We start from the raw sequence: 57,671 nt of genomic DNA, 5'->3' as shown, positions 1-57,671 counted from the left end.
CAAACATTATTATCGACATTTCCCTGGAAAAACTGGACCGTACGTTTCAGTATCTGATTCCGGAAATGCTGGCAGATCAGATTCATCCGGGCACACCGGTGGAGGTTCCCTTTGGAAATGGAAACCGACATATGCGCGGCTATGTGGTGGAAGTGACAGATCAGCCGGAATTTGACGTAAGCCGGATGAAATCTGTCCTGCGGGTCGTGCGGGAAGGGATTCCGATCGAAGGGCAGCTGATCGCGCTTGCCGCCTGGATGCGGGAAAATTTCGGCGGGACGATGAATCAGGCATTGAAAACAGTGATTCCGGTAAAACAGAAGACAACGGAGAAGGAAAAGCGGATGATCTGGCTGAAGCCAGATGCCGCAACAGCAAAAGCGCAGCTTGGTGAATTGCAGCGCAAGCATCAGACCGCGCGTGCGCGGCTGATGGAAGCGCTGCTGAAACAGTCTCCGCTCCCCTATGAGACGGTGACACAGAAGCTGAATATTACAGCTTCTGTGATCCGTGCCATGCAGGAGCGGGAGCTGATCCGTGTGGAACACATCCGAAACTGGCGCAATCCGCTGGATCAGATGAAAAAGCAGGGAAACATTGTTTCCCTGAATCTGACGCAGCGACGCGTTGCGAATGAAATTTTATCAGGCTGGCAGCGGGGCGATGAACGCCCGTGCCTGATCCATGGAGTCACCGGCAGCGGAAAGACAGAAGTATATATGGAAATCATTGAACAGGTGGTAAAGTCCGGAAAGCAGGCAATCGTCCTGATTCCGGAGATTGCGCTGACTTTTCAGACCGTACTTCGTTTTTACAACCATTTCGGTGACCGGGTATCAATTTTGAACTCCCGCATGTCAGCGGGAGAGCGCTCCGATCAGTTTGAACGGGCAAAAAGCGGGCTTTTGGACGTGATGATCGGTCCGCGGTCTGCGCTGTTCACACCTTTTCCAAATTTGGGTGTTATCATCATTGATGAGGAACACGAAGCGGCATACAAAAGTGAGACCGTGCCGCGGTATCATGCCAGAGAGACGGCAATCGCGCGGGCGCAGATGTGCGGTGCCAGGGTAGTGCTTGGTTCTGCCACTCCTTCGGTAGAGAGTTATGACCGGGCAAAGCAGGGGCAGTATCGTTTGTTCGAGATGAAAGAACGTGTTAGTGCCCGTCCGCTGCCGAGTGTATACACGGTGGATCTGCGGGAAGAATTAAGAAACGGAAACCGTTCCATTTTCAGTGACAAACTGCGGGAGCTGATCACAGACCGTTTGGAGAAAAAAGAACAGATCATGCTTTTTATCAACCGCCGCGGTGTGGCAGGTTTTGTCTCCTGCCGTTCCTGTGGAGAAGTCATTAAATGCCCGCATTGTGATGTGTCGCTGAACCTGCACAACAACGGAAAGTTAGTCTGCCATTACTGTGGATATGAGCAGCCGATGGTGAAAGAGTGCCCGTCCTGCGGTTCTCCTTATATTGGAGGCTTCAAGGCAGGAACCCAGAAGATCGAAGAAATGGTGAAACGGCAGTTTCCAACGGCGCGGGTACTTCGCATGGATCTGGACACCACCCGTAAAAAAGGCGGTTATGAAGAAATTTTATCTGCATTTGCAAACGGCGAGGCAGATATTTTGATCGGAACCCAGATGATCGTGAAAGGACATGATTTTCCAAATGTTACGCTGGTTGGCGTGCTGGCAGCAGATCTGTCCCTTCATATCAGCGATTACCGTGCGGCAGAGCGGACGTTTCAGCTGCTGACACAGGCAGCGGGCAGAGCCGGGCGCGGACACCGACAGGGCGAGGTCGTGATCCAGACGTATCAGCCGGAGCATTATAGCGTTGTGACAGCTGCCGAACAGGATTACGAAGCATTTTTTGAACAGGAAATATTCTTAAGAGAGATGATGCATTATCCGCCAAAATGGCATATGCTGGTGATTCATGCGGCAGGTGCACAGGAAATGCTGGTCAAACAGGCACAGGATGTGTTAAAATATAAGATACTGACTCAGTCAGATGACGAAAAAAGCAGTCTGCAGGTTATTGGTCCGGCAGATGCGGCAGTTTCCAAAGTCAATGATATTTATCGGAAAATGCTGTATGCCAAAGCTGCGGATTATCAGAAGCTGGTCAGCATCAAAAATATGCTGGAAGAATATATTCGTATCGATCCGGCATTTCGCAATGTAAATATTCAGTTTGATTTTGATCCGATGAATGGATTTTAACAAATGGAAAAATGAAAAGGCAAACAGAAAAATACAGTGGACAGAATACGAAAACCGGTGAGAAAACCGGGAAAATCTGAAACTGAAAAAAGAGGAAACGAGGAGACAAAAATGGCACTTAGAACAATCAGAATTATGGGCGATGAAGTTTTGACAAAAGTATGTCGTGAGGTGAAAAAAGTAACCCCGCGTATTTCAGAGCTGATCGACGATATGCTGGAGACTATGTATGACGCATGCGGCGTGGGTCTTGCAGCACCGCAGGTCGGCGTACTGCGAAGAATCGTAGTAATCGATGTAGGAGAGGGACCGATCGTTATGATCAACCCGGAGATCCTTGAGACCGCCGGCAGCCAGACCGGTGACGAGGGATGCTTAAGCCTTCCGGGCAGAGCCGGTCAGGTGACACGCCCGAACTATGTAAAAGCAAAAGCATACGATGAAAATTTGGAACCGTACGAGATCGAGGGTGAAGGACTTCTTGCGCGTGCAATCTGCCATGAGCTGGATCATCTGGATGGACATATGTATGTGGAAAAAGTAGAGGGCGAACTCCACGACGTACAGTATGCGGATCCGGAAGATGAGGAAGACTGGGAAGAAATCGACGAAGAGTAATCTTTACAGGTCAGGAGGAATCAAAAAGATGCGAGTAATCTTTATGGGAACCCCGGATTTTTCTGTGGGTACATTAAAAGCGTTAATCGAAGCAGGACATGAAGTAGTCCTGGCAGTTACACAGCCGGACAAGCCCAAGGGCAGAGGCAAGGCAATGCAGTTTCCACCGGTAAAAGAAGCTGCCGTTGAGCTTGGCATCGAAGTATATCAGCCGCGCCGTGTCCGGGAGCCGGAATGTGTGGAATATTTAAGAAAATACAACGCAGATATCATCGTAGTAGTAGCGTTTGGTCAGATTTTGCCAAAAGAAATCCTGGAAATGCCAAAATACGGCTGCGTGAACGTACATGCGTCTCTGCTGCCAAAATACAGAGGTGCAGCGCCGATCCAGTGGGCAGTCATCAACGGAGATAAAGTATCCGGTGTGACAACCATGCGCATGGATGAGGGACTGGATACCGGTGACATGATCATGAAAGAAGAAGTTGTTCTGGACGAAAAAGAAACCGGCGGAAGCCTGTTTGACCGTCTGAGCGAAGTTGGTGCAGATCTGTGTGTCCGTACTTTGACAGCTATTGAAAATGGAACAGCTACTTATACAAAACAGGATCATGAGGCAGCGACAAAAACAACCCTGATCAAAAAGCAGTTTGGCATCATTGACTGGACAAAACCGGCAAAAGAGATTGAATGTCTGATCCGAGGTTTAAATCCGTGGCCGAGTGCATATACTTATCTCCATGGAAAGACTTTGAAAATCTGGGCAGCATCTGTAAAAGACGAAACTTCGGAACATGCACCGGGAGAACTGGCAGTTGTGACAAAACACGAAGTCGGTGTGCAGACCGGAGACGGTATCCTGATGCTGGAAGAAGTACAGTTAGAGGGTAAAAAACGAATGACCGCAGATGCATTTTTGCGTGGAAATGCCTTGAGCGACGGAATGAAACTGGGAACTGAAAATTAAGCAGAAAGAAGTGACTACTATGCCTTATAGATATTATGGATTTTACTGGATGGACTATACTTATATTCTTGTAGTTATCGGAGCAATTATCTGTCTGATCGCATCGGCACGAATGAACAGTACCTTTAACCGTTATCAGCGGGTACGCAGCATGTCGGGAATGACCGGTGCTATGGCAGCAGAACGGATTTTGCGAGATGCGGGCATCCATGACGTGCAGGTACAGCATGTTTCCGGTAACCTGACGGATCATTACAATCCGATGAATAAGACGTTAAGTCTGTCAGACAGTGTATACAATTCAACTTCCGTTGCAGCAGTGGGCGTGGCAGCCCATGAGTGCGGGCATGCGATCCAGCATGCAAACGGATATGTTCCGCTGCGTGTTCGTGGCGCTTTTGTGCCGGTGGCAAATATCGGTTCCAATCTGGCATGGCCGCTGATCATTATCGGACTGATCTTTCGCGGTTCCATGAGTACGGTGCTGATTCAGGCAGGAATCATTATGTTTTCCCTGGCGGTACTGTTTCAGCTGATCACACTGCCGGTAGAGTTTAACGCTTCTCACCGTGCGATGCAGCAGTTGGAGCGCACCGGTATTTTAGGCGGAAATGAACTGCGGGATACGAGAAAAGTCCTGACTGCGGCAGCTATGACTTATGTGGCAAGTGCGGCATCTATGATCCTGCAGCTTCTGCGGTTGATCATCTTATTTGGAGGACGACGCAGAGATGAAGATGATTAATAATAGAAACGACAATGTCAATACGAGAAATCTGGTGGTGGATATCCTGTTAGCTGTGACCAGAGATGGAGAATTTTCCCATATTGCCATCCGCGATGTGCTGGATAAATACCGTTATCTGCCAAAACAGGATCGTGCCTTTATCACCCGCTTATCACAGGGAACCTTAGAGCGCATGATCGAGCTGGATGCCATCATCAACCAGTTTTCCAAAACAAAAGTAAAAAAAATGAAACCGGTGATCGCAGTCATTCTGCGAAGCGGTGTGTATCAGTTAAAATATATGGATTCCGTGCCGGATTCCGCTGCCTGCAATGAGGCAGTGAAACTTACGGTAAAACGTGGATTTTCCGGTCTGAAAGGATTTGTCAACGGTGTGATGCGAAACATTGCCCGGAATCTGGATCAGATCAAACTGCCGGATGCTGACAAAGAGCCGGAAAAATATCTGTCCGTGCGCTATTCCGTTCCGGAATGGATCGTTGCCCGTTTTATCCGACAATACGGAAAAGAAGCCTGTGAAAAGAGTCTGGAAGCATTTTTACAGCCGCATCCGACTTCGGTACAGGTAGATACGGACCGCATTTCTATGGAAGAAATTACGGCATCTTTGCAGGCGCAGGGAATTACCGTCACACAAAACCCGGAGATCAAACGGGCATTATTCCTGTCCGGATACGAAGCTCTGGATGAAATCGAAGAATTTGAAAACGGTCTGCTCTATGTACAGGATACCGCGTCCATGCTTGCCGTGGAACTGGCAGCACCAAAGCCGGGAGATACCGTGATCGATGTCTGTGCGGCACCGGGTGGCAAGAGTGTGTACGCAGCCCGCATGATCGGTGAAACGGGTCATGTGGAGTCCAGAGATCTGACAGAATATAAAGTCGAGATGATCGAGGATAACATTGAACGCTGTCAGTTATCGAATATGACGGCAAAAGTGTGGGATGCCACTGAATTTGATGCATCCGCGGAAGAAAAAGCCGATGTGGTTATCGCGGATCTGCCATGTTCCGGACTTGGTGTGATCGGAACGAAAACCGATATCAAATATAACGCTTCTGAGGAAAAAATTCAGGAGCTGGCAGCGTTACAACAGGAAATCCTGCAGGTTGTCTGCCGTTATGTCAAACCGGACGGTACGTTGTTATACAGTACCTGCACGATGACAAAAGAAGAAAACGAAGAAAATGTACATAAATTTTTAGAGACGCATACAGAGTTTGAACTGGAGCAGATGCGTCAGTGCTTCCCTTATGAGGGATGCGATGGATTCTTTATGGCAAAAATGCATCGTAAATAATATCAGATGAGAGGCGAAATCTCACATCTGATCGCAGCAAGAATGTCAGAAGACATTCTTGAACGGAGTATAATATGGAAAAAACAGATTTGAAATCATTGCCCATGGACCAGCTGGAACAGTGGGTATTAGAACACGGGGAAAAGAAATTCCGTGCGAAACAGTTATATCAGTGGATGCACGTAAAACTGGCAGATTCTGTGGAGCAGATGAGCAATCTTCCGGCAAAACTGAGAGAACAGATTTCGGAAAACAGCACTTTTACGGTATTAAAACAGGTGACCATGCAGGAGTCTGCCATCGATGGAACCAGAAAATATCTGTTTGAGCTGGAAGACCACAATATGGTAGAGAGCGTGCTGATGCGCTACAAACACGGCAATTCCGTGTGTATTTCCTCTCAGGTTGGGTGCCGTATGGGCTGCCGTTTCTGTGCGTCAACCTTAGATGGACTGGTGCGTAACCTGACACCGGCAGAGATGTTGGAGCAGATTTACCGGATCAGTGCAGACACCGGAGAGCGTGTTTCCAATGTCGTTGTCATGGGAACCGGCGAACCGCTGGATAATTATGACAACCTGCTGACGTTTATTCGGATGCTGACCGACGAAAACGGATTACATATCAGCCAGAGAAATATTACGGTATCCACCTGTGGTCTGGTGCCACGGATTCGGGATCTGGCAAAAGAAGACCTTCAGATCACACTGGCATTGTCCCTGCATGCTTCCAGTCAGGAAAAACGTCTGGAACTGATGCCGGTGGCAAAAGCTTATGAGATCCATGAAGTGGTGGATGCGTTGCGGGATTATTTTGAGGAAACAGGCAGACGTGTCACTTTTGAGTACAGTCTGGTGGCAGGTGTCAACGACAGTGAGGAAGATGCAAAACAACTGTCCGAACTGATCAGAGGCATCAATTGTCACGTCAATTTGATACCTGTAAACCCGATTAAAGAGCGTGATTTTGTGCAACCTGACGGAAAAGCCGTGCAGGAATTTAAAAATAAACTTGAAAAATGCAGAATAAATGTTACTATTAGAAGAGAAATGGGCCGTGATATAGATGGCGCATGTGGACAGCTACGCAAACGGTATTCAGAAAGGCAGGACTCTTAGAAGATGAAGATAAGTTCTCTTACAGATATTGGAACAACGAGAGAAATGAATCAGGACTATCTCTATTCCTCAGAGGAAGCTGTGGGAAATCTGCCCAATCTCTTTCTGGTAGCAGATGGAATGGGCGGACATAAAGCAGGAGAATTTGCATCCCGCTTTGCGGTGGAAGCTGTTGTTGCGGCCATCAGAGAGAATCAGGAGAAGCGCCCGGTGGCAATCCTTTCCCAGAGTATTCAGAGAGCAAACCGCAGACTGAAGGAATATGCAGATGAGCATCAGCAGATGAAAGGAATGGGAACGACCATTGTTGCTGCCGTGATCGATCAGGATACGCTGATTGTGGCAAACGTGGGAGACAGTCGCCTGTATATCATCGGAGATACGATCGAACAGATCACGGAAGACCATTCGCTGGTTCAGGAGATGGTGCGCCTTGGCAAAATGGACGAGGAAAGTGCCAGAAATCACCCGAATAAGAACATCATTACACGTGCCATTGGCACATCAGAAGATGTGAAGATAGATATTTTTGAACGACAGGTCCATGCAGGAGAATACATTGTACTTTGTTCGGATGGACTCACCAATATGGTAGAAGACAGTGTCATCCTTGAAGTGCTGCATGGAACCGGAAGCCTGGCGGACAAAACCGAACGGCTTGTTGAACTTGCAAATCAAAACGGTGGAAGAGACAATATCACTGTTACTATAATAGAACCTAATTCAGATGAGGTGACAGAATGTTAAATAATGGAACATTTATTGCGAACCGCTACGAGATCGTAGGTCAGGTCGGAACCGGAGGCATGTCCGATGTATACAAGGCGAAGGACCATGCTCTGGGCAGATATGTAGCAATTAAAGTGCTGAAGTCAGAATTCAGCGAAGATACAAATTTTGTAAGCAAATTCCGCACAGAGGCACAGTCCGCTGCGGTATTAGAGCATCCAAACATCGTAAATATTTATGATGTCGGAAGTGAAAACGGCATTCATTACATTGTAATGGAATATGTAGAAGGAATTACCTTAAAGACTTATATTGAGAAAAAAGGTCAGCTGACTTATAAGGAAGCGCTGAGCATCGCCATCCAGGTGGGACGTGGTATTCAGGCAGCCCATGCAAAAAATATCGTGCATCGGGATATCAAACCGCAGAATATCATCATTTCCACAGATGGAAAAGTAAAAGTAACCGATTTTGGTATCGCAAGAGCGGTATCAGAAAATACCATTCATTCTGATGTAATGGGATCGGTACACTATGCATCTCCGGAGCAGGCGCGCAATGGCTATGTCAGCAACCGAAGCGATATCTATTCTCTTGGTATCGTTATGTACGAGATGGTGACCGGCCGTGTTCCGTTCGACGGAGACAGCACCGTTGCAGTAGCGATCCAGCATCTGCAGGATGAGATGGATCCGCCAAGCAAATACGCACCGAATCTGCCAATCAGTCTGGAAAAAATTATCCAGAAATGTACGCAGAAAAGTCCGGATCGCCGCTATGACTCCATGGAGAGTCTTCTGATCGATCTCAGAAAAGCACTGTTAAATCCGAATGAGGATTTCGTGACACTGGTTCCGTTCAGTCAGGACAAAACCCGTGTTCTCACCGACGATGAGGTCAATGAGATCAAGAAAAAGACCGAGGCGGTGAAACAGGATGAGCCGGAACCAGAAGAAGACGACATGAGCGAGTACGATGATGATATGAGTGAGTATGATAAGGACGATGATGACGCGGAAGAAGGACGTTTCCTCAATTCCAAGATGGAAAAAATCGTTGGAATCATGCGAATTGTCGTTGCAATCATTATCGTAATCATTGTGGTATATATTTTAGGAAGCTTTTTTGATGTGTTCCATTTCGGATCAAAGAAAAATAACAGTAAAAATGACACCCTTGTATCCGAAGATGTCGAGGAGTCTGTTGTTATGATCGACCTGAAAGGAAAAACACTGGACGAAGCAAAAACAGAGCTGAAAAAACTGGGCTTAAATGTTACTGAAGCAGGAACCGAGATTTCTGATTCCTATGAAAAAGGACAGATCATTGATCAGGATGTAGCAAAAGGCGAGACCGTAAAGACCGGAACAACGATTAAAGTTACTGTTTCTGCCGGAAGTGAAGAAGAAAATGCCAAAGATGTAGATGTCCCGGATGTTACCGGAAAAACGGCAGAAGCAGCCATGGCAACACTGGAGGACAAAAATCTGACAGTTTCCAGAGAATTTGAATTCAGCAATGATGTGCCGTCCGGTCAGGTGATCCGTCAGGATCCGAAAGCCGGTAAGACTGTAAAAGAAGGCACAAAAGTAACTATTTACGTCAGCCAGGGAACAGAATCCATTAAAGTTACAGATGTAAGAGGCAAATCCGAGGCGGACGCGAAAGCAGCACTTTCTGATTTTGATGTCACAACAACTACAGAACACAGTGATACTGTTGCTGAGGGCAATGTCATCAGTCAGAGTATTTCCGGTGGACAGTATGCAGAAAAAGGTGCTTCGATTACCATCGTAGTCAGCAGTGGTCCGGAGAAGATTTCCTACTATATTAAATCTCCGGTCAAAGCACCGACAAATGTAACGGTTACATCCGCTGATATCTCGCTGTATAAAGCAGAAAGCAGCGATCTGATCCAGTCCTGGAGCGGTATCACCTCCTTCCCGTATACGGTAGAGGCACACGACATCGATGTTCCGAAGGGAACTATTGTGATCACATGGCATTACACGGATTCCAACGGCACAGAGCAAAGCCAGGAACAGAGCCAGGATGTAAACTTTAACAAAGAGTAACGGGTTATGAAGCAGGGAAAGATTGTAAAAGGAATTGCCGGATTCTACTACGTATCAGTAGCAGGATCCGGTATCTATGAATGTAAGGCAAAAGGAGCCTTCCGCCAGCAGAAACTGAAACCGCTGGTGGGGGACAATGTACAGATAGACATTATCAATGAAGATGAAAAGACGGGAAATGTGGTAGAAATCCTTCCGCGAAAAAATGCGCTGATCCGGCCGGCAGTGGCAAATGTCGATCAGGCGCTGGTAATCTTTGCGGGAACTTCACCGAAACCGAATCTGAATCTGCTAGATCGATTTTTACTGATGATGGAGCAGCAGGAAGTTCCGACACTGATCTGTTTTAATAAAGAAGATCTGGCATCGGAGACTGAGATTCAGGAGCTTCGGGAGGCATATGAGACCAGTGGTTATCCGCTGTATTTCCTGAGTGCGAAAGAAGAAGATGGCATTGCACCTTTACGGGAAGCATTGCAGGGAAAGACAACAACTGTTGCAGGTCCGTCAGGTGTTGGTAAATCCACCCTGATCAATCTGCTGGCACCGGATGTTCAGATGGAGACCGGAGCCATCAGTGAGAAGATTCAGCGTGGAAAGCATACCACCAGACATTCCCAGTTGATCATGCTGGATGAAGAAACTTATATTTTTGATACCCCGGGGTTCAGTTCACTGGCATCTGATTTTTTTGAAAAAGAAACACTGGGAACCTTATTCCCGGAATTTATGGAGTATGAACAAAATTGCCGTTTTACCGGATGCAGCCATATCGGTGAGCCGGATTGCGGCGTCAAAGAGGCACTGGCAGAAAGGAAAATCAGCCAGAGCCGGTACAATAACTACGTTCAGATTTACAACGAACTGAAAGACAAAAGAAAATATTAGTAGTTATTGTATTTTGATCATTTTATACGATTTCAGGCATAGAACAAAATGCTAATATGATAAAAATAAGGAGTATGAAAAAATGAATTGTTTATCACCTTCACTGCTTGCTTCTGATTTCTCTATCTTAGGAGAACAGGTAAAAATGCTGGATGAAGCAGGTGCACAGTACGTACACATTGATGTAATGGATGGCAGCTTTGTACCAAGTATTTCTTTCGGACTTCCGGTTATCAAATCCATCCGGAAATGTACCGACCGTATTTTTGACGTACATCTCATGATTGATGAGCCGGTGCGCTATATCGATGAATTTGTAGATGCAGGCGCAGATCTGATCACGGTACATGCGGAGGCATGTAAGCATCTGGATCGCACCATTCATGCGATCAAAGACCGCGGCGTGCTTGCAGGCGTTGCATTAAATCCGGCAACACCGCTTTCCGTACTGGATTACATTCTTCCGGAATGTGATATGGTACTTTTGATGAGTGTAAACCCGGGATTTGGCGGACAGAAATACATTCCGTATACAACACAGAAGATCCGTGATCTCAAGCAGATGATGAAAGAGAAAAACTGCCAGGCAGATATCGAGGTAGATGGTGGTGTTTCTCTGAAAAATGTGCAGGAAGTTCTGGATGCGGGAGCGAATATTATTGTAGCGGGAACTGCCGTGTTCAAAGGAGATATTCAGGAGAATGTACGGGGATTTCTTGATATTATGGAGAAGTAGAACATAAGTAGGTGAAGAATTATGCGTTGCCTGATTATAACAGGAGGAACGATTCAGACTGAATTTGCGATTAAATATATAAAAGAAAGAACTTGGGATTATGTTGTTTGTGCAGATGCAGGGATGAAGTTCTGTCATGAAGCGGGAATTATGCCGAATCTGATTTTGGGTGATTTTGATTCTGTAGATGGGGAATCTTATGAATATTTCCAGAAGGTTTGTCTGGAACGGATGGAGCGGTTTCCGACACATAAGGATGAGACGGACACGGAACTTGCGTTGCTTCGTGCGATTGATGCGGGGGCGGATGCGATTACTATGATCGGTGCCACCGGAACACGTCTGGATCATGTGATGGGAAATATCCAGATGCTGAAACTGGCATTGGATAGAAAGGTTTCCTGCCAGATCGTGGATGCTCACAACCGGATCCGCATGGTGGATAAATTCGCAGAATTAAAAAAAACAGACCAGTTTGGAAAATATGTATCATTGCTTCCGTTTACTCCGGAAGTCAGAGGAATCACTTTAAAAGGATTTGCTTATGAAGTGGAAAATTTTACACTGGTCAGTGGAATTGCCCGCGGAGTCAGCAATGAGCTGAAAGCGGAAACAGCTACCATTTCCTGTGAAGAAGGCATCTTGTTAGTGATTGAGTCCAGAGATTAGCAAAATTAAGAAAGTCTCCTGCTATCATTGCGTGAAGCAATAAGCAGGGGGCTTTCTTATATTTAGAAGGGGATATATGTCCTTCTGATAAGCTGCATAGCAGCTATTTTGCTATGAGCAAACAGCGTAAACGAATTGCGAATATCCGCTTGAACTATGTAAATGATAATTATTCCTCTGCCTGGATCAATTCTACAATATACTGAATGCAGCGTTCTAATCCAAGTACGCTGGTATTGAGGATCATACAATGGTTTTTGAAATCACCCCATTTACGGTCTGTATAGTATTCATAATGCAGCCGTCTCTTTTTATCCATATCCTGATTCATATTGCGAGCTTCTTTTTCACTTAGATCGAAAAGTTTCTGTGTACGCGCAATTTTTTCTGCTTCATTTCCACATATGAAAATATGATATGCATCCGGATCGTCTTTCAGAATATAATCTGCACAACGTCCGATGATTACACAGGAACCTTTCTGTGCCAGATCTCTGATTACCTGTGTCTGAGCGGCATAAACCTGATCAGACAGAGAACTTCCGGTGCGGTCGCGTCCTACAAACGCATAGGCAAACAGATTCTTCGATGGAGCATATTCGGATTGTTCCTGGATGAAAGACTCTGAATAGCCGGTTTTTTCTGCAATCTGGAAAATAATATCCTTGTCATAATAAGGAATATTCATGCGTTTTGCCACTTCTTCCCCAATGAAATGACCTCCGCTGCCAAATTCACGACTGATGGTAATGATCGTTTTCTTCATATAAATACCTTCTTCCCATGGTGTAGTAGTATTGTTTCGTGTCCCTCTCCAGAGACCATATCAGATGGAATTATTTTATCTCAGTCGAGAAGACTCCCACTTCTGAAAGTGGTGAGTAATAACAAGTCTTTCTCAGTGGGAGTACAATCTCCGACTGAGATAAACGCTCCGCGGGGATGTGCAGTGATTCTGAGAAGAATATGTCAGCTTTCGCTGACCAGAATCACGCACCAAGTCTCACGTGCGTTCGACTTGAACTTCTATCTGATGTAATTACCCACCTATATTATAACATATGAGGAATGGAAAAGGTAACATACAGTTTGAGAGATGTGTTTCAATTCCTTAATAAAAAACAGAAAAAATAACCAACATATATTTTAAAATATAAATATGTATGTTAAAATAAAAAAGGTGATAGATTATGAAAGATATAAACATGATATACACAGATTTGATTCATCAAAAAAGAGAAGCAGAAGCACGTTTGACAGAATATCAAAAAAAACTAGAGCAGCTGCAAGAGAGGAAAAGTAACATTATAATAAAAAAAATCAATGGGGATTTATACTATTATTCCCAACATCGTGAAAATGGGAAAGTGGTCAGTAAGTATCTGGGAGCGGTAAAACCGGGAAGTATTGTAGACGAAGAAAAAAAGCAGATGCAGATTTCTGATTTGTCAGAAAAAGTGAAAAATTTGAAATTAGATATTGAGAGCCTGGAGCAGATGATAAAATGCTATATAAAAAGGAAAAAGCAGGATTCTATTTTGGATAATTTTTCGTTTGAAGTATACTGGAAAGATGATATTACAGCACGTGTATATGTAAGAGGAAAGAATGTTACAGTATCAAAATATACGGAAAATCCGGGAAAACAGCTTTTTGCAGAGAAAAAAATGACGCGATATCAGCTTGGAAAGATTTTTGAAATGCGTTGTTGGGAAAAGGGACGTGCGGATATCAATGAGATTTTGGAAAATCTGGGATTAAAAGAATACAATCCATATGAAATAGTTCGAAAAACACATGGAGTAAGTTATAACGATTATATATGGTTCCGATTTCCGGGAGAACAGTTGACAAGCAAAGATGTGTTAGTGAGGGATTGATATGTTTTGTGAGAATATTGAAAGTCAATATATCGTAATGCAGGAAGGAACCAGTGAGGGAACCCAGATAAAATATAAAAAAGATGGATATTGGTACAAAAAGGATAGCCGGGGAAAGGAAGGCAAAATATCGGCGTTTACTGGAGAAATAAACGTCTCCTTTGGTTGACGATAAAGCTCTGGTGGCATATAATACTAGGTATGTAAAGGAGTAGCAGAAACATGAGTAAAATTATTTTGACAGGTGATCGCCCGACAGGCCGTCTTCATGTCGGACATTACGTGGGATCATTAAAAGAAAGAGTTCGTCTACAGAATTCCGGACTGTACGACGAAGTTTATATTATGATAGCAGATGCACAGGCTCTGACAGATAACGCAGAGCATCCGGAGAAAGTTCGTCAGAACATCATCCAGGTTGCACTGGATTATCTGGCATGTGGTATTGATCCGGAGAAAGCAACGATCTTTATCCAGTCTATGGTACCGGAACTGACCGAGCTGACATTCTATTACATGAATCTGGTTACCGTATCCAGAGTTCAGAGAAACCCTACTGTAAAAGCTGAGATTCAGCAGAAAAACTTTGAATCCAGTATTCCGGTTGGCTTCTTCTGTTATCCGATCAGTCAGGCAGCAGACATTACTGCTTTCCGTGCCACAACCGTTCCGGCTGGCGAGGATCAGATGCCGATGATCGAACAGTGTAAAGAAATCGTTCATAAATTCAACAGCGTATATGGTGAGACACTGACAGAGCCGGAGATCGTACTTCCGACCAATCAGGCCTGTTTACGTCTGCCGGGTATCGATGGTAAGGCAAAAATGAGTAAATCTCTTGGAAACTGCATTTATCTGTCCGATGAACCGGATGAGATTAAGAAAAAAGTAATGTCCATGTTCACAGATCCGAACCATCTGAGAGTAGAAGATCCGGGACGTGTTGATGGAAATCCGGTATTTATTTATCTGGATGCATTCAGTAAACCGGAACATTTCGCAGAGTACCTGCCGGATTATCAGAATCTGGACGAGCTGAAAGCACACTATACCCGCGGTGGTCTTGGCGATGTAAAAGTAAAGAAATTCCTGAATAACGTACTTCAGGAAGAACTGGCACCGATCCGTGAGAGACGTAAAATGTGGGAGCAGCGTATTCCGGATGTATATGATATCCTGAAAAAAGGTACAGAAGTTGCTGAGAAGAAGGCAGCTGCTACATTGAAGGATGTACGTGCTGCAATGCAGATTAATTATTTTGATTAATAAAAATATCCCTGTAGGAAATTGCTTGTAAAAGCATTTCTCTACGGGGATTATTTTTGTCGAAGATAAGAGTATTGGTTTACCGTTTTGAGGACAGCCATTCTTGTAAAGTTTTTGCATCTATCTTGGAAGCAAGTTGCACTATTTGGGAAAACTATGGAAAGCCTTGTATTTACCTCAGTCGAGAAGACTCCCACTTCTGCAAGTGGTGAGTAATAACAAGTCTTTCTCAGTGGGAGTACAATCTCCGACTGAGATAAACGCTCCGCGGGGGCGCACATTGTCTGGGAGACAATGGGTTTGCGCCGACCGGAACGAAGTGTAGATGTGCAGTGATTCGGAGAAGAATATGTCAGCTTTCGCTGACCAGAATCACGCACCAAGTCTCACGTGCGTTCGACTTGAATGGTTTGAAAGAAAAAAGAGGGAAAATCCAAGGAATGTAGAAGCTAAAATGGCTCATTTTTGTGAATAATGCCATGAGTATCTGGTAAAAATAATTTCATAGAATACATAAATCTACGAAATAAAGTATATGCCCAATAACTAAAAAATGCAAGGAATAAAACATATCTCAGCATAATGCTCAAAAAGTCGACAATCTCTGTAATGCTTATTGTAACATTTTGTTTTGTTTATTTTCTTACATATGAGTAATTATATTTCCTTATTGTATATATTCTTTTCTATACATACAGCATTTCATGCTATAGTTTAGCAAAAAGGAGAAATCATTTATGAAAAAATCAGAAAAATTCTTTTCGACATTGCTAGAGGAATGGTTAGAGCAGACAAAGGAACAGGTAAAGCATTCAACATATTGCAAATATGAACAGATTACACGTTTACATCTCAAACCGTATTTTAAAAGCATCGACTGTGCCTTAATTTCACAGGAAATCATCCTCGCTTTTTACGAATCATTAAACCAGGATCCATCTAATGAAAAAAAACTGTCTACCACATCGCTTCGCTGTGTGTGTATGATTTTGAATCGTACGCTCGGCTATGGATATGAACATGGTTATTTACAACTACGTCTGAAATTGTCTCCAAAATTATCACGCGACCGTCATCTGGTTCGCGTTTTTTCCAAGGAAAATCAATCTTTACTGGAACAGTATTTATTTGATCATCCGTCTCTGTATGCCTGCGCAATCTTACTGGCCTTGTATTCTGGAATCCGTATTGGTGAGTTGTGTGCCCTGAGATATGATGATCTGAATCTCGCCGATGGCTATTTGAAAATCGTCCGAACGGTGCAAAGATCCGTTGTTATTTCCCAACAAAAAGCAAATCATAAAAAGACGGAATTAGTGATATCAGAGCCCAAAAGCAAAAATGCATACCGATTGATTCCACTTCCAAATTTCATAATTGTTTTTTTAAAAGAGCATTTGCTTTTTTCTGAATCACATCCGTATCTCTTTTCAAAATCTGGAATTACGCCATTAGATCCACGAACGCTACAATATTTTTATAAAAATACTCTGGAGAAGATACAAGTGCCATATTTAAATTTTCATTGCCTGCGGCATACTTTCGCAACCCGATGCATTACTTTGGGATGGGATATTCGAACTCTCAGTGAAATTTTGGGACATGCGGATATCAAGATCACAATGGAATATTATTTCCATTCTTCTATGGAGTACAAGAAAATACAGATGCAGAAATTCAAGCCGTTGATTCAGTGTGCAGGATAAAAAGTTATATATCAGATCAAACAGGGTGGTCAGTAACGTTTTCAGGCGTTACTGATCTTTTTTTGTGTGATAATTTCGCAGATTTATGTATTCTACGAAAAAAGGAGGGATCATTATCTGGTATGTAGTGTATTGCCCGCATCAGAACATGCAAAATCTGATGGAGCTTTGTAAAAAAACATTATCTGAACAGGCAGCGGCTTGTGTCTTTACTTTTACATACGACCGAATGAAACGTTATCAGGGTGAATGGCATCTGGAACGTTCTCTTTCCTTTCCGGATTATTTCTTCATAGAAAGCAGCAATGGTGAACAACTTGAGAAAGAAATGAATCGAAATGAGCTGGCATCCAAAATATTGGCAACCGGTGGTATTGTCACGCCTGTAGATAAGCAGGAGGAAGAATTACTGCGCCGTTTGTCTGATGAATCTCATCATATGGGAATGTCAACCGGGTATATCGCAGAGGGAAAAACATATGTGACACAGGGACCATTGGTTGGTTATGAGTCACGAATCAGAAAAATAGATCGACATAAACGGCTGGCACGGATCAGTCTGCCTTATGCAAAAGGGGAGATGGAACTTTGTATGGGGTTGGAGATAAAAACAAAAAGTTGAAATTGTACATGAAGAAAAATAGGGAGTAGTAGTAATGAGTAGTACAAATGAGAATGAGTTGAAAAAGGGAAAGAAGACAAATATACGGTGGATGTTAGCTGTGTATGATGTCTTGATTTTTGCGATTGTTTCCATAATCTTATTAGTTCTTTATGGCGGCATGGATAAATTATCACCGGCAGGGATACTTCAGCAGGTATGCCTGTCTTTTGTATGTATTTTCGGAGGACGCTTTATTGGAAAAATCTACAGTCAGATTTGGCGATATGGTGGAATCCAATGTTATGTCAGATTGTTCTTTACAGATGTGATTGCATTTTGCATTTATCTGTGTCTGGAGTTGATTCTTCCAGTTCAAAAAATTACTTTTGCAAGAATGCTTTCGTTAGCAAGCTTGAATTTACTTGGAGCATTAGCACTTCGCATGATGTATCGCTATGCATATAAATGTGCAAATCAGGAAACGACAGGAGGACAAATCCTTTCTAAATTATTGTATTTATTTTCTGGTTTAGATGCAGAAAGTCAGAATGATGTACAAAAAATAAAGATTGCAATTATTGGTGCAGGACGAATTGGTGTTGGGTTAGCAGAGGAATTATTAAGTAATTCGGAAACAGCATACATACCAAGAAGTTTTATTGATATTAACAGTGGAAAAGTGGGACGAGTAATTCATGGAATCCCTGTTTTATCAGAAAATGAAGCGACTTTTGAAAAATTGAGAGAGTTAGAAATACAGGAAATTGTTTTTGCAATTCCTACAATGGATGCTCAAAAGAAAAAATTACTTTATGAATATTATAAGAAATCTGGCTATAAGTTGAAGGTCTATGATTATCCGACAATGCGTACAGCAGGAGGAAAACGGCATCTTAGAGAGTTTGATATTGAAGAATTGTTATTTAGAGAACCTTTGGTTGTTTCGGATGAGAGAACGAATGCTTATTACAAAGATAAAGTAGTGTTAATTACTGGTGGAGGAGGCTCTATTGGTTCTGAATTATGCAGACAGCTTGCAAAGATGGAACCGAAGAAAATCATTATCTTAGATATTTATGAGAATGGAGCTTATGATGTTCAGCAGGAATTGAAGATCGCTTATGGAAATGCTTTGGATCTTCAAATAGAAATTTGTTCGATTACACATAAAAAAGCATTGGAAAAAGTCTTTGATCGATATCATCCACAAATTATTATCAATGCGGCAGCTCATAAGCACGTTCCGTTGATGGAACATAACTGTGTTGAGGCTATTTATAATAACGTGTTCGGTACAAGAAATCTGGTTGAACTTTGTGAAGAATATCATGCAGAACGTTTCATGACGGTATCTACAGATAAAGCTGTAAATCCTACCAATGTTATGGGTGCGACAAAGCGTATGTGTGAAATGATCGTGCAGAGCGCAAGCACACATGGAACTGTAAAATATAGTGCAACACGATTTGGAAATGTACTTGGAAGTGCTGGATCGGTTATTCCATTGTTCAAACGTCAGATCGCTAATGGCGGACCGGTTACAGTTACAGATAAACGAATCATCAGATATTTTATGACAATTCCGGAAGCATCACAGCTTGTTCTTCAGAGTGGTGCGATTGCTAATAATGGAGAGCTATTTGTTCTTGATATGGGACAGCCGGTAAAGATTATGGATCTGGCAGAAAATATGATTCGTCTGTCTGGTGTACAGGGGATTGAAATTGTTGAAACTGGATTAAGACCGGGAGAAAAACTTTACGAAGAACTTTTGGTAAAAACAGAGGAATTGGATAAAACCGATAACAGCATGATTTTTATTGAGCGAGATACTGCTTTGAGTGAGGAAGAAATTAATAAGAAATTGAAATTACTTCAGGACGTATGTGATACGGGCGATGATTATCTTGCAAAAGAAGTATTGAGAAGTGTTGTTCCAACTTTTAAAAAACCGGAAGAAGTAAATAAAGAAATTGCTTAATATCAAAATGGATGAAAAGAGGTAGGAGTCATGTTTAAAGAAAGTAATAAATTTGAGAAGTTTGAGTCTAAAGTATGGTTGAGTAGTCCGACTATGCATGGTCCTGAATTCGAGTATATGAAAGAAGCATATGATACAAACTGGATGTCAACAGTTGGAAAAAATATTAATGAAGTAGAAAAAATGGCTTGCGAATATATTGGCTGTAAATATGCTGTTGCGTTATCCGCAGGTACTGCATCATTACATCTTGCAATGAAATTGGCAGGTATGGAAGCATATGGCATGCCTAAGGTTGGACATGGCGCTTTGGAAGGAAAGAAAGTATTCTGCTCTGATATGACATTTGATGCAACCGTAAATCCGGTAGTTTATGAAGGTGGAGAACCGGTATTTATCGATACAGAATATGATACCTGGAATATGGATCCAGTTGCATTAGAAAAAGCATTTGAAATTTATCCGAATACAAAGGTTGTGGTTGTTGCACATCTTTATGGAACACCAGGTAAAGTAGATGAGTTAAATGCAATCATTAAAAAGCATGGTGCCATTTTAGTAGAAGATGCAGCAGAATCTATGGGAGCTACATATAAAGGCGTACAGACTGGTACATTTGGAAAATATAACACCATTTCTTTTAATGGAAATAAAATTATTACCGGTAGTGCTGGTGGGTGTTTTCTGACAGATGATGAAGAAGCAGCAAATAAGGTTCGTAAGTGGTCTACTCAGGCGCGTGAAAATGCACCGTGGTACCAGCATGAAGAACTTGGTTACAACTACCGCATGAGTAATGTGATTGCTGGTGTAGTAAGAGGTCAGTTCCCATATCTGGAAGAACATATTGCACAGAAAAAAGCAATCTATGAACGGTATAAAGAGGGATTAAAAGGACTACCGGTATCTATGAACCCGATGGATCTGGAAAATTCTGAACCGAATTATTGGTTGTCTTGTTTGATTATTGACAAAGAAGCAATGTGTAAACAAGTGCGTGGTGAACAGGATGTTTGTTATGTGAAAGAATCTGGAAAGTCTTGCCCGACAGAAATTTTGGAAGCTATCTCATTTATTAATGCAGAAGGTAGACCAATCTGGAAACCAATGCATATGCAACCGATTTATCGTATGAATGGTTTCACGACTAGAGAAGGAAATGGAAGAGCAAAAACAAATGCTTATATTTCCGGTGGCGCAGTTGGAAAAGATGGTAAACCGCTGGATGTGGGAATGGATATTTTTAAGAGAGGACTTTGCCTGCCAAGTGATAATAAAATGACAGCAGAGCAACAGGATAGAATTATTGAGATAATCAGGAGTTGTTTTGAATAATGGGACATAAAAAAGGCTTTTATGAAAAATATATCAAACGACCGCAGGATTTTTTGTGTGCGTTATTAGCTTGCGTTGTATTAAGCCCGGTACTTTTAGTTGTAGCTATTTTAGTCAGAGTAAAACTTGGAACACCAGTCATGTTTTCACAGGAACGCCCAGGATTAAATGGTGAAATTTTTAAGTTATACAAATTCAGAACGATGACCAGTGAAACGGATGAAAATGGAGATTTGCTTTCAGATGAGAAAAGATTAACTTCTTTTGGAAAAAAATTACGTTCTACTTCATTAGATGAGCTACCAGAGCTTGGCTGTATTCTTACTGGGAAAATGAATGTGGTTGGTCCAAGACCTTTACTGAAAGAATATTTACCACTATATAATGAGCATCAGGCACGTAGACATGAAGTAAGACCAGGATTTACAGGATATGCACAGGTACATGGTCGGAATTCTATTACATGGGAAGATAAGTTTGCTAAAGATGTATATTATGTGGATCACATAAGTTTCTTAGGTGATTGGAAAATTATATTTCAAACAATAAAAACGGTAGTAAAAAAAGAAGGAATCAGTTCTCAGGAATCAGTTACGATGGAGCCATTTAAAGGAAATGAAGAAAAGCAGGTAGAACTACGATGAAATCGGTAATTATTATTGGGGCAAGCGGACATGGAAAAGTTGTAGCAGACATTATACAAAAGTCTGGCGATAAAATTTTAGGTTTTTTAGATGATAACACAGAATTAGAAGATATATTTATGGGATTTCCAATTTTGGGAACAATAAATGATTATGAGAAGTATAAAGATGTCGCGGAATTTGTTGTGGCGATTGGTGATGCGAGCATACGGAGATGTGTTTCAAGAAAATTACAAAATGTTCGTATTTATACGGCAATCCATCCGTCTGCCGTAATATCGAGTTTAGGTGTTTCGATAGGAAAAGGAACTGTAGTTATGGCAAACTCAGTTATTAATTCGGGAAGTCAGATAGGAGAATTCTGCATAATTAATACGGGAGCAATCGTTGAACACGATAATATAATTGAAGATTTTGTCCATGTTTCTGTAGGCGCTAAACTAGCTGGTACCGTGTGTATTGGAAAAAATACTTGGATTGGCATAGGGGCAGTTGTTAGTAATAATTTGAAAATTTGTGAGAACTGTGTTATACGCGCAGGAGCAGTAGTCGTTGAAAACATAGTGAAAAGCGGAAATTATCAAGGTGTGCCAGCAAAGATAAAGGAATGATAGTTTATGAAAAAAATTTGTTTTGTGACAACAGTATATATGACATATAAGTGCTTTTTGAAACAATTATCACAGTATTTATATGAAACAGGGGAATATGATATTTCATTGATTTGTAACAATGAAGAGGAGGCACGAAAAGATATGCCTTCCTATGTACATTATTATCCGGTTGATATGAAAAGAGGCGTGAGTCTGTCTGCATTTGGTGCAATAAAAATGATTGGTGAAATACTGGAAAGAGAAAAATTTGATATTGTTCAGTATTCTACACCTAATGCAGCATTTTATACTTCTATAGCAGCAAAGAAAAAGCAAGTTCCTGTTAGATTATATTGCCAGTGGGGAATACGATATATGGGATTTGAGGGATGGAAAAGAACTATTTTTAAATATTTGGAAAAAAAGACATGTGACAATTCAACTTTTATCGAAGTTGAGAGTCATAATATTAGAAATTTCTCCCTGGAAGAAAAATTATATACTAGCGATAAAAGCTGCGTTATTTGGAATGGAAGTGCTAGTGGAGTCGATTTAAATAAATTTGATATTTCGCAAAAGAATTATTGGAGAAAAAAAATAAGAACAATGCTTGATCTATCGGATGAAGATATCGTGTTTGCTTTTGCGGGAAGATTGACTGCGGATAAAGGTGTTAACGAATTGTTAGAGGCTTTTTTGAATATTGAGAAAAACTATCCGTATGTCAAATTATTAATGTTGGGTGGAATGGATAATCATGAGTCTTTAAACCAATCGGTTTTCGAACAGGCAAAAAAGTCAAAAAATATTGTTTTTACAGGAAATGTTCCGAATGTTGAAGAATATTATGCGGCATCAGATGTTTTTGTTGCACCGAGCTATAGAGAAGGATTTGGATTAGTTGTAATTGAAGCAGAGTCTATGGGATTGCCAGCAATTGTGTCAAATGTACCGGGACAAATTGATGCAATTAAAGAAAATGAGACAGGTTTGACTTGCGTTGTAAAAGATAGCAGTTCTTTGAAACAGGCAATGGAAAAATTGATTAAAGATATTGATTTAAGAATTTCCTTAGGAAGTGAAGCTGCCAGATATGTAGAAGAAAATTATGAACAAAAGAAATTGTTTAGATATCTGAAAAAACATAGAGATGAGTTAATTAGTGGAGAAAAGTAGTATGCCAAAAGTAAGTGTATTAATGGGTGCATATAATTGTGCAGACACAATAAGAGAAAGTATTCAATCAATAATAAACCAGACATTTACTGATTGGGAATTTATAATTTGTGATGATAATTCAACCGATAATACATATGAAATATTAAAAGAAATTTCACAAAATGAGTCCAGAATTGTGTTAATAAAGAACGATAAGAATAGAGGACTATCCTATTCTTTAAATCATTGTCTTAAATTTGCAAAGGGTATGTACTGTGCCAGGATGGATGGGGATGATTTATGTGATCCAACTAGATTTGAAAAACAGGTTGAATTTTTGGATGTAAATGCAGAGTATGGCTTTGTAAGTACAAGAATGACAAGATTTGATGAACAAGGAATTTATCAGATTCCAGAACCGATAGACTCATATTCACCATCTAAAAAAGATTTTGTGAAAGGATCTCCGTTTTGCCATGCACCGGTTATGATACGAAAAAGTGCGTATGATGCTGTGAACGGATATAGGGATATACCACAAACATTGGGTGTAGAGGATTATGATTTGTGGTTTAGATTGTATGCAGAGGGATACAAGGGATATATATTGCAAGAACCTCTTTATCATATGTTTGATGGAAGAGGAGCTGCAAAAAGAAGAACATTTAAAAGAAGGCTAAATGAGGCATGGGTGAGAAAGAATGGATATAAAATGTTAAATATTCCATTAATATTAAGGATATACACGGTCAAACCGATATTAATAGGCATTATACCGCAATGTATATATAAAAGAATTTTAAGGAGATAGAGTCGTGTATTGGTTATATGGAGCATATATTGCCTCAATTATAATGATATTATTGATAGAACTTACTAAAAAATATAGTGTAAATAAAGATGGATTTTGTATGAGACGATATTACAATCCGATATTGGTATTTATATATATATGTCCATTGGTATATGTTGCAGCATGTAGATATAAATTTTGGGATACTGATGATTATAGATTGATGTATGAGGCAGTTGGAAAAACAATTGCTAATGTATTTAATAATTCAACAGGACATGTAGAAAAAGGTTATTTGCTATTTACAGCATTGTTAAATAAAATTAGTCGTGATTCACAGTTTTTGATTATTGTTTCATCCATTTTTATAATATTTGGCATTTGTTTCTTTTTATATAAGGAATCCACAGATGTACCGCTTTCGTTTGTGATTTTTTCAAGTCAGATTTGGATGTCGACAATGAATGGTTTACGACAGTATATAGTTGCTGCATTATTATGGTTAGCGTGGCGGAAGTGGTCAAAAAGCATACATTGTAAAAAAAATGATTTGATTTTTATTATTTCAATAATTATCATGGCATCATTTCATAAGTCCGTATTGATTTGCATACCATTGTTTTTGTGTGCAAGAGGAAAATTACTGAACAAGAAAGTACTTTTTTGTATTATAGCAGCTATTAGTATGGCTGTGATTTCACCTATATATAATTGGCTTTTTGGATTTTTACTTGGGGGAACGGAGTATGCTAATTATGTAGATACTAATGCTACAATGGGAATTTCACGTTTTGTAATTTCTTGTTTCCCGATTTTTTTAATATGGATATATTATTTTATCTGTTTAAAAAATAGTAATGATAGGTCAGATAAAGCTATATGGATGATGAATTTATCCTGTATTAACTTTGCGTTTAATATTTTAGCGTTAAAAATGGTTTATTTTGCTAGAATAGGTATATATTTTTCTATTTTTGATCTTTTGGTTATACCATATTGTATAGAAAAGTATTTTACAGAAAAATCAAGAGTACTTATGAAAGTTTTGTTAATGATATTTTATATTTTCTTTTTTTATAGACAATTGCTTGCATATGGTGGATATGCAACTAATTTTCAGTTATTTTATGAGGTGAAATGATGATTCCAAAAAAAATTCATTATTGTTGGTTTGGAGGAAATGATTTACCCGAATCAGCAAAGAAATGCATAAATAGTTGGAAAAAATATTTTCCAGAATATGAAATCTTGCAATGGAATGAAAATAATTACGATGTTAAGAAGAATGAATATATAAGAGGGGCATATGAGAGTAAGAAGTTCGCGTTTGTATCTGATTATGCAAGATTTGATGTGTTATATAAATACGGTGGATTGTACTTTGATACGGATGTAGAGGTAGTTCGTTCTTTTGATGATATTTTAAAAAATGGATCTTATATGGGATGTGAAATAGATGGAAATGATAGTTCTGATATTTCTATATTAGTTAATCCTGGATTAGGAATGGCAGCACCAGCAGGTCTAGAAATATATAAGGATATATTGGCTTATTATAATAAACAAAAATTTTATGATGATAATGGAAATATAAATACAACTACAGTGGTTACACGTACAACTCAAATACTATTGGAAAAAGGATTAAAAAATAATTCTAAAATTCAGCAAATAGAACGAATAACCATTTATCCAAAAGAATATTTTAATCCACGTAATAATAATACGGGAGTATTACAAAAAACGAGTAACACACATTCAATCCATTGGTATGCTCAGTCATGGGTGTCATCTAAAGAAAGATTGCAAAGCAAGATTACAAGACCGATACATCGTATATTTGGAGAAGATTGCTTTAGTAAGATAAAAAAAGTGCTTAAGAAATGAGTGGGAAAAGATAATGTTAACGAAGTTGTTAAGAAAAGTGGTTTATAGGATAAGAGGAGAATATACAGTTGAACAATTAAAGGAGCTTGGTCTCCATGTTGGAAAAAATTTTAATCCACAGTTGGGATTTGAATTAGATCCATCACATTGTTGGTTGATAGATATTGGAGATGATGTGACATTTGGGCCACATGTTCAGGTACTTGCACATGATGCTAGTATGCATAAGATATTAGGATATACAAAAATAGGTCGTGTAAGTATCGGAAATGGGGTATTTATAGGTGCAGGAAGTATTATTTTACCTAATGTGAAAATTGGTGATAATTCTATTATAGGTGCAGGAAGTGTTGTGACAAAAAATATTCCACCAAATGTTGTGTGTGTAGGAAATCCAGCTAGAGTAATTTCTACAATAGATGAGTATATAGAAAAGAATAAAAAGTTAATGAGAAAATCTCCAATGTATCAAGAAAATTATACGCTTAGAGGTAATATAAGTGAATCACAAAAGAAAGAGCAGCGTGAAGAACTTGAAAAAAATATTGGATATGTTGTATAGCATTAAGATGTTGCGTATACATAAGGGGTGAATAGAGTGAAAAAAATACTAATAGTTTCGCAGGCTATGGAAATCGGTGGTGCGGAAAAAGCTTTATTAGGGCTATTAGAAGCAATTGATAAAAATAAATTTCAAGTAGAGTTGTTTTTATTACGTCATACAGGTGAATTGTTAAAGTATATACCGAAGAATATTATACTATTGCCTGAAAAAAAAGAGTACTCCATGCTAGGAATACCTTTAAAAGAAACGTTAGCGCAAAAAGAATATAATATTTTTTGGGGACGTTTAAAAGGAAATTTAAAGGCGAAGAAGTTTGCACATAAAAATCATTTTAAAGATAGTGCTGCTGTAAATGATGAGTATAGTCACAAATGCACTGTAGATTATATGCCGATGATTTCTGATGAAGAATACGATTTGGTGATTAGTTTTTTGTCACCGCATTATTTTGTTAGCAAAAAGACAATAGCAAAAGAAAAGATAGCTTGGATCCATACTGATTATGAGACTGTGGAAATTGACGTAAGTTCAGAACTTAGAATGTGGTCAGAATATGATTATATAGCATCTATATCTGAAAATGTTACAAAAAGTTTTTTGAAAACCTTTCCGTCGTTACAAAATAAAATCATGTTATTTGAAAATATTATGCCTGTAAAATATATTAGGAATCTTGCAGATTCTGCAAGTATTATTAATGAAATCCCATATGATGAAAATGTAGTATTACTTTCGATTGGTAGATTTTGCACTGCTAAAAATTTTGATAATATTCCAGATATTTGCAAGAAAATCTTGGAGGCAGGGATAAAAGTGAAATGGTATTTGGTTGGTTATGGAGCGGATAAGGAATTAATAGAAAATAAGATTAAAGAGTTACATATGGAAGCACATGTTCAGATATTGGGGAAAAAGGTAAATCCTTATCCATATATTAAGCGTTGTGATCTATATATTCAACCTAGTAGATATGAGGGAAAGTGTGTATCTGTAATTGAAGCACAGATGTTTCATAAGCCAGTGATTATTACAGATTACGCAACGTCAAAAAGTCAGCTGGAAAACGGTGTAGATGGAGTAATTGTTCCTATGGATAATGTGAAATGTGCAAAAGGAATTATTGAAATTATTCGGAATAATGAGATGCAGAAGAAACTAATTGAAGCTACACAGGGAAGAGATTATGCAAATATAGAGGAAATAAATAAGATCTATCAAATATTGGATAAATAAGGTATATAGGAGCATTTATAAAAGCTTTATGGTATAAGAGTTAAATGACTGAATGGTGATTAGTATGATTGCTAAATTAAAACTTCATTTAGAAGTATTATATAATCGAATAGTTTGGAAATTGAAAAAGAAACCTATAGTAAAAAGTATCGATGAAACGCTTGATTATATCAACGAACACCATTGTTCAGTTAGTCGATATGGAGATGGAGAATTTAATGTTATATTGGGAAGTAATTGTACAGGATATCAAAAGTATGATGTTGAACTTAGGCAGCGTTTGAAAGAAATTATTGAATACCCAATACAGAATCACATAGTTTGTTTACCAGGAATTTTTGGCGATTTGTCATTTCTGAAAAATTGTTTCCGCGTTAAGCGATATAGGGAAGGTTAAGTGATATGAATAAACCTTTAGTAAGTGTAGTTATGTCTACATATAATGAAGAAAAATATGTGCTTGCTTCAATTAATAGCATATTAAATCAAACGTATGAAAATATTGAAATAATAATAGTAGATGATGCGTCAACGGATAATACTGTTAGTTTAATAGAAAATATTGCGACAGATAAAATTCGATTGTATATCAATGACACAAATAAAAAATTGGCACATAATTTGAATTTTGCTATATCGAAAGCAAAAGGAAAGTATGTGGCAAGAATGGATGCAGATGATATTTCTAGGAGAGAAAGAATAGAGACTCAAGTTGAATATTTGGAAAAACATAAAGATGTAGATGTTGTAGCATCCTATGCTAAAACTTTTGGAGATTCTGATATTATTAAAAAATCTCCGTGTACACATGAAGGTATAAAAGCCGCTTTGCTTTTCACAAATCCACTTTGTCATCCAACTGTTATGTTTAGAAAAAGTTCTATAGATTTTGGCTATGATGAGAGTTGTGCGGCAGGACAGGATTATGAATTATGGGCTAGAATTATTGATCGGAAGAAATTTTCTGTTTTAAGTGATGTTTTGTTAGATTATAGAGTGATTAAAAGGCAACGAAACCCCAGTTATTTACAATTACAAAAAGCCAGTGCTTTAAGAGCAAAAAAGTACTTGTTTGATAAATTATTTTCTTATGAAAGAAACGTTTTTTGGGATACATTTAAAAGTCTTGTAGATGTTGATTTCACTGATTTTGAGCCCAAAACACAGGAACAAATGAAAAGCATAGTTGCGTTTGCGGATCAATTGATTGAAACAAACAAATTAAAAAAAGTATTTGATGAACATGAGCTTATAAAAGCATTATCGACCACAGTGTTTCAGCAGTGGTACTTGTCTTTTCTAAAAACAGATGTTTCTTCGAAGATATTTATGAAAAGTAACTATGTAAGAGCTTTGAGGCAAGAAACAGTTCTTATGAAAATGAAGGTAATATATAAGCTTGGTAAGAAAAAAATTTTAAAATAGAGAGGACTTCTTGGAGGTTTAAAGTTCTTTTGCGATACATGTTTGCTTAATATATGAAAAATTTAGGGGAGTCAAGCGGTATATTTGAGGGAGGAAGTAAGAATGAAACATGCATATTTAGTAATTGCGCATAAAAACGATTATACATTTCAGACTCTGCTAAATTTAATAGACGATGAACGAAATGACATATTTATTCACATGGATAAAAAAAATAAAAAATATCAGTTTAAAGATGTTGCCAAACAAATTAAGAAAGCTAAGATATATCATGTTGAAGACAGAAATGATGTTGTATGGGGGGATTACAGTCAAATTGCAACGGAATTAGCATTGCTTGAATTATCAACTAATGCAGGAAAATATGAGTATTATCATCTACTTTCTGGCGAAGATTTACCAATAAAAAGTCAGGATTATATACATCATTTCTTCGAGAAAAATAGCGGAAAGGAATTTGTTCGTTTTGAAAATTCAACATTTTTGCATTCGGAAAGAGTATGTCAATATCATTTTGCACAACGATTAATTGGAAAGCCAGAGTCTCACCCATATCTTTATTCAATGGAACATTATTTTATAGAGTTTCAGAAATTGATAGGGATTAGGAGAAACAAGAACATAAAATTTCAGAAGGGCGCTAATTGGTTTAGTATTACTGATGAGTTGGCAAGAGAAGTCGTAGATAAAAAGTCTTGGATTAAACGAGTTTTCAAATTTACCGAATGTTGTGATGAAGTGTTTTTACAAACGATTGTCAATCAATCAAAATTTAAGGAAAGATTATATCACAAATCATATGACAATGATTTGCATGCGATTATGCGACTAATCGACTGGGAGCGTGGAACTCCATACATATTTAAGAGTGAAGATAAAGAATTGCTTGAAAAAACAGATATGCTATTTGCTAGAAAGTTTGATTGTAGGGTGGATGAAGAAATAGTGAGTTATGTTGCTGAAAAATTGAATGCAAAATAATACGAGAGATTTAAGATATATTTATTGAGGAACGAAGGATGAAAAAAATAGCTTTATATACAATTCAAAGTATAAATTATGGTAATCGGTTGCAAAATTATGCTACACAAGAAATCCTAAAATCAATGGGATATGATGTTTATACACTTAGAAATAATCCTAAAAATAGTGAAATAGCAGTTATAATAAAACTGCATCCATTTATGAAACTTGTTAAGCCGATATTACCTTTAGTTTGGAAAATAAAAGTCATTATTTGGGGATTTATGAAAATAGATAAAGATAATAATTATCGTTTGTTTAATAAAAAGATAAAATTTTCAGCTGATTATATTGGCGAAAATGGGGTTAGTGATGACTTGGGAAAATATGATGTAATTATAGCGGGATCTGATCAAATTTGGAATACTGAATTTGAGTTTGTGACAGAAAATTCTTTTTTCCCATTTGAGCATCCATGCAAAGTATCATTTAGTTCCTCATTTGGGATAGATGAGATTAAAGATGATAAAAAAATAGTTGAATGCTTGAAAAAATTTAAAGCATTATCGGTTCGTGAAGAAGCTGGAGCAAAGATAATTAAAAAGTTAACAGGTAGAGATGCTGAAGTGCTTATTGATCCGACATTGTTACTTTCTGAAAAAAAATGGAGAATGATATCTAAAAAACCAAAAGGGCATGTAGATATGCCTTTTATTTTAACATATTTCTTATCTCCAAAGTGTAAGGAAGCAAATGAACAGTTAAGCAGATTAGCTGAAAGTGGTATGAATATATATGAGTTATTTGATGAAAAGAATGTAGTCACTCGCTGTGTTGGACCAGCAGAATTCATATATTTAATTGATCATGCATCAATTATACTTACAGATTCTTTTCATGCATGTGTATTTTCGTTTTTATTTGACAAACCATTTATTGTTTATAATAGGAATCGTGGGGGAAATACTATGAATTCACGGTTGAGTACATTACTGAAAAAATTTAAAATTGAAAGAAAATACGTAATGTCAGAATTGGATAATGATATATGGGAGCATGATTATACAGAAGGTTATGAGCAGTTAGAAATCGAAAAAGCGAAGGCATTGAATTTTCTGAAAAGTGCGTTAGAAGATGGAGTTAAAAATTAATGATAAAAATTGAAAGAACTAAAAATGCTACAAGAAATATTATTTTTGGCATTATTTTAAAAACATATCAAATAATAGTCCCTTTTTTAATGCGTACGGCTATGATTTATTTGATGGGGATAGAGTATTTAGGATTAAATAGTCTTTTCGCATCTGTGTTACAGGTATTAAATCTGGCAGAACTTGGGGTTGGATCAGCAATGGTATACAGTATGTATAAACCAATAGCAGAAGATGATACAGTTACAATTTGTGCATTGATGAAATTATATAGAACCTATTATAGGGGAATTGGGCTTGTGATTGCGGTTATTGGTATAATTTTGACGCCATTTGTACCAAAATTGATTTCTGGAACAGTACCATTAGGGATTAACATATATATATTATATATATTAAATTTGTTTGCTACAGTATTATCATATTGGCTTTTTGCATATAAGAACAGTATATTACAGGCTCATCAACGAACAGATATAGTGAGTAAAGTTACTTTAATAACAAATTCTTTACAATATGGTGTACAAATATTTGTTTTATTCTTTTTCAGAAATTATTATTATTATGTCATAGTTATGTTTGCAACTCAGGCACTTACTAATATAGTAACTGCAATTGTAGTAGATAAATTATATCCGATGTTTAAACCAAGAGGAAATGTAAAACGGAAACAAGTTAAGAAAATTAATCAGAGAATTAGAGATTTATTTACATCTAAAATTGGATTTGTAATATATGACTCTGCAGATACAATTGTTATTTCATCCTTTTTAGGATTGACCATGTTAGCTGTTTATCAAAATTATTTTTATATATTGAGTGCTATTACTGGATTTATTTCAGTGATTTTTTCAGCTTGTACGGCGGGAATTGGCAATAGTATTGTAACAGAAACAAAGGAAAAGAATTGCAACGATTTAAATAAGTTGACATTTATAATTTGCTGGCTTGCAGGTTTTTGTTCGGTGTGTTTATTGTGTTTATATCAGCCTTTTATGGAATTATGGGTTGGTAAAGAGTTGATGTTTCCTTTTTCAACTGTAATCTGTTTTGTAGTTTATTTCTTTGTACGTCAATTAAATTCCCTTTTTAATTTGTACAAAGATGCTTCGGGGATGTGGCATGAAGATCGGTTTAGACCATTGGCAGCAGCTTTAACAAATTTGGGATTAAATTTAATTTTAGTACAGTTTATAGGTATTTATGGAATTTTATTATCAACTGTTTTGGCAATATTATGTGTAGGTATGCCATGGTTATTACATAACTTGTTTTCTGTTATTTTCGAAAAAAAATATTTGCTACCATATTTAAAAAGGCTCACATTTTACTTATGTATAGTAATATCCAGTGCAGGAATTACATATATTATTTGCAATTTAATACATTTTAGTAATACAGCATTAAACTTGTTAATAAGAGGGGTTATTTGTGTGACAATTCCTAATAGTATATATTTTATTGCATATAGAAAATGCAAAGAATATGGGCAAGTTCTTGAAGTGATAGATTCTGTTTCAAAAGGAAAAATGCATTCAATATTACAGAAATTGGGAATGTAAGAAATAAAAATAGTAGGAGAAAGTAGATGGATATATTAGATGCATATGCTTGCTATAATCTAGATGAAGAAATTCGAAGAAATAGCTCTTCTGGAGGGATATTTTCTTGTTTGGCAGATTATGTTATAGAGAAACAAGGAATTGTGTATGGAGTAGCAATGTCTGAAGATTGTTATTCGGCAGAATATATAGGAGTTAAATGTAAAGAAGACTTAAAGAAATTACGAGGATCTAAATATTTGCAGGCAAAGCTAGGGGACACATTTCAGAGCATAAAAAAAGAATTGAGAAATGGAAAGATAATACTTTTTTCTGGAACTGGATGCCAAATAAATGGATTGAAATTTTTTCTGGGGGAAGATTATGATAATTTAATATGTGTGGATGTAATTTGTCATGGTGTTCCGTCACCTGTTTTGTGGAAAAAATATGCACAATATCAGGAGAAAAAATATAATGGAAAATTGATTGATATTAATTTTAGATGTAAAGAAAAAGGTTGGCAAGATTTTGGCATAAAAGAAATTTTAAAAGGGTTTTTAAAGAATAAATTAAAAAAGAAATATTTGTCAAAAGATATTGATTCCTATATGCAAATGTTTTTGCGTGATTATTCACTACGCCCGTCTTGTTATGAGTGTTTGGCTAAAAAGGTGAAAATGGCAGATATTACTATTGCAGATTTTTGGGGAATAGAAAATGTTATTCCTACATTAAATGATGAAAAAGGAATTTCACTTGTTCTAATCCGAACGGAAAAGGGAAGGAAAGTTTTTCAGGATATAAGCAATAGTATGAAAGTTGAAAGAGTTTCTTATGAAGATGGTGTCAGAAAGAATAGAGCAGAATATTCTTCCGCTAAAAAGCCTATGGAACGAGAGACATTTTTCGAAAATATGTGTAATATGAGTTTCAATCAACTTGAAGAAAAGTATGAACTCCCAGTCAAAATATCTTTTGGTATAAGAATAAAGATAAAAATACTTAAATTTATTAAAAGGATATTTAGTGTGGGGGTGATGTAGATTATGGATTACTTTTTGTATTTAGAGGTAATTGAGAGAGGAAGATTATGAAAGATACACCTGTATTATATAGTCGAAAAGAAGAATGTTGTGGATGTACAGCATGCTATTCGATATGTGTTCGAGATGCAATTAGCATGGTAGAAGATGAAGAAGGATTTGAATATCCACAGATTGATGAAGAAAAATGTATACATTGCTATCGTTGTATAAAAGTTTGTCCACTAAAATCAATTTAAATAAGAGTTTGCTTTGTGTATGAATAAATCCAGAATCCGGTAAGTGCCTCAAATGATGATGCAGGCAGTATAGCTGAATTGTTAACTTCCAGATCATAATGCGACTCAAGGAAAATGTTAACTTCCAGTAAATTTTACACCTAAATGATTAAAAAGCCCGAAGATATGCGGTTTGAGGAAAGCAATGCCATTAAGCCAGATGTTCGATAACGTGTTCGATTAAGTGAATATTACGGTGCGGCAGAGCCGCCAGTCCGGTGTGGCGAGAGCCACCTGTCCGGACTAACGGAGCCACCCCATTTTGTTTATTAAGTTACTTTGCCATTGCTGGATCCAGTCCATATACTTCTCTCATAGAGAGGTCTTTAGATGGGTCAACACTTTCAATATCGATCTTATAGGAATCATACGATATACGATCCATGATGGCATCGGCAAGAGTACTTTCACCATCACAGATTTGCTGGTACCATTCACTTTCACGGAACTGAGAACAAAAGATCGTTGAAGATTTTTTTCGTCTTTTATGTATCAGTTCAAAAAGATTCCTGGCTTCAGCTTCTGTCAGTTTAAGAAGCAGCCACTCATCAATGATCAGTACTATTGGCTTGGTGTATTTCTTCAGGACAGTCGAGAAAGTTCCATTGTCCCTGGCAGCCTGTAAGTCCAATAATAGATCAGGAAGCCGTACATACCGTACTGAGTAATAGTGCTTGCATGCTTCCATGCCAAAGGCACAGGCCATATAAGTTTTACCACTTCCGGTTGCTCCAGTAATAAAGATGTTCCGGTATTCTGTAATGTATTCACAGGTTGCCAGCCGGTTGATCAGTGCTTTGTTCAGCTTTCGTCCAGAATGGTAATCAATCGCTGCGATGCTGGCATCTGGCTGTTCAAACTCAGCCTGGCAGATCAGCCTTTTCAGACGATTGTTTTTGCGGTTGCTGTATTCGACATCAACAAGCAGGCCGAACCGATCTTCGAATGGAACTTCCTTCATTGCAGGATCATCCATCTGGATGCGGAATGCATCTGCCATAGCAGTCAGACGCATTTCAATAAGTTTATCGATTGTACTTTGATTTGTCATGATTTTTTACCTCCATAGTATCTGGCTCCTCTGGTTATGCCATGTGGTTTTACTGCCTGAGATGATTCTGATTCGGTATCAGGTGCATCCTTTGTTGCAACCAATAGATTTTTGATACTTTTATAGCTGGGTTTACCGGAATAAGAGAGCGCCTTAGCGCAGACCTGTTCCAGTTTTTCTGGCGAATATTTTTCTGCCAGTTTCAGTAATCCCATGCAGCTTCTGTAGGATTGCTGTTCAATCCTGCCGGAGGTAAGTATTGCATCGACAACCTTACTTGTGTTAATTCCAATCGAATCAGCCCACTTACGGAACCGGTCACCGTTCCATTCCAGATATTTCTGGTGTTCCTGCGGCATATGTTCTGTCACTGTAGAATACTGACCGCTTCGTCCATAGAGTCGTCTGTGAGAGGCAATACGATTGTGATTATAAAATATTTCAACCGTTGTATCTGTTATACGCACATCAACCTTATTTTTGATATACTGATAAGGCACGGAGTAGAACATTCTGTCTACTGCGATGTGATAGTTAAACTGGACGGTGGCGTGTTTCCACTCAGCCAGTTCAAAAGGTGTAGCAGGCAACGGAGCCAGTAATGGCATTTCTTCCCCAAGAAATAAACTGAGTCTGCTACATTCCTTTTTCTGAAATTTACGGGCGTTGTAGGCATCCAGTTTTTCACGGATTGAAGCATTTAATTCTGCAAGAGAGAAAAACTGCTCATTGCGAAGGGCTGCTGTTATCCATGTGGATATCTTTCCTACTGATCCCTCTACATTCGGTTTATCCTTGGGTTTCCGGACTCTGGCCGGAAGGATGGCGAGATTGTAATGTTCTGCCATCTCATGATAAGTTGTGTTTAAGGCAGTGTTGTACCAGTCACTCTTTTTATGATTCACTGCGGTTGTACAGTTATCAGAAACGAGCATAGGTGTGACACCTCCAAAGAAATCAAACATCTGGACATGAGCTTTGATCCAGTTGTCAGTTTTCTCATTCATATATGCTTTTACAAAAGCATACTGACTGTAAGTTAATACACCTACAAATATCCATGCATCTGTCATTTCTCCGGTGTCCGGATCAATGATGTGGGCAGGGTCACCGGCCCAGTCAACTTCAATCTGTTCACCTGGTTTTCTTGGGATATGCATGGTAGCCCTACGTTTTTCTTCATCCTTCTGGATGTAGTAGCAGAACTGAGAATACATTAGAGGCTCTTCGCTGCTCATGCGGCACTCCTCACAGTATTCTACCCAGAGAAGCTTTTTGTTTACACCATTTCGCAGAAGTTCTTTGCGAATGTAGTCAAAGTTTGGCATGCGTTTATTCGTTGCCGACTTATCCTTAGGAAACATCAGCTCCTCTAGTGCGCTGTCGGTCATGTCGAAATCCAGCGGCCATGAAAGCTTGATTTCCGCTGCCTTTTTTAAAACCTTAGCGACTGTGTTTCTGGATACACCGCAACTCTGTGCGATGTTCCTCTCACTGAATCCTAAGCTTTTCAAGCGTAGGATTTCACGATACTTGGTCATAACTTACGACCTCCTTTATCTGTATTCACACCAAAGGTGTGTATTTACAGTATAAAGGAAATATATGTAATAGAGCCCAATAAGGTGGCTCTGAATTACCGGAATATATGGCTCTCATTCTCCGGAATGGTGGCTCTCAAAGTCCGGACAGGTGGCTCAAAGAGCCCCGGAATAATCATTAAGTTCTGGATACGAGAAATGAGGTATTAAACGAAGAAAATCATAAAAAATGATATGCCAAAAAGACAGATACAGAGATCCGCCAAAAAAATAATATTCAATTTTAAAAATCATCGATAGTTACAATGAATTGCACCAATTCCCCGAAGTGGTCGGTGAAATTGACGAAACTCTGTTTTGACAGCATGGACGTATCTGGTCATAAGCTTGATGATATCAATATTCTGCCCGGTGTCTTTTCGGATAAAATATTTCCTTTCCAGTTTAAGAGCAGTTGAAATATCAATGCTGTACGTGTATTTGTTTCGATCTCGTGGTATATCCAGATCAATCGTTCCCATTGAAGAGGTGATAGTTTTAGGACTATAACCATTACGGCTATCGTCTGTCTCTTTGTTCTTGTAGTCATACTTGGAATATCCAAGGTGATCATCCATTTCAGCTTCTAACATACCTTGCAGCGTTTCGCCTAACAGGTCTTTCAGCATGTCCTGGATATCCTGAGCATCCTTTGGCTGATAGTGTTCCAACAAGCTGTTGATGAACGCTTTGCGTTCTGGATCCATTTTTCTTCTTCGTGCCATAAAAAAATCCTCCTGAATTGATATTTATTTTAACATCAATCCAAGAGGGTATATAGCTCTTTTAGAGTTTACACAGAATTAATTACAGTCTCAGGTACATCTCTCTCTGCCCTGTCCGTTTTTTAGAATACTTATACCTGATAAAATTCTTTATACCACTCCGCAAATTTTCTAAGTCCCTCACGAAGACTGGTAGCCGGTTTGAATCCATAATCGCGCTCTAATGCAGATGTATCTGCATAAGTAACAGGTACATCACCTGGCTGCATAGGAACAAGCTTTTTATGTGCATCGAAATCATAATCTTCCGGAAGCACTTTGGCACGGATCAGTTCCTGCTGAAGGATATCTACGAAATCCAATAGATTCTCAGGATTACTGTTTCCGATATTATAAACGGCGTATGGTGGAATTGGAAGTCCATCTTCGCCGTTTTCCTTTTCCGGAGCTCCTTGCATGACACGTTTTACGCCTTCTACGATATCATCCACAAAAGTGAAATCACGTTTGCAGTTTCCATAATTGAAGATTTGGATCGTATCACCTTTTAATAATTTATTAGTGAAACCGAAGTATGCCATGTCTGGTCTACCTGCCGGTCCATATACTGTGAAGAAACGCAGTCCAGTAGATGGAATGTTGTACAGTTTTGAGTAAGCATGAGCCATAAGTTCATTACTTTTTTTCGTCGCTGCATAGAGAGATACAGGGTTGTCTACTTTATCATCTGTGCTATATGGAACTTTTTTGTTTGTTCCATAGACAGAAGAGGAAGAAGCATATACCAGGTGTTCTACACCTTTAGCACCAGCGTCATAGGAATGGCGGCAGGCTTCCAGAATGTTGTAAAATCCAATCAGGTTAGACTGGATATATGCATCTGGATTGGTGATGGAGTAACGAACACCTGCCTGAGCAGCAAGATTTACAACGATATCTGGTTTGTGTTCTGTAAAGATCTGGTCTACCAGTGATTTGTCTGCCAGATCACCACGGTAGAATTTGTAAGAGGAATCAGCATGTGCTGATACGCATTTTTCAATCTCATTTAAACGCCATTCTTTGATAGATACATCGTAATAGTCGTTGACATTGTCCAGACCGATAATTGTGATCGGAGACTGGGTATTTAAAAGTTCAAGTACAAGGTTGCTGCCGATGAATCCGGCGGAACCTGTGACAAGTATTGTTTTGTTCTGCAAATTTATATTCTGCATATTTGAAACCTCCTGTAAGTTTCTGTGAAAATATTAATCTCTCTGGAACAGATCGCGTGTATATACTTTATCTTTGACATCGTCCAGGCAGCTATTATATCTGTTCGCAATGATGCTATTTGTCATTTTTTTGAATTTTTTCAAATCGTTAACTACTTTGCTTCCGAAGAATGTGGTTCCATTTTCAAGTGTTGGCTCATAGATAACAACAGTGGCACCTTTGGCTTTGATTCGCTTCATAACACCCTGAATGGAAGATTGACGGAAGTTATCAGAGTTTGACTTCATGGTCAGGCGGTATACACCGACAATAACCTCTTTTTCTTTTGATTCATCCCACTGACTATTTGCTTCGTATGCGCCAGCAAGTTCCAGAACACGATCTGCAATAAAATCTTTTCTGGTACGGTTACTTTCAACGATAGCAGACATCATATTTTGAGGAACATCATTGTAATTTGCTAACAGCTGTTTGGTATCTTTTGGCAGACAGTAACCCCCATAACCGAAGCTTGGGTTGTTATAATGAGTACCGATACGTGGATCAAGGCAAACACCATTAATGATAGCTTTTGTGTCAAGTCCTTTCATTTCTGCGTAAGTATCCAACTCATTAAAATAGGAAACGCGCAGAGCAAGATAAGTGTTGGCAAATAATTTTACTGCTTCTGCTTCAGTAAAGCCCATGAACAGAGTGTCGATGTCTTCTTTGATGGCGCCTTCCTGCAACAAGGCAGCAAATGTATGAGAAGCTTCCACTAATTTTTCGTTATTCGCATCAGTAGATACGATGATTCTGGATGGATAGAGGTTATCGTACAGAGCTTTGGACTCACGTAAAAATTCCGGACTGAAGATAATGTTTTCTGTTTGATATTTTTCACGAACGGAAGCAGTGTATCCAACCGGGATGGTGGATTTGATGACCATGATGGCGTTTGGATTTACTTTCAGTACTAATTCGATGACTGCTTCCACAGCTGAAGTGTCAAAGTAGTTCTTTTTACTGTCATAGTTGGTCGGTGCTGCGATGACAACGAAGTCTGCACCTTTGTATGCTGCTTCTCCATCTAAAGTTGCAGTCAGATCTAATTCTTTTTCTACAAGATATTTTTCAATATAATCATCCTGGATCGGAGATTTACGATTGTTGATCAGGTCAATTTTTTCCGGAATGATGTCGACAGCAGTAACATGGTTGTGCTGTGCCAACAGGGTTGCAATGGACAGACCTACATAACCGGTTCCTGCTACTGCGATATTGTAATGGTGATCCAGAGTAGCAGAGGAAACATTTTTCGGTGTTTCTTCTATAAATAAGTCTGTGATATCAAAGTCTAATACTTCTGCGATGGACTGTAACTGATCGATTGATGGAGTGTAGTCCATGTTTTCAAGTCTACCAATCATTCCACGGTGAATACCAGTGGTTTCAGATAACTGAGCCTGTGTCAGATGTTTTTCTTTTCTTTTTTTTGTGATGGTTTTGACCATCTTTTCAATTGATAGTTTTTTCATAATGATTCCTTCGTAAAAATGCTATTTTTAATGACATTAAAAAACAATGCTTATTTGATATGAAGTAAGCGTTTAACATGATAACAGGTTTGATAGTGGAAAGCAATAGTATGTGACATAAAAATTTGAAAAGGTAAAAAATGACATTCTAAACAGCATTTTGGAACGAAAAGTAAAAATAGTTGTGAATATTCTTGTACAGTAACACCATCTTTAGAGACACTTATTTTCCTATCAAGGAAAGTGGAGTAAAAATCTATTTACTATCATTATGAGTCATAAACGGATAGATAACTATCTACCAAAAAATTAAGCACTTACGATAAAACTAAATAAGATATTTATATTTTCAATAAGAAATGATACAATAAGTATAAAAGTATAAAGTTTTATACGGAAGTAGACGTTTTTACTTGAAATAATAACGGATGTTATATATGTGTATAAAATATCTTGTAGAGCGCGGAGGATTATTTAATGGGTCAAATAAATTTATACAAGATTGACAGAGATAAAAGTGCAGAATTTATTGAAAAATTGTATGTTAAGTTTGATTTCTTAGGTGAACAGGATTACACAACAATAGATGATGAAAATACATATACATACACTGTAAGTACATATGTGGGGAAGTGTGAAGAACGGAAAAATCCGGAATGGAAATGGCTATTGGATGAGTATGAATATCTGATTCCAGAATCTTTGATGGCGCTTAAAGCTATAGTAGTGATTAAAAGAGGAGAGGTCTTGTATGTAGCTGTATATGGTATGGCATATTTTTATGTAGATAAATATTGTGATACGTCATTTGCATTTGATTTTGCTAGACGTGTAAAATTTAAACAAATAAAGACAACCACATTGACAGCACCGAATTCTCAGAGAAATAAAGTAGTTAATGTGTATCTTGATTATAGCAATTTCTCATACGATAGTGGGGAAGCATATGCGAAGATTAAGGCAAAAATGGATGTGGAAGACGGATTTACGGTGCATAATGAATTGGTTGAAATTGGACATTCAATAAAAACTAGATTGCCAATAAATAGTATAGAGTGCATTTTGAATTTTATTGAGTATGTAGAAAAAGTTCAAACCAAGGAAGAGATTCAGAAAATACCAGTGTTTTACAAAATTAAAGATGAAGAACTGATTCAAGAACTGGATGATCGTCTTAGTGATAAAATCAAGGATAATATGGATTGTATTAATATATCAGAATTAGATATAATTGGTGTGACAGAAGTGTTTAATCATAATGATGCGACCTTTACTTTAAAATACAAAAGAAATCGTAAAGATGTTCAGGAGTTGTCGAAAGATAATATAGAACAGTTTATAAAAGAAATAAGGGATTTCAATTTCAGAAAAGATTTCTTGAAGATAAAAGTTGTAAGCAACAGGAGCGGTGAGCCAATTCGAACCGATTTGATGAAAAGGTTAATTGATTACACGGATGATGATAAGAAATGCTTGCTGATGAAAGGTGAGTGGTATGCGTATAATGATGACTATTTATCATATTTAAAAGATTCTATTGATGAAATTGATGTGAGGTATGATTCGCAATATGATTTTGGCAATGAAAAATTAAAAGAGTATTGGGAGAAAAAATATAATGCCGAAAAATTATTGCCGGAGTATGCTGGAAAGTCAGATGATGATATTAAGAAGGCAATCAGAAATAAATATTATCCTGAACGAGTATTTAATAATGTCATGGAAGAAAAGTATCGTTTTTCTAATTATGATAGAGAGATGGATCGTGTGGGTGGCGAAAAAATTGAATTAATGGATTTGCATAGGGATTGTTCTATGTTTGCAGTTAAAATTGGTGAATCTTCGGCAAAGTTGAGTTATGTTGTTGAGCAGTCTATTACTTCTGCCATGATGTATAAGCATAAGCAGTTGCCAGATATGCCAGTAGTAGATACAGTAGTAGTATGGATTCTTTTAAAGCGAAAGAATCATTTGCCAGAGAAAAATGGACAACCTGATTTGAATGAATTAAAAATGTTGACGTTGAAAAATCGGTTAGATGAATGGAAGAAAGAAATACGTGTGATGGGATATAAGCCAGTGATATGGATAAATTATTGGGAAAAGTAGAGAATGGTACAATTGTAAAGTACGGAAAAATATAAAATTGTTTTGGTAAATAAAGTAGGCTTATACGTTATAAGTTGGAAGAGAGAAAGATGCTTTCAGAAAAACAAAAAAGAGAAATTGAAGAATTGGTAGAAAGTAAACAAGAGGGAGCATATTGGGATTTTAAAAAGGAATGGTATGATGACGGAAAAAAAGCAGATCTATTGCATGATATAATATGTATGGCGAATAATCTGGAAAATCGTGATGCATATATTATTATTGGAATAGACGAAGAACATGATTTCTGTGTTAATGATATATCAAATAGCGCCAATAGAAAAGTGACACAGATGCTTGTGGATTTTTTGAGAGATAAAAAATTTTTAGGTGGAATAAGTCCATGTGTAATGGTTGAAACATTACAGATAGAGAATGGAAATGTAGATATAATTGTAATAAAAAATGGATATTCTACACCGTATGTTCTGGAAGAAAAATACCGCGATGTTTGTGCAAATAATATTTATACAAGAGTGATGGATTGTAATACACCTAAGAATAAAACGGCAGAAATTTCTCATATTGAATATTTGTGGAAAAAAAGATTTCATTTGCTGGATGCTCCACTTGAAAAAATATTTGAATATATGTTGCGAAAAGAAGATTGGTTAGATGTACCAGAAGAAAATTTGAAGAAATGTCAATATTATAAGTATGCGCCAGAGTATATGGTTGAATGTTGTCAAGACGATAGAGACGGATATGAATATTATTTGTTTAGCCAGATGGACAGTAGACCTCATTGGTACGATATTTATGTCAAATATAATCAAACTACTTTGTTTTCAACAGTAGGAATTGCTTTGGACGGGGGTAGATATTTCACAAATGTTCCATGCACAGATGTATTATTTGAGCATGCGCTATATGAAGAGAATATTTGTTTCAGGTATTATGTTAAAAATTCAAAAGAAATGATATTGCATGAGTTTCTTTTTAATAATGATAGTGGAGAAGCGGTATATGCAAGGTATAGATTTGAGGAGTGCATTTTAATATTTTATTCAGAAGAAGAAAAGGAAAAATTTAAGATATATGCAGCTGAAAAGTGGCGGAAAAGAGAAGAATATTTGAAAAATGTAAATTTACCGTATATGAAAGTTCCTCAATATTATCGTGAAAATGCTTTTAAAGAAGATTATGAAAATGCAATTGTTTTAAAGAAAATGCTGGATGAATATAGAATGAATTAAAATTTGTAATAGACGTGATACAGCCAGCTAATATTTGAACTGGCTTTATAGTTTGATGGGGATTATGAAAATGGACAAAATAGACGAAATGAAAGCAGCATATGCTAATAATGATATAAGAAAATGTGTTCTTGCGTTGTTTTGGTTAATGATTTCGTACAATGCTGATATTAAAGCGGGGCAAGAATATGACCATGATTTGAAACACATTCTGTTTAAAACCAATTTTATCCATAATCCGATAGGAATGAAGTATACAAAAGAAGATTATGAAAAGACAATAACGATTATATGGAAGGCTATCAATATTGCAAAAACAATAAATGCTCCAGACGTTAATACGAGCAAAGTTTTTGGAGAAGGCTTTACAATTGATAAGCGGATCATAAAAGATCTTATTACGATTGTAGCTTATACAGAGTGTTTTTATAGAATAAATGATGCAAATACAAAAAGAATGGATGAATGTGAGACGGGAAAACTTCCGTTTGCTGAGCAGTTGATAAGTATCATTCTTTTTCATCAAGATCAGGATCGACTTGTCAGAAAAAATTACCAGGAGCTTTCTTCACAGGATTATTTGACCGGTATGGAATTTTCAGTTGCGGACAGACCAGTGAATTATTATGAGGATGTAAAAAGTTCAGTGTCAGATAATTTTGAGACGATGTTGGAAGGAATAGATCAGCTTGTAAATTATCTGTATTATAGATTTGGCAAAAATCTTAAGGAGAGGATTGAGGTGACAGATATAGAGCTGCAACTTATCCATCCTTATGAAAATGCGGAATTTGAACGATACTTTTATACAGCAGTACAAAGATATCTTATCTGTCGTGTGGAGGAAAGTATTCGCTATGGTTATTACACCTTGGGAAGCATAGAAAAATCAAAAGAAGGAATTCCTGCATATGGATTTTCTATAGAAAATGATGGAAAGTATAAAGCACGGAGAATGGGAGTATTCAGAAGAGAGTATCAGGTAAGAAAAAATGTATTAATGGACTTTCAAAATAAAGAAGATATGGATACTGCAAATAAAATAATTCCTGTTTTAGCAGATGAATTAGTGAAACTTCAGAAAGAGGATTTTGTTCTATTTGATTTTGATAAATTTTATCCGGAAAAAGAGATGATTTTAGAAGCTGAAAAAGTAGCAATTGCAAAGGAACGAATTGTAGAATATCTCACAAAGGATTATTATCTTAATTGTGAAGTAAAAGGCATAAAGGTGCATGATATGCTGAATGCCAACAAGTTTTTGAATGCTTTATCTGAAATATTAATTGCAGCATCCCAAAAGTATATAGATGATAAAAGACAGGAGACGTTATTGAAAGAAATAAGTATTGTTGATATTTCTTATCTTTCAAAAGAGTTGGCAAGAATTCATGATTGGGATATTAAATATGCCGAAAAATTACTTGACAGATTTATATTTCATGAAAAGAATAACAGGGATGATGATGTATTTGCGCAACCGCTTCTGAAAATCAGCCAGACGCAGGTAATAGTAAGTCAGGCATTGATTGATCAGGTAAATTTAGACAGGGCAATTGAACGTCAATTTATCAGATATAAGAAAAATGTGGCAGAGGTAGGACATGCATTTGAAGCCGAATTCCTTTATAAACTTGGAAAAGGATATTCAAAGGGAATTACGGACTTAAAGTATAGAGAAATACCTAACTTTCAACTTAATACAGAAAAAGTAAAATATCAGGCATTTGATGGGAAAGAAATAGAATTTGATGTGATTTCAATTTTGGGAGAGTATTTGATTCTTACAGAGTTGAAATCAATTATGACATCATATGATTTGAATGACTTGGAAGAACGAAAGAAAAATATTAAGGAAGCGGTTGAACAGCTTCAGCGCAGAAAAGAATCTGTAAAATATGACTGGGATATATTTAAAAAATTAACTTCTGTAGAATTACCAGATGAACCATATGATGAAGATCATATTATATTAGTTGCATGTACGGATGCTTACGACTATACACCACTTAAAAGTGACGATGTGTTTATTACAGATGATTCTTCTTACCTTAAATATTTTACGAATCCTTATATTGACAAAGTGGAAACGCAGAAAGATCTACTGACAATAGAAAATGTGAAGAATCTGTGGAAATGCGGATATCCGGAAGCAAAGGAATTTATGGAATATTTGATGAATCCGGTTTCGATTTTGCCTTTTGATAAAGCTATGAAAAGGACATGGATTCCAGCACCTGTTATTGATGAGAATGATTGTGCTATTTTCTGTGAAGAATATGTACTTGATGAAGATCCGGTTAAGGAAGCAATGAAGCTTGTAAATGGGTAAGAGTCATAAAGTGGGATGTTAAATTGGCTGTTTATTTTTTTATGATCTTGGAATGGTTGTGGATAAGGTGTCGACACCATAAAAATATTATAAAATTAATTCAATCGTCATTGACGGAATAGAACACAAATGCTACACTTTGTGTAAGCATTTAGTGTTCTATTTTTCTTTTAACAGGCGGAAGCCAGTCTTTATTCTAAAATGATCGACAAAATTTCTTAATGCTTGAATTTCAAACGACAACAAAACAAGCAGAAAAGATTTTGTAGATGATTTTTAGAAAACAGATAGAAAGACATTGTTTTAGCAGGAGCGGATATAAAATGAAAGAAAACTTGAAATTACCGGTAGGAATTGATGATTTTAAAAAATCCGTCAGGAAAATTTTTATTATGTTGATAAAACGAAATTAATAGAGCAGCTTCTTTAGCGTTGGGCGGAAGTTAATTTGTTTACAAGACCACGTCGTTTTGGAAAGACATTAAATATGAGTATGCGTTCTATTTTGAAATATAGAATTGCGTGTTATAAAAAAGACTGTCGTGTGGCAGTGAAAAAATAAATATGAATTTCGGTCTTTGCGACTGAGATAAAATATGCTTGGTGCTAGGTTAGAGTGAAAGAAAATATATTTATTGGAGGAACTGTGATTGGACATTTATCAGATTTTTATAACACATAACAGAATGTGGTCCGGTCAGGAGATCCTGGTGTTTGGCATTATTTTTATGGTAGTGTTGTTTTGCTGTATGTGTGCGGTCCGCTGTGGAAAAATAAATAAAGTTCAGGCAGCAGCAGGATTGTTATTGCTTGTATTTCTTGGGATTGTATATGGATCTACCGTTTTTACAAGGTCTGTAGGAACCAGACAATACGAATTGATTCCGTTCTGGTCCTGGTGGGAAGTGATTGTCCACCATGATCAGTCCCTGTTGCAGGAAGATTTGCTGAATTGTATATTGCTGATGCCGATGGGGGTGTTATTGCCATTGATGAGGAAGAAAAAAGTGCATCCTTGGCAGGCGTTTCTGGCGGGAAGCTGTGTGTCCGCCTGTATTGAGATCAGTCAGCTTATTTTCCTGCGAGGATTGTTTGAATGGGATGATATGATTCACAATGCGTTTGGCTGTATGGTTGGATGTATCCTATGTAATATGGTGGTTCGCCGAGATAACAGAATACGAAAAAAGAATAAGGCAGAGGGACAGAGTTCATAAATCATGGATTTCTGTCCTTTTTTGACTGTTAGATTGGCGGAAACCTTGACAAATGCAGTGGTTGTGTTAAAATTTCTACAGACTATGTCCACGAAAGAGAAAGAGGGACAATCTGTTAGGAGGAATGAAAATGGCTGTACCGTACAATCACAGAGAGATTGAACAGAAATGGCGCAAAATCTGGGAAGAACACCCGGTTAATGTAAATGATGGTAAGAAACCGAAATACTACTGTCTGGATATGTTTCCATATCCGTCAGGTAATGGTCTGCATGTAGGTCATTGGAGAGGATACGTTATCTCCGACGTATGGAGCAGATATAAAATGCTGAATGGATATTATCTGATTCATCCGATGGGATGGGATGCATTCGGACTTCCGGCTGAGAACTACGCAATCAAGATGGGCGTACATCCGGAGAAATCCACAGCAGAGAATATTGCAAATATCAAACGTCAGATCAAAGAGATCGCTGCTGTTTATGACTGGGATATGGAAGTAAACACAACCGACCCGAACTTCTATAAATGGACACAGTGGATTTTTGTTAAAATGTTCAAAGCAGGTCTTGCTTATCAGAAAGAGATGCCGATCAACTGGTGTCCGTCCTGTAAGACAGGTCTTGCAAACGAGGAAGTTGTAAATGGTAAATGTGAGCGTTGCGGCGCTGATGTTACCAAGAAAAACCTGAATCAGTGGATGTTAAAGATCACAGCATACGCTGATCGTCTGTTAGATGATCTTGACAAACTTGACTGGCCGGAGAAAGTTAAAAAGATGCAGACGGATTGGATCGGAAAGAGCCACGGTGCAGAAGTTAACTTTAAGGTTGAGGATACAGACAAAGAGATCACTGTATACACCACAAGACCAGATACGTTACATGGTGCTACTTTCCTTGTTCTGGCTCCGGAGCATGCAATGGCGAAAGAGCTTGCAAACGATGAGACAAGAGCAGCAGTAGAAGATTATATTTACCAGTCTTCTCTGAAATCTTCTGTAGACCGTCTGCAGGATAAAGAGAAAACAGGTGTATTTACCGGAAGTTATGCGATCAATCCGATCAACGGTGCAAAAGTACCGATCTGGCTGTCTGATTATGTATTAGCTGACTACGGTACAGGTGCGATCATGTGTGTACCGGCTCATGATGACCGTGACTTCGAGTTCGCAACCAAATTCAATATTCCGATCATTCAGGTTATCGCAAAAGATGGCAAAGAGATCGAGAATATGACAGAGGCTTATACCGAAGCAAAAGGTACTATGATCAACTCCGGCGAGTGGAACGGAATGGAATCTTCTGTTTTGAAGAAAGAAGCTCCACACATCATCGAGGAGAGAGGCATTGGTAAAGCTACCACAAACTACAAACTGAGAGACTGGGTATTCTCCCGTCAGCGTTACTGGGGCGAGCCGATCCCGATCGTTCATTGTCCGGATTGTGGACCTGTTCCGGTTCCGGAAGAAGAACTTCCGCTGTTACTGCCGGAAGTTGAGTCCTATCAGCCGACAGGTACCGGTGAATCTCCGCTGGCAGACATTACAGACTGGGTAAACACAACCTGCCCGTGCTGTGGAAAACCTGCAAAACGTGAGACAAATACCATGCCGCAGTGGGCAGGATCTTCCTGGTATTTCCTTCGTTATGTAGATAACAAAAATGAGAAAGAACTGGTTTCCAGAGAAAAAGCGGACAAATATCTGCCGGTTGATATGTATATCGGTGGTGTTGAGCATGCAGTACTGCATCTGCTTTACTCCAGATTCTATACAAAATTCCTGTGCGATATCGGTGTGATCGACTTTGACGAACCGTTCCATAAACTGTTCAACCAGGGTATGATCACCGGTAAAAACGGTATCAAGATGAGTAAATCGAAAGGAAATGTAATCTCACCGGATGATCTGGTTCGTGATTACGGCTGTGATTCTCTGCGACTTTACGAGCTGTTCGTAGGACCGCCAGAACTGGATTCTGAATGGGATGACAGAGGAATTGATGGTGTATACCGTTTCATCACACGTTTCTGGAAACTGATTCTGGATAACAAGGATGCTGATGTCAAAGAGACAAAAGAGCTGGTAAAAGTTCGTAACAAACTGGTTTACGATATCACCACACGTCTGGAGAGCTTCAGCCTGAATACCGTTATTTCCGGATTCATGGAGTACAATAACAAACTCATCGATATGGCGAAAAAAGGCGGTGTAGATAAAAAGACATTAGAGACATTTGTTGTTCTGATGGCACCGTTTGCACCACATATCAGCGAAGAGCTGTGGAGTCAGCTTGGTCATGAGGATTCTGTCTTCCATGAGACTTGGCCGACATACGATGAGAATGCTATGAAAGATGACGAGAAAGAGCTTGCTGTACAGATTAATGGAAAGACAAAATGTGTTGTTACACTTCCGGCTGACGTAAGCAAAGAGGATGCCATCGCAGCAGGTAAGGCAGCACTTGGCGATAAACTGACAGGAAACGTGATCAAAGAGATCTATGTTCCGGGCAGAATCATCAACATCGTAGCAAAATAATCCATTTTACCTATGAATATTTGAGTATACAGAAAAGATATTGAGATCAGATGCAGATAAATAAATTTGTATCAGATGTCAGTATCTTTTCTTTTTTTGTCAATAGGCACTTTTTTCTCCTGAAATGGGCATGTGAAAGGATCAGTTCCTTTGGTAAAATATGGCTATATAAATCTGACCGGAAAAAGAATTTATATGGCGACACGAAAGAAAGGGGATGAGTCTATGATAAAGAAATTTTTGAGTATACTGCTTGCGGTATGTATGCTTGCATGTTTTGTACCGATGGATGCATATGCCATTGTCGGATCCGTTCGTTCAGAAACAGAGGAGGTAACAAACAATAAAGGAACATACCGGAATTATAATGTTACCTGGATCGAGAATGATCATATTCGCCTGTATTTTGTGCAGAGTTCGAAAATAAATTTTGGCGGTGGTTATCTGGTAACTGTGCCTGCAAGAACAAAAGTATCTGCAAAAGAGGCATATGACATGGTATTTAACAAAAAAATATACCAGTATCCATATTTTGTCGCAAATTCAGAAAAAATATCTGTTTCCAGCAGGAGTGTAACTGCAGACAAAAATAGTATTACAGTAAAATATGAGTTTAAACCGTATAAGCAGGTAACATCGAGATATCAGCGTACCTATGAAGTAACGACGACGTACCGGATCGTCAAACTGGACGAAGGAAAGACAACCGGCTACACGACTGCCGGTATGCTGACAGAGGATGATGCTGATAACGGAAGAACTTACGGTGTAAAAGCAGATGTTGATGTCGAGTATAAGAATAAAGATGGTCTGGCGTATGGCGATGACCTGAATCTGCAATTTTGTACGAAACTGAATGGTTTTAATAAAATGGGACATGAGAATGTTTCCACTGGTGCGTCTGTATACATGAGCAATGCCACCGGAAATTCGGAATCCGGTTATCAGCATTCAGAGAGTGCCGTGGTGGCAGATCTGCTGCATGTAAAAACATCTTTTGGATGGTATCACAGTCCTAATAGCGGCTATGGCAGTTCCGGAGAAGGCATCACAGAACTTTTTACAAAAGGATATTCCTGGGCAAATCCTTTTGTGGCAACTTCCTCACTGTATACAGGTTATGTGACAGGGCATGATGGAACAGGTGATTACACAGATTCACTGCCGGAGTATTTTTCTGCAACAAAAAGTGGCGATGTGACATTGGAACTCAACCTGAATCTCATGGGAAAAGAGATTTCATATCAGCACAGTAACATGCTTTGGGGATACCGGGATCTCTATACCGAAAAAGATGATACATTTACACCGAATGATACGATCACGGTAAGTCAGTCTGCCAGACATCTTGGTATTTATAAAAATAAGGATGGTTATCAGGCAGTTCCGGCATCCAGTGAAAGTGAGCTGGATGCAAATGCAAAGACTTACGGAACAAAGATCGCGGCAATTCGTGGAAATTTTCATGAAGAAAATGACCGCTATGTATTTACAAACGGTGTGGCAGCGTTGTCAAAATCCATTACTGCAGTCTGGACCGGCGCCGGTGGAAGTTTTTCTGTTGGCAAGGATGGAAGTTTTGAGACAAGCAATGTAAATCTGAATACCCCGACATTTAAGTTTTATCAGCCAAAAGATGCTGCACAGAAGAATCTTACGATTGCATCGGGAGAAAATGGTCTGATCGTAACGATGGATCCGAATTCGAATGATGCGGTGATGACGACCAATATTCCGGGTACAGAGATCAGTGTGGAAAAAGCGAACGTGAAAGTGGATGGCAATATTAGTTTTGAAGGAAATGCAGAATTTCAGATTTTTAGAGGTGCTGAGTTTACCATGCAGGAGCTTGGATATGGTTACCAGGGGAAAGATTTTAAGGTAAACGGTATTCGTGCAACCGGAAAAATTGATACGACAGAAATGCTTGGACTGGATATGGCAAGTCTGGAAGGCGAAATTGATACCTTCCAGCCAAGGTATCATTTCACTATGGAACTGAATGTGTTTGATCTCTTTGAGAGTGAGGCGGAACTGGAATTGAAGAGATCTAACCTGACAGGTTCACTTATGCCAAATAAGCTTTACTTCTATGCAGGATCAAGTGTTGCCAAGGTGCCACTGGTGCCACCTGTGGTAGTGGCAAATATAACCGGTGCCGGTGGTGGATTTAATAATCTGGCAGATTCCTTTAACGGAGATTTCTTTGCAATTCCGCCGTTGAACCTTTCCATTACAGGGAAAGGCGAAATTTTGAATACACTGGAAGGAAAAGCAACCTATACCTTTGGACCGGCTTACTTTAAGCTGAAAGGCGATGAGGTCAAAATTTTTAAAAAGCTGAATCTGATTGATGATTTTACCATCGAAGAAGGTGTTCAGGGAGAAACGCGCAATTATAAGGGCACAGACTACACCGGTCTGAAAGCTTTTGGTGCTGCAAGTGTCCATGCAAGTGTTCCACAGAATTCCAAGGTAATCCGGGCTTCGGGAGACTTAAGTGCAAGTGTGTTCTCCGGAATGAACAGCTATAAGAATCCGACCAGTGTCTATGTAAATGCGGATATGAACGGTGGTGTGGAAGGAAGTCTGCATGCACCGTCAGGATGGCCGTTGATCGGTGGTGTCAAACTTGGATCTACAAGTTTTGATTTTTTCCTTGGTGCAAGTACGGTGGTACCGGTCAGAGGAACGAACTTTAATGGTGCTGTAAATTCAGCCTTTAAGAATTTTAAAATTTACGGCGGTGCCAAGAAAGAAGCCGACTGGGGAATTGCATCTTATCGCCTTTGGTACATATTCCCGGAAAATGATGCTGGTATCAAAACCGTTGGATTCTGGAAAGATCTGCCGGAATGGAAGTGGGAAGATCACAAGCCGGAAGGTTACAGTGCAGAATACAATGAAAATGATGCAGTGGCAGTCATGGATGCAAATATGGATATGCTTGGTGCAAATGTAACATCCGTTGCTGATGTGGCATTGCAAAATGCGGTAAGTACCAACAGTGTTTACAGTAAGAATATTGAACTTACCGGAAATGAGGGACAGTCATTATCAAAAGATGCTACGGTTGTTATGATGGTGACACCTGCGGATGGCACAGATATGCAGGCATTTGCAGAGAGCCTGACGGTTTCCAAAGATGGCAGCAATCTTGCTCTGACACTACCTTCCTATAATGAGAAAGATGAAATTACCAATGAGTCAGAAATCAATGTATTTGCAACACAGAATGCGGCTGGAAAAGACTGTGTTCTGGTTGGTCTGGGAAAAAATGCATCCATTGGTGATCAGTGGACAGTAACCAGTGATGTGGCAGAGTTCAATCTGAATCTGAACGCATCTATGCCATTTGACAGTCTCTCTGCGAGCCTGAACGGACAGACGGTCAGTGGAAAAGTAGAAAATCCGGATGCGGATGCAAAGTATGTGCTGGCAACATATTTCGGCGAGGAAAGCGGTAAGGGACAGTATGCCATCGAATATCAGGATATTACAGATCCAGCTAATATATCCGCACAGATACCGGATCGGGGAACTATGGTTGCTACCGGTGATTATTATGTGACTGTAAGTCTTTTAAGCAAAAATGAGATCATGATTGAAAATGAAGATGGAAGTACGGAAAAGGATGAAGTGCTTCTTCCTGTTGATACAGTGGCCTTAGGTCAGATTCATTATCAGAATACTGCACAGCCGGAGGCACCTGCGACAGCAGCAATCCAGCCGATCGGAAATGAGATCATGGAAGGATCCTGGAGTGAGGTGGCAAACGCTGACGGTTACAGAGTAACGATTTATCAGGAGAAGGGCGGAAGTTTTGTTGACACCGGAAAGAATTACAGCTATGATGCAGCTGATATCAAAGATTCCAAAATTGACGGTGTTTCTTATGATACTGCTACCGGTACATTTACACTGGATATGGCATTGACTGTAAATGGTGATGCGATTGATGAGAATCAGAATACTTCCGGCAATACAACTACCTCAGATCTGAAAGCAGGTCAGAATTATAAGATCGGTGTACAGGCATACAATTATCTGACCGATGAAACGGGTGAAAAGATTGCAAATGCGTTTGTTTACAGCGTGGAGACAAAATCAAACGATGCTGTATTACCAAAATACACACCACTGACGCTGAAAGCGGAGATGGAAACATCAAGAGGAAGCGGTAATTATACTTCTCACGATGTCACAGAAGAAAATGGCGTATTCTCCTGTGTGGCAGGTGCAGGAAATAACAACCGCTGGTATCTGCAAGTGACCAATCAGGAAAATGAAAATGTTACCTATACACTGACAAGAATGGATACCGATCAGGTAATAGATGCTGCATATGATGGCTATTGGAACATTGATAATACAGATATTACAGGCTCCGTGATGTTCCGCATTGATGCAGCAGTGAATAAAGGTACTTACACAGATATTACAACAAAATATCTGCTTGTGGAAAAGGATGATACCGCACCGATGCTCAGCCTGGATCAGACAGTGGTATATGCGAATAAGGATACCGGAGACTATACGATTACAGGTATGACAGAACCGAATGGAACGGTTTGCCTTGATGATGTAGACTGGGAGGGAAATTTGAAACAGGTTGCCACTGCGGATGAAAACGGCAGATTTTCTTATTCCGGACAGCTTGATCTGACCTATAATCAGATGGTGATGGATGAAGAAGGAATGCCGGTTTATGATGAAAATGGCAATCCGGTGATTCAGACAATCCGTACCGAAAATGGAATGTTCCTGTTGCTTGTGGCAGAGGATGCAAACGGAAATCGGTCCACAGCAGAATCTGTGGTTGTTACACTGGAAGACCACGATTGGGAGGCTGATTATACTGTGGATCAGAAGCCAACCTGCGAGGATGAAGGTATGAAATCCATTCATTGTAAAACCTGTAGTGCAGTAAAGGATGAGCAGACGATTCCGGCAGCTGGACATAGCTGGGGCGTGGGAGTGATCACTATTAAGCCGACAGCAGAAAAAACAGGTATCCGCACTTATCTCTGTGAGCGTTGTGGCGCAACAAAAACAGAGGAAGTAGATAAGATATCCGTGCCGGGTGAATCAAAGCCGGATACTTCGGATAAGCCATCTGGTTCTGACGGAACAAAGCCGGAAAACGTGGATAAGATATCTGGTTCTAATGAAACAAAGGCAGAAAATGTTAATAAGACATCAGCGTCAGGCAAAACCGAAGCGGATAAGAAAACCGCCGGGGAAGCCGTACGCACAGATGATAATGCCAGAATGATGTTATGGATCACAATTTTGATTCTTTCCACAGGAACTGGAGCAATAACGATTACTGTACGCAGAAAAACGAAAAGAAAATAAAAAACAGTAAAACAGACTGAAAAAGAGCGTTCCACGAGGGCGCTCTTTTTTTGTTGAGCATAAGAGGCTTCGATAGTACACTTTCTTGTCTTGATGTAAAGATGGGCATATGTTAGGATACAATTATGGTAATAAAAACAGATAAGTGACAGGTGGAAAAGGTAAGAGTTTAACCAAATCAAGGAAGTCCCCTGCTTCAATTGCGAAAAGCAATAAGCAGGGGTAGGGACTTGCTTGTATCAGGAGGGGTGCAAGCCCCTTCTGATAAGCTGCGAAGCAGCTATTTGGTTATGAGCAAGTAGCGAAGGCGGATTGCGAATATCCTTTGACCAAAAATAGGTCAATAGTGAGAAGGAGATGCATTATGAAGGGGAAAAAGATTTTAAAAGGTATTGGGATTGTAGTTTTATGCATTGTATTGTTTGTAGCAGCAGTGCTTATTTTTTATACGGTGCGGGAATATCGTCCGAAATCCATTGAGTTTCCGGAAACAGGAACTGGGACAAAGACATTATCCGAAGGAGATAGTTTTTCTGTCCTGACCTATAATACCGGTTATGCGGCATTGAGCAAAGACGAAGATTTCTTTATGGATGGTGGAAGTAAGGTGCAGCCGGACAGCAAAGATGTGGTGGAAACAAACCTTGCGGGAATTTCTGATATTTTGAAAAGCCAGAATGCAGATTTCTATTTCTTGCAGGAAGTGGATATTGATGCAAAACGTTCTTTCCATATCAATGAACGTGAGTATTATGAAAATGCGTTGGATATGAGCAGTATTTATGCCTGCAATTTCAAATGTGATTTTGTGCCATATCCGATTCCACCGATTGGAAAAGTAGAAGCGGGTCTGCTTACCATGACGGATTATCAGGTGGAGAGTGCAAAGCGGATCAAACTGGCAGAATCTTTTTCATGGCCGATCAAAACCTGTAATCTGAAACGCTGCATGCTGGAGACAAGGATTCCGATAGAAGGAACTGATAAAGAACTTGTGCTGATCAATTTCCATCTGGAAGCATATGACAGCGGAGAAGGCAAGAAGATGCAAAGCCAGATGCTGGCAGATAAGCTGCAGGAAGAATATCAGGCTGGTAATTATGTAATTGCCGGCGGTGATTTTAACCAGACTTTTGAAGGTGTGGATAAGTATGAAATCCATGATACGGACAGCTGGGTGCCAGGAACTGTGTACAAAGAAGATCTGCCGGAGGGATTTGATTTTGCTGTGGCAGATAATGCACCGACGTGTCGGTTGCTGAATGGACCGTACAGTGGAAATTATGAGGATTCTCAGGTGTACGTCATTGACGGGTATATTGTGTCTGATAATCTGCAGGTGGATCAGGTGCAGGTTATCGACACTGATTTCGAGTACACGGATCATCAGCCGGTGTCTTTACGGGTGACTCTTCAATAAATTTTTGTCTGTCGGTGTAAGAAACAAATAAAAAATAACTCCAACGAAAATTTTTACAATCATCCTTCTGTTGGAGTTATTTTTTATTTTGTTCCATTTACATGACGGCGCCGCCTGTTTTTGGCACAAGAAGTAGTTGGAAAATAAATTAAAATAGTGTAGAATAAGTGCCAGATAAGATTTTTTAAAGGAGTGTTTTGATATGAAAGTAGATTTGTTTTCCATCGGACATTTTACGGTGCACACTTATGGAGTGATGATTGCTATCGGAGTGATCTTGTGTGTGGTGATGGGATATTATAGAGCAAAACGTATGGAAATGAAAGCCGAGTCAGTACTGGATCTGGCAATTTTATGCGTTGTTATGGGGTTCCTTGGAGCAAAAGTATTTTTTGTGATTTTGAGTTGGAAGCAGTTTTTAACAGATCCGTTGAGCGTACTTGGATCTTCCGGATTCGTGGTATACGGCGGAATTATTTTCGGTGTGGTTTCCGCACTGATTTACTGTAAGATTAAGAATATCCGGTTTTTTGAATATTTTGATCTGCTGGCACCGTCCGTATCACTGGCACAGGCTTTTGGACGTTTGGGCTGCTTTTTTGCAGGCTGCTGTTATGGTAAGGAAACAAGCCTTCCGATTGGAATTGTATTTCCGGAAGGCAGTTTTGCACCGGCAGGCGTACCGCTGCTGCCGACACAGCTTTTTTCTTCCGCAGGAGATTTTGTGATTGCATTTGTACTGATTCGCATGACTGGAAAAATGCGTCATACCGGTGACGTGGGTGCGCTCTATCTGATGCTTTACGGAATCGGAAGATTCTGTGTGGAATTTCTGCGTACCAACGAACAGGGAGGATTCATAGGACTGACAACAGCGCAGTTGATTTCAATTGTGTTTATGATCATATCGATTGTGCTTTTTATTCGAAATAAAAGAGCAGCGGACAGAGAAGATTTAATGTATATTTAGTATAAGTGGAATTGAAAAAAATTACCGGGAGCAAGACGGTAGATTGATTTTCGTAATTGAAGTGAGCATAGCCCGCCTCCGTGAGTGTGTTTGAACACGCTGGTTTTGCGTGTGAGTTCATGGAAGGAGGCGGAAATAAGTGGCGCAACGGAGATAGAAAATCATTCGTGTCTGCTCCCGGTAATTTTTTCAGTTCTTTTTTACTTTATAGGAAAGTTCGATTTTTGCCGACCTCTTGAACGAAAATAGCCCGCACTGAGGCGGGCATG

At 38.7% G+C, this 57,671-nt stretch carries 45 protein-coding genes and 2 pseudogenes (1 of these 47 running past the window's edge); 41 read left to right on the top strand and 6 right to left on the bottom strand.

Annotated elements, in window-relative coordinates; genetic code table 11:
• The 11 genes from priA to DXB15_RS06910 all read left to right on the top strand — a co-directional run.
• Nucleotides 1–2,228 carry the 3' portion of a replication restart helicase PriA gene (gene priA / locus DXB15_RS06955; RefSeq protein WP_243115608.1) on the top strand. The gene continues 22 nt to the left of window position 1, outside the view, so only the last 2,228 of its 2,250 coding nucleotides appear in the window; the start codon falls outside the window, past its left edge; the stop codon is at nucleotides 2,226–2,228.
• Nucleotides 2,229–2,339: 111 nt separating this feature from the next.
• The gene (gene def / locus DXB15_RS06950) at nucleotides 2,340–2,846 is read left to right on the top strand and encodes a peptide deformylase (protein WP_109214564.1); all 507 of its coding nucleotides are present in this window, start codon (nucleotides 2,340–2,342) and stop codon (nucleotides 2,844–2,846) included.
• A gap of 28 nt (nucleotides 2,847–2,874) precedes the next feature.
• The gene (gene fmt / locus DXB15_RS06945) at nucleotides 2,875–3,813 is read left to right on the top strand and encodes a methionyl-tRNA formyltransferase (RefSeq protein ID WP_109214550.1); all 939 of its coding nucleotides are present in this window, start codon (nucleotides 2,875–2,877) and stop codon (nucleotides 3,811–3,813) included.
• Between the two features lie 19 nt (nucleotides 3,814–3,832).
• Nucleotides 3,833–4,558 carry a zinc metallopeptidase gene (locus DXB15_RS06940; RefSeq protein ID WP_118702431.1) on the top strand — a complete coding sequence of 242 codons (726 nt, stop codon included), beginning with the start codon at nucleotides 3,833–3,835 and terminating at the stop codon, nucleotides 4,556–4,558.
• A complete protein-coding gene (rsmB, locus tag DXB15_RS06935) occupies nucleotides 4,551–5,864 on the top strand; it encodes a 16S rRNA (cytosine(967)-C(5))-methyltransferase RsmB (protein WP_118702457.1) in 1,314 nt (437 codons plus the stop codon). The genes DXB15_RS06940 and rsmB overlap by 8 nt, the downstream gene beginning before the upstream one ends.
• Before the next feature lie 74 nt (nucleotides 5,865–5,938).
• Complete coding sequence (rlmN, locus tag DXB15_RS06930; RefSeq protein ID WP_118702430.1) at nucleotides 5,939–6,982, top strand: 23S rRNA (adenine(2503)-C(2))-methyltransferase RlmN; 1,044 nt, start codon at nucleotides 5,939–5,941, stop codon at nucleotides 6,980–6,982.
• A 3-nt stretch (nucleotides 6,983–6,985) separates the two neighbouring features.
• Entirely contained in the window at nucleotides 6,986–7,729 is a 744-nt protein-coding gene (locus tag DXB15_RS06925) for a Stp1/IreP family PP2C-type Ser/Thr phosphatase (RefSeq protein ID WP_109214546.1), read from the top strand.
• Entirely contained in the window at nucleotides 7,723–9,786 is a 2,064-nt protein-coding gene (gene pknB, locus DXB15_RS06920) for a Stk1 family PASTA domain-containing Ser/Thr kinase (protein WP_187119650.1), read from the top strand. The genes DXB15_RS06925 and pknB overlap by 7 nt, the downstream gene beginning before the upstream one ends.
• Before the next feature lie 6 nt (nucleotides 9,787–9,792).
• Nucleotides 9,793–10,674 carry a ribosome small subunit-dependent GTPase A gene (gene rsgA / locus DXB15_RS17040; protein ID WP_181369247.1) on the top strand — a complete coding sequence of 294 codons (882 nt, stop codon included), beginning with the start codon at nucleotides 9,793–9,795 and terminating at the stop codon, nucleotides 10,672–10,674.
• An 82-nt stretch (nucleotides 10,675–10,756) separates the two neighbouring features.
• Nucleotides 10,757–11,410 carry a ribulose-phosphate 3-epimerase gene (gene rpe / locus DXB15_RS06915; protein ID WP_118702429.1) on the top strand — a complete coding sequence of 218 codons (654 nt, stop codon included), beginning with the start codon at nucleotides 10,757–10,759 and terminating at the stop codon, nucleotides 11,408–11,410.
• A 21-nt stretch (nucleotides 11,411–11,431) separates the two neighbouring features.
• Nucleotides 11,432–12,079, top strand: coding sequence for a thiamine diphosphokinase (locus DXB15_RS06910; RefSeq protein WP_109214544.1), 648 nt, complete (start codon nucleotides 11,432–11,434; stop codon nucleotides 12,077–12,079).
• 169 nt (nucleotides 12,080–12,248) lie between these two features.
• Here DXB15_RS06910 and DXB15_RS06905 read toward each other — a convergent pair whose 3' ends face one another.
• Complete coding sequence (locus tag DXB15_RS06905) at nucleotides 12,249–12,845, bottom strand: cytidylate kinase-like family protein (RefSeq protein WP_118702428.1); 597 nt, start codon at nucleotides 12,843–12,845, stop codon at nucleotides 12,249–12,251.
• A gap of 424 nt (nucleotides 12,846–13,269) precedes the next feature.
• Between DXB15_RS06905 and DXB15_RS06900 the strand changes: the two genes are divergently transcribed.
• From DXB15_RS06900 to DXB15_RS06800, 21 genes are all read left to right on the top strand, one after another.
• Nucleotides 13,270–13,959, top strand: coding sequence for a hypothetical protein (locus DXB15_RS06900; RefSeq protein ID WP_109214542.1), 690 nt, complete (start codon nucleotides 13,270–13,272; stop codon nucleotides 13,957–13,959).
• A gap of 222 nt (nucleotides 13,960–14,181) precedes the next feature.
• Nucleotides 14,182–15,225 (top strand): tryptophan--tRNA ligase, encoded by a 1,044-nt coding sequence (gene trpS, locus DXB15_RS06895; protein WP_109214541.1) that lies wholly within the window; start codon nucleotides 14,182–14,184, stop codon nucleotides 15,223–15,225.
• Between the two features lie 737 nt (nucleotides 15,226–15,962).
• A complete protein-coding gene (locus tag DXB15_RS06890; RefSeq protein WP_118702427.1) occupies nucleotides 15,963–16,931 on the top strand; it encodes a tyrosine-type recombinase/integrase in 969 nt (322 codons plus the stop codon).
• A gap of 85 nt (nucleotides 16,932–17,016) precedes the next feature.
• Complete coding sequence (locus tag DXB15_RS06885; protein WP_118702426.1) at nucleotides 17,017–17,553, top strand: hypothetical protein; 537 nt, start codon at nucleotides 17,017–17,019, stop codon at nucleotides 17,551–17,553.
• A gap of 34 nt (nucleotides 17,554–17,587) precedes the next feature.
• Nucleotides 17,588–19,516 (top strand): polysaccharide biosynthesis protein, encoded by a 1,929-nt coding sequence (locus DXB15_RS06880; RefSeq protein ID WP_118702425.1) that lies wholly within the window; start codon nucleotides 17,588–17,590, stop codon nucleotides 19,514–19,516.
• A 30-nt stretch (nucleotides 19,517–19,546) separates the two neighbouring features.
• Nucleotides 19,547–20,851, top strand: a complete 1,305-nt coding sequence (locus DXB15_RS06875; protein ID WP_118702424.1) for a DegT/DnrJ/EryC1/StrS family aminotransferase — start codon at nucleotides 19,547–19,549, stop codon at nucleotides 20,849–20,851.
• Nucleotides 20,851–21,495 (top strand): sugar transferase, encoded by a 645-nt coding sequence (locus DXB15_RS06870; RefSeq protein WP_118702423.1) that lies wholly within the window; start codon nucleotides 20,851–20,853, stop codon nucleotides 21,493–21,495. The genes DXB15_RS06875 and DXB15_RS06870 overlap by 1 nt, the downstream gene beginning before the upstream one ends.
• Nucleotides 21,492–22,106, top strand: a complete 615-nt coding sequence (locus DXB15_RS06865; RefSeq protein ID WP_118702422.1) for an acetyltransferase — start codon at nucleotides 21,492–21,494, stop codon at nucleotides 22,104–22,106. Before DXB15_RS06870 ends, DXB15_RS06865 begins: the two co-directional genes overlap by 4 nt.
• Before the next feature lie 6 nt (nucleotides 22,107–22,112).
• The gene (locus DXB15_RS06860; RefSeq protein WP_118702421.1) at nucleotides 22,113–23,264 is read left to right on the top strand and encodes a glycosyltransferase family 4 protein; all 1,152 of its coding nucleotides are present in this window, start codon (nucleotides 22,113–22,115) and stop codon (nucleotides 23,262–23,264) included.
• 1 nt (nucleotide 23,265) lies between these two features.
• Nucleotides 23,266–24,057 carry a glycosyltransferase family 2 protein gene (locus DXB15_RS06855; protein WP_118702420.1) on the top strand — a complete coding sequence of 264 codons (792 nt, stop codon included), beginning with the start codon at nucleotides 23,266–23,268 and terminating at the stop codon, nucleotides 24,055–24,057.
• Between the two features lie 4 nt (nucleotides 24,058–24,061).
• Nucleotides 24,062–25,180: an EpsG family protein gene (locus tag DXB15_RS06850; protein ID WP_118702419.1), complete on the top strand. Its 1,119-nt coding sequence runs from the start codon at nucleotides 24,062–24,064 to the stop codon at nucleotides 25,178–25,180.
• Nucleotides 25,177–25,926, top strand: coding sequence for a glycosyltransferase family 32 protein (locus DXB15_RS06845; RefSeq protein WP_199670979.1), 750 nt, complete (start codon nucleotides 25,177–25,179; stop codon nucleotides 25,924–25,926). The genes DXB15_RS06850 and DXB15_RS06845 overlap by 4 nt, the downstream gene beginning before the upstream one ends.
• A gap of 13 nt (nucleotides 25,927–25,939) precedes the next feature.
• On the top strand, nucleotides 25,940–26,488 hold the full coding sequence (locus DXB15_RS17430; protein WP_118702417.1) for an acyltransferase: 549 nt from the start codon (nucleotides 25,940–25,942) through the stop codon (nucleotides 26,486–26,488).
• A 36-nt stretch (nucleotides 26,489–26,524) separates the two neighbouring features.
• Nucleotides 26,525–27,724: a glycosyltransferase gene (locus tag DXB15_RS06835; protein WP_199670978.1), complete on the top strand. Its 1,200-nt coding sequence runs from the start codon at nucleotides 26,525–26,527 to the stop codon at nucleotides 27,722–27,724.
• A gap of 64 nt (nucleotides 27,725–27,788) precedes the next feature.
• Nucleotides 27,789–28,121 carry a GT-D fold domain-containing glycosyltransferase gene (locus DXB15_RS06830; protein WP_158582205.1) on the top strand — a complete coding sequence of 111 codons (333 nt, stop codon included), beginning with the start codon at nucleotides 27,789–27,791 and terminating at the stop codon, nucleotides 28,119–28,121.
• A 5-nt stretch (nucleotides 28,122–28,126) separates the two neighbouring features.
• The gene (locus DXB15_RS06825) at nucleotides 28,127–29,149 is read left to right on the top strand and encodes a glycosyltransferase family 2 protein (protein WP_118702415.1); all 1,023 of its coding nucleotides are present in this window, start codon (nucleotides 28,127–28,129) and stop codon (nucleotides 29,147–29,149) included.
• Nucleotides 29,150–29,251: 102 nt separating this feature from the next.
• A complete protein-coding gene (locus DXB15_RS06820) occupies nucleotides 29,252–30,130 on the top strand; it encodes a beta-1,6-N-acetylglucosaminyltransferase (protein WP_118702414.1) in 879 nt (292 codons plus the stop codon).
• Between the two features lie 38 nt (nucleotides 30,131–30,168).
• Entirely contained in the window at nucleotides 30,169–31,263 is a 1,095-nt protein-coding gene (locus DXB15_RS06815) for a polysaccharide pyruvyl transferase family protein (RefSeq protein ID WP_118702413.1), read from the top strand.
• Nucleotides 31,263–32,825 carry a lipopolysaccharide biosynthesis protein gene (locus DXB15_RS06810; RefSeq protein ID WP_187119649.1) on the top strand — a complete coding sequence of 521 codons (1,563 nt, stop codon included), beginning with the start codon at nucleotides 31,263–31,265 and terminating at the stop codon, nucleotides 32,823–32,825. Before DXB15_RS06815 ends, DXB15_RS06810 begins: the two co-directional genes overlap by 1 nt.
• A 26-nt stretch (nucleotides 32,826–32,851) precedes the next feature.
• Entirely contained in the window at nucleotides 32,852–33,850 is a 999-nt protein-coding gene (locus DXB15_RS06805; RefSeq protein WP_199670977.1) for a Coenzyme F420 hydrogenase/dehydrogenase, beta subunit C-terminal domain, read from the top strand.
• A gap of 47 nt (nucleotides 33,851–33,897) precedes the next feature.
• Entirely contained in the window at nucleotides 33,898–34,089 is a 192-nt protein-coding gene (locus DXB15_RS06800; protein WP_243115607.1) for a 4Fe-4S dicluster domain-containing protein, read from the top strand.
• A 313-nt stretch (nucleotides 34,090–34,402) separates the two neighbouring features.
• On the opposite strand, the gene istB is transcribed toward DXB15_RS06800, so the two are convergent.
• The 5 genes and pseudogenes from istB to DXB15_RS06775 all read right to left on the bottom strand — a co-directional run bounded on the left by istB (nucleotide 34,403) and on the right by DXB15_RS06775 (nucleotide 40,219).
• Nucleotides 34,403–35,179: an IS21-like element helper ATPase IstB gene (gene istB, locus DXB15_RS06795; protein WP_118702411.1), complete on the bottom strand. Its 777-nt coding sequence runs from the start codon at nucleotides 35,177–35,179 to the stop codon at nucleotides 34,403–34,405.
• Nucleotides 35,176–36,720 (bottom strand): IS21 family transposase, encoded by a 1,545-nt coding sequence (gene istA, locus DXB15_RS06790; RefSeq protein ID WP_118702410.1) that lies wholly within the window; start codon nucleotides 36,718–36,720, stop codon nucleotides 35,176–35,178. Before istA ends, istB begins: the two co-directional genes overlap by 4 nt.
• A gap of 485 nt (nucleotides 36,721–37,205) precedes the next feature.
• A pseudogene (locus DXB15_RS17855) lies at nucleotides 37,206–37,484 on the bottom strand (transposase); the annotation flags it as partial.
• Nucleotides 37,485–37,615: 131 nt separating this feature from the next.
• Complete coding sequence (locus DXB15_RS06780; RefSeq protein ID WP_118702409.1) at nucleotides 37,616–38,701, bottom strand: NAD-dependent epimerase/dehydratase family protein; 1,086 nt, start codon at nucleotides 38,699–38,701, stop codon at nucleotides 37,616–37,618.
• A gap of 33 nt (nucleotides 38,702–38,734) precedes the next feature.
• Complete coding sequence (locus tag DXB15_RS06775; protein ID WP_118702408.1) at nucleotides 38,735–40,219, bottom strand: nucleotide sugar dehydrogenase; 1,485 nt, start codon at nucleotides 40,217–40,219, stop codon at nucleotides 38,735–38,737.
• A 477-nt stretch (nucleotides 40,220–40,696) separates the two neighbouring features.
• Between DXB15_RS06775 and DXB15_RS06770 the strand changes: the two genes are divergently transcribed.
• The 9 genes and pseudogenes from DXB15_RS06770 (at nucleotide 40,697) to lgt (ending at nucleotide 57,402) form a co-directional block, all read left to right on the top strand.
• Complete coding sequence (locus DXB15_RS06770; protein WP_118702407.1) at nucleotides 40,697–42,328, top strand: DUF6119 family protein; 1,632 nt, start codon at nucleotides 40,697–40,699, stop codon at nucleotides 42,326–42,328.
• A gap of 89 nt (nucleotides 42,329–42,417) precedes the next feature.
• On the top strand, nucleotides 42,418–43,563 hold the full coding sequence (locus DXB15_RS06765) for an AlbA family DNA-binding domain-containing protein (RefSeq protein WP_118702406.1): 1,146 nt from the start codon (nucleotides 42,418–42,420) through the stop codon (nucleotides 43,561–43,563).
• Between the two features lie 70 nt (nucleotides 43,564–43,633).
• Entirely contained in the window at nucleotides 43,634–45,895 is a 2,262-nt protein-coding gene (locus DXB15_RS06760; RefSeq protein WP_118702405.1) for a hypothetical protein, read from the top strand.
• Between the two features lie 323 nt (nucleotides 45,896–46,218).
• Nucleotides 46,219–46,391: pseudogene (locus tag DXB15_RS17690) on the top strand (AAA family ATPase); the annotation flags it as partial.
• Nucleotides 46,392–46,545: 154 nt separating this feature from the next.
• Nucleotides 46,546–47,112 carry a VanZ family protein gene (locus DXB15_RS06755; RefSeq protein WP_118702404.1) on the top strand — a complete coding sequence of 189 codons (567 nt, stop codon included), beginning with the start codon at nucleotides 46,546–46,548 and terminating at the stop codon, nucleotides 47,110–47,112.
• 130 nt (nucleotides 47,113–47,242) lie between these two features.
• Nucleotides 47,243–49,654 carry a leucine--tRNA ligase gene (gene leuS / locus DXB15_RS06750; RefSeq protein WP_109214518.1) on the top strand — a complete coding sequence of 804 codons (2,412 nt, stop codon included), beginning with the start codon at nucleotides 47,243–47,245 and terminating at the stop codon, nucleotides 49,652–49,654.
• 225 nt (nucleotides 49,655–49,879) lie between these two features.
• The gene (locus DXB15_RS06745) at nucleotides 49,880–55,012 is read left to right on the top strand and encodes a hypothetical protein (RefSeq protein ID WP_147404772.1); all 5,133 of its coding nucleotides are present in this window, start codon (nucleotides 49,880–49,882) and stop codon (nucleotides 55,010–55,012) included.
• 364 nt (nucleotides 55,013–55,376) lie between these two features.
• Nucleotides 55,377–56,432 carry an endonuclease/exonuclease/phosphatase family protein gene (locus DXB15_RS06740; RefSeq protein ID WP_118702402.1) on the top strand — a complete coding sequence of 352 codons (1,056 nt, stop codon included), beginning with the start codon at nucleotides 55,377–55,379 and terminating at the stop codon, nucleotides 56,430–56,432.
• A gap of 202 nt (nucleotides 56,433–56,634) precedes the next feature.
• Entirely contained in the window at nucleotides 56,635–57,402 is a 768-nt protein-coding gene (lgt, locus tag DXB15_RS06735) for a prolipoprotein diacylglyceryl transferase (RefSeq protein WP_118702401.1), read from the top strand.
• Nucleotides 57,403–57,671: the final 269 nt, after the last annotated feature.

This window comes from Roseburia sp. OM02-15, assembly GCF_003481835.1.
GTDB classification, from domain to species: Bacteria; Bacillota; Clostridia; order Lachnospirales; family Lachnospiraceae; genus Eubacterium_I; species Eubacterium_I ramulus_A.
This window is presented reverse-complemented; position numbering and strand designations above follow the sequence as displayed.

Excerpts from the sequence above, each read along its gene's own strand:
- DXB15_RS06800 (WP_243115607.1), top strand. The coding sequence starts at position 33,898 with ATGAAAGATACACCTGTATTATATAGTCGAAAAGAAGAATGTTGTGGA.
- DXB15_RS06855 (WP_118702420.1), top strand. The coding sequence starts at position 23,266 with ATGCCAAAAGTAAGTGTATTAATGGGTGCATATAATTGTGCAGACACA.
- DXB15_RS06820 (WP_118702414.1), top strand. The coding sequence starts at position 29,252 with ATGAAACATGCATATTTAGTAATTGCGCATAAAAACGATTATACATTT.
- DXB15_RS06900 (WP_109214542.1), top strand. The coding sequence starts at position 13,270 with ATGAAAGATATAAACATGATATACACAGATTTGATTCATCAAAAAAGA.
- DXB15_RS06885 (WP_118702426.1), top strand. The coding sequence starts at position 17,017 with ATGTATTCTACGAAAAAAGGAGGGATCATTATCTGGTATGTAGTGTAT.
- DXB15_RS06860 (WP_118702421.1), top strand. The coding sequence starts at position 22,113 with ATGAAAAAAATTTGTTTTGTGACAACAGTATATATGACATATAAGTGC.
- DXB15_RS06865 (WP_118702422.1), top strand. The coding sequence starts at position 21,492 with ATGAAATCGGTAATTATTATTGGGGCAAGCGGACATGGAAAAGTTGTA.
- DXB15_RS06775 (WP_118702408.1), bottom strand. The coding sequence starts at position 40,219 with ATGAAAAAACTATCAATTGAAAAGATGGTCAAAACCATCACAAAAAAA.
- def (WP_109214564.1), top strand. The coding sequence starts at position 2,340 with ATGGCACTTAGAACAATCAGAATTATGGGCGATGAAGTTTTGACAAAA.
- DXB15_RS06830 (WP_158582205.1), top strand. The coding sequence starts at position 27,789 with ATGATTGCTAAATTAAAACTTCATTTAGAAGTATTATATAATCGAATA.
- istB (WP_118702411.1), bottom strand. The coding sequence starts at position 35,179 with ATGACAAATCAAAGTACAATCGATAAACTTATTGAAATGCGTCTGACT.
- fmt (WP_109214550.1), top strand. The coding sequence starts at position 2,875 with ATGCGAGTAATCTTTATGGGAACCCCGGATTTTTCTGTGGGTACATTA.
- DXB15_RS06890 (WP_118702427.1), top strand. The coding sequence starts at position 15,963 with ATGAAAAAATCAGAAAAATTCTTTTCGACATTGCTAGAGGAATGGTTA.
- rpe (WP_118702429.1), top strand. The coding sequence starts at position 10,757 with ATGAATTGTTTATCACCTTCACTGCTTGCTTCTGATTTCTCTATCTTA.
- DXB15_RS06815 (WP_118702413.1), top strand. The coding sequence starts at position 30,169 with ATGAAAAAAATAGCTTTATATACAATTCAAAGTATAAATTATGGTAAT.
- DXB15_RS06845 (WP_199670979.1), top strand. The coding sequence starts at position 25,177 with ATGATGATTCCAAAAAAAATTCATTATTGTTGGTTTGGAGGAAATGAT.
- DXB15_RS06780 (WP_118702409.1), bottom strand. The coding sequence starts at position 38,701 with ATGCAGAATATAAATTTGCAGAACAAAACAATACTTGTCACAGGTTCC.
- istA (WP_118702410.1), bottom strand. The coding sequence starts at position 36,720 with ATGACCAAGTATCGTGAAATCCTACGCTTGAAAAGCTTAGGATTCAGT.
- DXB15_RS06905 (WP_118702428.1), bottom strand. The coding sequence starts at position 12,845 with ATGAAGAAAACGATCATTACCATCAGTCGTGAATTTGGCAGCGGAGGT.
- leuS (WP_109214518.1), top strand. The coding sequence starts at position 47,243 with ATGGCTGTACCGTACAATCACAGAGAGATTGAACAGAAATGGCGCAAA.
- pknB (WP_187119650.1), top strand. The coding sequence starts at position 7,723 with ATGTTAAATAATGGAACATTTATTGCGAACCGCTACGAGATCGTAGGT.
- DXB15_RS06910 (WP_109214544.1), top strand. The coding sequence starts at position 11,432 with ATGCGTTGCCTGATTATAACAGGAGGAACGATTCAGACTGAATTTGCG.
- DXB15_RS06940 (WP_118702431.1), top strand. The coding sequence starts at position 3,833 with ATGCCTTATAGATATTATGGATTTTACTGGATGGACTATACTTATATT.
- DXB15_RS06760 (WP_118702405.1), top strand. The coding sequence starts at position 43,634 with ATGGACAAAATAGACGAAATGAAAGCAGCATATGCTAATAATGATATA.
- DXB15_RS06870 (WP_118702423.1), top strand. The coding sequence starts at position 20,851 with ATGGGACATAAAAAAGGCTTTTATGAAAAATATATCAAACGACCGCAG.
- DXB15_RS06805 (WP_199670977.1), top strand. The coding sequence starts at position 32,852 with ATGGATATATTAGATGCATATGCTTGCTATAATCTAGATGAAGAAATT.
- rsgA (WP_181369247.1), top strand. The coding sequence starts at position 9,793 with ATGAAGCAGGGAAAGATTGTAAAAGGAATTGCCGGATTCTACTACGTA.
- trpS (WP_109214541.1), top strand. The coding sequence starts at position 14,182 with ATGAGTAAAATTATTTTGACAGGTGATCGCCCGACAGGCCGTCTTCAT.
- DXB15_RS06765 (WP_118702406.1), top strand. The coding sequence starts at position 42,418 with ATGCTTTCAGAAAAACAAAAAAGAGAAATTGAAGAATTGGTAGAAAGT.
- DXB15_RS06925 (WP_109214546.1), top strand. The coding sequence starts at position 6,986 with ATGAAGATAAGTTCTCTTACAGATATTGGAACAACGAGAGAAATGAAT.
- rlmN (WP_118702430.1), top strand. The coding sequence starts at position 5,939 with ATGGAAAAAACAGATTTGAAATCATTGCCCATGGACCAGCTGGAACAG.
- DXB15_RS06745 (WP_147404772.1), top strand. The coding sequence starts at position 49,880 with ATGATAAAGAAATTTTTGAGTATACTGCTTGCGGTATGTATGCTTGCA.
- rsmB (WP_118702457.1), top strand. The coding sequence starts at position 4,551 with ATGATTAATAATAGAAACGACAATGTCAATACGAGAAATCTGGTGGTG.
- lgt (WP_118702401.1), top strand. The coding sequence starts at position 56,635 with ATGAAAGTAGATTTGTTTTCCATCGGACATTTTACGGTGCACACTTAT.
- DXB15_RS06875 (WP_118702424.1), top strand. The coding sequence starts at position 19,547 with ATGTTTAAAGAAAGTAATAAATTTGAGAAGTTTGAGTCTAAAGTATGG.
- DXB15_RS06810 (WP_187119649.1), top strand. The coding sequence starts at position 31,263 with ATGATAAAAATTGAAAGAACTAAAAATGCTACAAGAAATATTATTTTT.
- DXB15_RS17430 (WP_118702417.1), top strand. The coding sequence starts at position 25,940 with ATGTTAACGAAGTTGTTAAGAAAAGTGGTTTATAGGATAAGAGGAGAA.
- DXB15_RS06880 (WP_118702425.1), top strand. The coding sequence starts at position 17,588 with ATGAGTAGTACAAATGAGAATGAGTTGAAAAAGGGAAAGAAGACAAAT.
- DXB15_RS06740 (WP_118702402.1), top strand. The coding sequence starts at position 55,377 with ATGAAGGGGAAAAAGATTTTAAAAGGTATTGGGATTGTAGTTTTATGC.
- DXB15_RS06770 (WP_118702407.1), top strand. The coding sequence starts at position 40,697 with ATGGGTCAAATAAATTTATACAAGATTGACAGAGATAAAAGTGCAGAA.
- DXB15_RS06825 (WP_118702415.1), top strand. The coding sequence starts at position 28,127 with ATGAATAAACCTTTAGTAAGTGTAGTTATGTCTACATATAATGAAGAA.